This window comes from Hylemonella sp. P2_B10 (assembly GCF_056404875.1).
Window position 1 is genome coordinate 1 of record NZ_JBFUDE010000004.1, and the last position, 53,137, is coordinate 53,137.

Annotated in this window: 62 protein-coding genes and 2 pseudogenes (1 of these 64 cut by a window edge); 29 read left to right on the top strand and 35 right to left on the bottom strand. The window is 67.3% G+C overall.

Features of this window, described 5'->3' with window-relative positions:
• The 4 genes and pseudogenes from AC1DX2_RS17755 to AC1DX2_RS17770 form a co-directional block, all read right to left on the bottom strand.
• Nucleotides 1–306: pseudogene (locus AC1DX2_RS17755) on the bottom strand (hypothetical protein); the annotation flags it as partial.
• Nucleotides 287–1,312 (bottom strand): hypothetical protein, encoded by a 1,026-nt coding sequence (locus AC1DX2_RS17760; RefSeq protein ID WP_477197722.1) that lies wholly within the window; start codon nt 1,310–1,312, stop codon nt 287–289. The pseudogene AC1DX2_RS17755 and the gene AC1DX2_RS17760, both read right to left, overlap by 20 nt.
• A complete protein-coding gene (locus AC1DX2_RS17765) occupies nt 1,305–1,526 on the bottom strand; it encodes a hypothetical protein (protein ID WP_477197723.1) in 222 nt (73 codons plus the stop codon). The genes AC1DX2_RS17760 and AC1DX2_RS17765 overlap by 8 nt, the downstream gene beginning before the upstream one ends.
• A complete protein-coding gene (locus tag AC1DX2_RS17770) occupies nt 1,523–1,780 on the bottom strand; it encodes a hypothetical protein (RefSeq protein WP_477197724.1) in 258 nt (85 codons plus the stop codon). The genes AC1DX2_RS17765 and AC1DX2_RS17770 overlap by 4 nt, the downstream gene beginning before the upstream one ends.
• A gap of 71 nt (nt 1,781–1,851) precedes the next feature.
• On the opposite strand from AC1DX2_RS17770, the gene AC1DX2_RS17775 reads away from it, so the two are divergent.
• The 3 genes from AC1DX2_RS17775 to AC1DX2_RS17785 all read left to right on the top strand — a co-directional run bounded on the left by AC1DX2_RS17775 (nt 1,852) and on the right by AC1DX2_RS17785 (nt 4,449).
• Nucleotides 1,852–2,385, top strand: a complete 534-nt coding sequence (locus AC1DX2_RS17775) for a hypothetical protein (RefSeq protein WP_477197725.1) — start codon at nt 1,852–1,854, stop codon at nt 2,383–2,385.
• Nucleotides 2,386–2,426: 41 nt separating this feature from the next.
• Entirely contained in the window at nt 2,427–3,257 is an 831-nt protein-coding gene (locus tag AC1DX2_RS17780) for a HipA family kinase (protein ID WP_477197726.1), read from the top strand.
• A gap of 190 nt (nt 3,258–3,447) precedes the next feature.
• Nucleotides 3,448–4,449 (top strand): ATP-binding protein, encoded by a 1,002-nt coding sequence (locus tag AC1DX2_RS17785; RefSeq protein ID WP_477197727.1) that lies wholly within the window; start codon nt 3,448–3,450, stop codon nt 4,447–4,449.
• Nucleotides 4,450–4,463: 14 nt separating this feature from the next.
• Here the strand turns inward: AC1DX2_RS17785 and AC1DX2_RS17790 are convergent, their stop codons facing one another.
• Nucleotides 4,464–4,961 (bottom strand): hypothetical protein, encoded by a 498-nt coding sequence (locus AC1DX2_RS17790; protein WP_477197728.1) that lies wholly within the window; start codon nt 4,959–4,961, stop codon nt 4,464–4,466.
• Between the two features lie 245 nt (nt 4,962–5,206).
• Between AC1DX2_RS17790 and AC1DX2_RS17795 the strand changes: the two genes are divergently transcribed.
• From AC1DX2_RS17795 to AC1DX2_RS17820, 6 genes are all read left to right on the top strand, one after another.
• Entirely contained in the window at nt 5,207–5,644 is a 438-nt protein-coding gene (locus tag AC1DX2_RS17795) for a hypothetical protein (RefSeq protein WP_477197729.1), read from the top strand.
• A 216-nt stretch (nt 5,645–5,860) separates the two neighbouring features.
• Nucleotides 5,861–6,916, top strand: a complete 1,056-nt coding sequence (locus AC1DX2_RS17800) for a TIGR02285 family protein (protein ID WP_477197730.1) — start codon at nt 5,861–5,863, stop codon at nt 6,914–6,916.
• A gap of 174 nt (nt 6,917–7,090) precedes the next feature.
• Nucleotides 7,091–8,725: a methyl-accepting chemotaxis protein gene (locus AC1DX2_RS17805; protein WP_477197731.1), complete on the top strand. Its 1,635-nt coding sequence runs from the start codon at nt 7,091–7,093 to the stop codon at nt 8,723–8,725.
• A 19-nt stretch (nt 8,726–8,744) separates the two neighbouring features.
• Nucleotides 8,745–9,977 (top strand): HD-GYP domain-containing protein, encoded by a 1,233-nt coding sequence (locus AC1DX2_RS17810; protein ID WP_477197732.1) that lies wholly within the window; start codon nt 8,745–8,747, stop codon nt 9,975–9,977.
• A gap of 70 nt (nt 9,978–10,047) precedes the next feature.
• On the top strand, nt 10,048–10,497 hold the full coding sequence (locus AC1DX2_RS17815) for a hypothetical protein (protein ID WP_477197733.1): 450 nt from the start codon (nt 10,048–10,050) through the stop codon (nt 10,495–10,497).
• Between the two features lie 61 nt (nt 10,498–10,558).
• The gene (locus AC1DX2_RS17820) at nt 10,559–12,343 is read left to right on the top strand and encodes a peptide ABC transporter substrate-binding protein (RefSeq protein WP_477197734.1); all 1,785 of its coding nucleotides are present in this window, start codon (nt 10,559–10,561) and stop codon (nt 12,341–12,343) included.
• Nucleotides 12,344–12,404: 61 nt separating this feature from the next.
• Here AC1DX2_RS17820 and AC1DX2_RS17825 read toward each other — a convergent pair whose 3' ends face one another.
• From AC1DX2_RS17825 to AC1DX2_RS17840, 4 genes are all read right to left on the bottom strand, one after another.
• A complete protein-coding gene (locus tag AC1DX2_RS17825) occupies nt 12,405–12,722 on the bottom strand; it encodes a hypothetical protein (RefSeq protein ID WP_477197735.1) in 318 nt (105 codons plus the stop codon).
• Between the two features lie 12 nt (nt 12,723–12,734).
• Complete coding sequence (gene groL, locus AC1DX2_RS17830) at nt 12,735–14,354, bottom strand: chaperonin GroEL (RefSeq protein WP_477197736.1); 1,620 nt, start codon at nt 14,352–14,354, stop codon at nt 12,735–12,737.
• A 49-nt stretch (nt 14,355–14,403) separates the two neighbouring features.
• Nucleotides 14,404–14,724, bottom strand: coding sequence for a co-chaperone GroES (locus tag AC1DX2_RS17835; RefSeq protein ID WP_477197737.1), 321 nt, complete (start codon nt 14,722–14,724; stop codon nt 14,404–14,406).
• Between the two features lie 191 nt (nt 14,725–14,915).
• A complete protein-coding gene (locus AC1DX2_RS17840) occupies nt 14,916–15,548 on the bottom strand; it encodes a diguanylate cyclase (protein ID WP_477197738.1) in 633 nt (210 codons plus the stop codon).
• A 142-nt stretch (nt 15,549–15,690) separates the two neighbouring features.
• Between AC1DX2_RS17840 and AC1DX2_RS17845 the strand changes: the two genes are divergently transcribed.
• Together AC1DX2_RS17845 and AC1DX2_RS17850 are read left to right on the top strand one after the other, a co-directional pair.
• Nucleotides 15,691–16,137: an Hsp20/alpha crystallin family protein gene (locus tag AC1DX2_RS17845; protein WP_477197739.1), complete on the top strand. Its 447-nt coding sequence runs from the start codon at nt 15,691–15,693 to the stop codon at nt 16,135–16,137.
• 18 nt (nt 16,138–16,155) lie between these two features.
• A complete protein-coding gene (locus AC1DX2_RS17850) occupies nt 16,156–16,536 on the top strand; it encodes an Hsp20/alpha crystallin family protein (protein ID WP_477197740.1) in 381 nt (126 codons plus the stop codon).
• 36 nt (nt 16,537–16,572) lie between these two features.
• Here AC1DX2_RS17850 and AC1DX2_RS17855 read toward each other — a convergent pair whose 3' ends face one another.
• The 4 genes from AC1DX2_RS17855 to AC1DX2_RS17870 form a co-directional block, all read right to left on the bottom strand.
• Complete coding sequence (locus AC1DX2_RS17855) at nt 16,573–17,001, bottom strand: hypothetical protein (protein WP_477197741.1); 429 nt, start codon at nt 16,999–17,001, stop codon at nt 16,573–16,575.
• Nucleotides 17,002–17,095: 94 nt separating this feature from the next.
• Complete coding sequence (locus tag AC1DX2_RS17860) at nt 17,096–18,490, bottom strand: tetratricopeptide repeat protein (RefSeq protein WP_477197742.1); 1,395 nt, start codon at nt 18,488–18,490, stop codon at nt 17,096–17,098.
• A 36-nt stretch (nt 18,491–18,526) separates the two neighbouring features.
• A complete protein-coding gene (locus AC1DX2_RS17865) occupies nt 18,527–18,853 on the bottom strand; it encodes a helix-turn-helix domain-containing protein (protein ID WP_477197743.1) in 327 nt (108 codons plus the stop codon).
• Complete coding sequence (locus AC1DX2_RS17870) at nt 18,853–20,577, bottom strand: tannase/feruloyl esterase family alpha/beta hydrolase (protein ID WP_477197744.1); 1,725 nt, start codon at nt 20,575–20,577, stop codon at nt 18,853–18,855. Before AC1DX2_RS17870 ends, AC1DX2_RS17865 begins: the two co-directional genes overlap by 1 nt.
• Nucleotides 20,578–20,798: 221 nt before the next feature.
• On the opposite strand from AC1DX2_RS17870, the gene AC1DX2_RS17875 reads away from it, so the two are divergent.
• Nucleotides 20,799–21,278, top strand: a complete 480-nt coding sequence (locus tag AC1DX2_RS17875; RefSeq protein WP_477197745.1) for a MarR family winged helix-turn-helix transcriptional regulator — start codon at nt 20,799–20,801, stop codon at nt 21,276–21,278.
• 33 nt (nt 21,279–21,311) lie between these two features.
• On the opposite strand, the gene AC1DX2_RS17880 is transcribed toward AC1DX2_RS17875, so the two are convergent.
• From AC1DX2_RS17880 to AC1DX2_RS17890, 3 genes are read right to left on the bottom strand one after another with little or no spacing between them, the layout of a single operon-like run.
• The gene (locus tag AC1DX2_RS17880; protein ID WP_477197746.1) at nt 21,312–22,094 is read right to left on the bottom strand and encodes a substrate-binding periplasmic protein; all 783 of its coding nucleotides are present in this window, start codon (nt 22,092–22,094) and stop codon (nt 21,312–21,314) included.
• A 35-nt stretch (nt 22,095–22,129) separates the two neighbouring features.
• Nucleotides 22,130–22,978 carry a substrate-binding periplasmic protein gene (locus AC1DX2_RS17885; RefSeq protein ID WP_477197747.1) on the bottom strand — a complete coding sequence of 283 codons (849 nt, stop codon included), beginning with the start codon at nt 22,976–22,978 and terminating at the stop codon, nt 22,130–22,132.
• 59 nt (nt 22,979–23,037) lie between these two features.
• On the bottom strand, nt 23,038–23,427 hold the full coding sequence (locus AC1DX2_RS17890) for a nuclear transport factor 2 family protein (RefSeq protein ID WP_477197748.1): 390 nt from the start codon (nt 23,425–23,427) through the stop codon (nt 23,038–23,040).
• 85 nt (nt 23,428–23,512) lie between these two features.
• Here AC1DX2_RS17890 and AC1DX2_RS17895 point away from each other — a divergent pair, with 85 nt between their 5' ends.
• Nucleotides 23,513–24,202 (top strand): class I SAM-dependent methyltransferase, encoded by a 690-nt coding sequence (locus AC1DX2_RS17895; protein ID WP_477197749.1) that lies wholly within the window; start codon nt 23,513–23,515, stop codon nt 24,200–24,202.
• A gap of 6 nt (nt 24,203–24,208) precedes the next feature.
• On the opposite strand, the gene AC1DX2_RS17900 is transcribed toward AC1DX2_RS17895, so the two are convergent.
• Entirely contained in the window at nt 24,209–24,547 is a 339-nt protein-coding gene (locus AC1DX2_RS17900; RefSeq protein WP_477197750.1) for a hypothetical protein, read from the bottom strand.
• Entirely contained in the window at nt 24,544–24,873 is a 330-nt protein-coding gene (locus AC1DX2_RS17905; protein WP_477197751.1) for a hypothetical protein, read from the bottom strand. The genes AC1DX2_RS17900 and AC1DX2_RS17905 overlap by 4 nt, the downstream gene beginning before the upstream one ends.
• 51 nt (nt 24,874–24,924) lie before the next feature.
• Between AC1DX2_RS17905 and AC1DX2_RS17910 the strand changes: the two are divergent.
• Nucleotides 24,925–25,023, top strand: a pseudogene (locus AC1DX2_RS17910) (TOBE domain-containing protein); the annotation flags it as partial.
• A 20-nt stretch (nt 25,024–25,043) separates the two neighbouring features.
• On the opposite strand, the gene AC1DX2_RS17915 reads toward AC1DX2_RS17910, so the two are convergent.
• The 3 genes from AC1DX2_RS17915 to AC1DX2_RS17925 all read right to left on the bottom strand — a co-directional run bounded on the left by AC1DX2_RS17915 (nt 25,044) and on the right by AC1DX2_RS17925 (nt 27,701).
• A complete protein-coding gene (locus AC1DX2_RS17915; protein WP_477197752.1) occupies nt 25,044–25,349 on the bottom strand; it encodes a hypothetical protein in 306 nt (101 codons plus the stop codon).
• 24 nt (nt 25,350–25,373) lie between these two features.
• The gene (locus AC1DX2_RS17920) at nt 25,374–25,856 is read right to left on the bottom strand and encodes a hypothetical protein (protein WP_477197753.1); all 483 of its coding nucleotides are present in this window, start codon (nt 25,854–25,856) and stop codon (nt 25,374–25,376) included.
• A gap of 135 nt (nt 25,857–25,991) precedes the next feature.
• Nucleotides 25,992–27,701 (bottom strand): hypothetical protein, encoded by a 1,710-nt coding sequence (locus AC1DX2_RS17925; RefSeq protein ID WP_477197754.1) that lies wholly within the window; start codon nt 27,699–27,701, stop codon nt 25,992–25,994.
• 231 nt (nt 27,702–27,932) lie between these two features.
• On the opposite strand from AC1DX2_RS17925, the gene AC1DX2_RS17930 reads away from it, so the two are divergent.
• Nucleotides 27,933–28,916, top strand: coding sequence for an alpha/beta fold hydrolase (locus AC1DX2_RS17930; RefSeq protein ID WP_477197755.1), 984 nt, complete (start codon nt 27,933–27,935; stop codon nt 28,914–28,916).
• Nucleotides 28,917–28,940: 24 nt separating this feature from the next.
• On the opposite strand, the gene AC1DX2_RS17935 is transcribed toward AC1DX2_RS17930, so the two are convergent.
• On the bottom strand, nt 28,941–30,257 hold the full coding sequence (locus AC1DX2_RS17935) for a hypothetical protein (RefSeq protein ID WP_477197756.1): 1,317 nt from the start codon (nt 30,255–30,257) through the stop codon (nt 28,941–28,943).
• Between the two features lie 194 nt (nt 30,258–30,451).
• Between AC1DX2_RS17935 and AC1DX2_RS17940 the strand changes: the two genes are divergently transcribed.
• Nucleotides 30,452–32,236: an autotransporter outer membrane beta-barrel domain-containing protein gene (locus AC1DX2_RS17940; RefSeq protein ID WP_477197757.1), complete on the top strand. Its 1,785-nt coding sequence runs from the start codon at nt 30,452–30,454 to the stop codon at nt 32,234–32,236.
• Between the two features lie 16 nt (nt 32,237–32,252).
• On the opposite strand, the gene AC1DX2_RS17945 is transcribed toward AC1DX2_RS17940, so the two are convergent.
• The 4 genes from AC1DX2_RS17945 to AC1DX2_RS17960 form a co-directional block, all read right to left on the bottom strand.
• Nucleotides 32,253–32,723 (bottom strand): GNAT family N-acetyltransferase, encoded by a 471-nt coding sequence (locus tag AC1DX2_RS17945; protein ID WP_477197758.1) that lies wholly within the window; start codon nt 32,721–32,723, stop codon nt 32,253–32,255.
• A 58-nt stretch (nt 32,724–32,781) separates the two neighbouring features.
• The gene (locus tag AC1DX2_RS17950) at nt 32,782–33,723 is read right to left on the bottom strand and encodes a sugar kinase (RefSeq protein WP_477197759.1); all 942 of its coding nucleotides are present in this window, start codon (nt 33,721–33,723) and stop codon (nt 32,782–32,784) included.
• A gap of 61 nt (nt 33,724–33,784) precedes the next feature.
• A complete protein-coding gene (locus tag AC1DX2_RS17955; protein ID WP_477197760.1) occupies nt 33,785–34,399 on the bottom strand; it encodes a DUF1294 domain-containing protein in 615 nt (204 codons plus the stop codon).
• Nucleotides 34,400–34,411: 12 nt separating this feature from the next.
• On the bottom strand, nt 34,412–34,816 hold the full coding sequence (locus tag AC1DX2_RS17960; RefSeq protein WP_477197761.1) for a DUF1801 domain-containing protein: 405 nt from the start codon (nt 34,814–34,816) through the stop codon (nt 34,412–34,414).
• A gap of 135 nt (nt 34,817–34,951) precedes the next feature.
• Here AC1DX2_RS17960 and AC1DX2_RS17965 point away from each other — a divergent pair, with 135 nt between their 5' ends.
• The gene (locus AC1DX2_RS17965; protein ID WP_477197762.1) at nt 34,952–35,368 is read left to right on the top strand and encodes a nuclear transport factor 2 family protein; all 417 of its coding nucleotides are present in this window, start codon (nt 34,952–34,954) and stop codon (nt 35,366–35,368) included.
• A 42-nt stretch (nt 35,369–35,410) separates the two neighbouring features.
• On the opposite strand, the gene AC1DX2_RS17970 is transcribed toward AC1DX2_RS17965, so the two are convergent.
• Together AC1DX2_RS17970 and AC1DX2_RS17975 are read right to left on the bottom strand one after the other, a co-directional pair.
• Nucleotides 35,411–35,815 (bottom strand): nuclear transport factor 2 family protein, encoded by a 405-nt coding sequence (locus AC1DX2_RS17970; RefSeq protein ID WP_477197763.1) that lies wholly within the window; start codon nt 35,813–35,815, stop codon nt 35,411–35,413.
• Nucleotides 35,816–35,921: 106 nt separating this feature from the next.
• The gene (locus tag AC1DX2_RS17975) at nt 35,922–37,736 is read right to left on the bottom strand and encodes a hypothetical protein (protein ID WP_477197764.1); all 1,815 of its coding nucleotides are present in this window, start codon (nt 37,734–37,736) and stop codon (nt 35,922–35,924) included.
• A 149-nt stretch (nt 37,737–37,885) separates the two neighbouring features.
• Between AC1DX2_RS17975 and AC1DX2_RS17980 the strand changes: the two genes are divergently transcribed.
• The 3 genes from AC1DX2_RS17980 to AC1DX2_RS17990 all read left to right on the top strand — a co-directional run bounded on the left by AC1DX2_RS17980 (nt 37,886) and on the right by AC1DX2_RS17990 (nt 40,414).
• Nucleotides 37,886–39,013, top strand: a complete 1,128-nt coding sequence (locus AC1DX2_RS17980) for a saccharopine dehydrogenase NADP-binding domain-containing protein (protein WP_477197765.1) — start codon at nt 37,886–37,888, stop codon at nt 39,011–39,013.
• A complete protein-coding gene (locus AC1DX2_RS17985) occupies nt 39,010–39,477 on the top strand; it encodes a DUF2269 family protein (protein ID WP_477197766.1) in 468 nt (155 codons plus the stop codon). The genes AC1DX2_RS17980 and AC1DX2_RS17985 overlap by 4 nt, the downstream gene beginning before the upstream one ends.
• A gap of 163 nt (nt 39,478–39,640) precedes the next feature.
• Nucleotides 39,641–40,414, top strand: a complete 774-nt coding sequence (locus AC1DX2_RS17990) for a glucose 1-dehydrogenase (protein WP_477197767.1) — start codon at nt 39,641–39,643, stop codon at nt 40,412–40,414.
• Between the two features lie 52 nt (nt 40,415–40,466).
• Here the strand turns inward: AC1DX2_RS17990 and AC1DX2_RS17995 are convergent, their stop codons facing one another.
• On the bottom strand, nt 40,467–41,219 hold the full coding sequence (locus tag AC1DX2_RS17995) for a substrate-binding periplasmic protein (RefSeq protein WP_477197768.1): 753 nt from the start codon (nt 41,217–41,219) through the stop codon (nt 40,467–40,469).
• A 256-nt stretch (nt 41,220–41,475) separates the two neighbouring features.
• On the opposite strand from AC1DX2_RS17995, the gene AC1DX2_RS18000 reads away from it, so the two are divergent.
• The 6 genes from AC1DX2_RS18000 to AC1DX2_RS18025 all read left to right on the top strand — a co-directional run bounded on the left by AC1DX2_RS18000 (nt 41,476) and on the right by AC1DX2_RS18025 (nt 46,005).
• Nucleotides 41,476–41,850 carry a hypothetical protein gene (locus AC1DX2_RS18000; protein WP_477197769.1) on the top strand — a complete coding sequence of 125 codons (375 nt, stop codon included), beginning with the start codon at nt 41,476–41,478 and terminating at the stop codon, nt 41,848–41,850.
• Nucleotides 41,851–41,978: 128 nt separating this feature from the next.
• The gene (locus AC1DX2_RS18005; RefSeq protein ID WP_477197770.1) at nt 41,979–42,293 is read left to right on the top strand and encodes an EthD family reductase; all 315 of its coding nucleotides are present in this window, start codon (nt 41,979–41,981) and stop codon (nt 42,291–42,293) included.
• Nucleotides 42,294–42,314: 21 nt separating this feature from the next.
• The gene (locus tag AC1DX2_RS18010; RefSeq protein WP_477197771.1) at nt 42,315–43,739 is read left to right on the top strand and encodes a sensor histidine kinase; all 1,425 of its coding nucleotides are present in this window, start codon (nt 42,315–42,317) and stop codon (nt 43,737–43,739) included.
• Between the two features lie 68 nt (nt 43,740–43,807).
• Nucleotides 43,808–44,365: a hypothetical protein gene (locus AC1DX2_RS18015; RefSeq protein ID WP_477197772.1), complete on the top strand. Its 558-nt coding sequence runs from the start codon at nt 43,808–43,810 to the stop codon at nt 44,363–44,365.
• Between the two features lie 50 nt (nt 44,366–44,415).
• The gene (locus tag AC1DX2_RS18020; RefSeq protein ID WP_477197773.1) at nt 44,416–45,027 is read left to right on the top strand and encodes a DUF7482 domain-containing protein; all 612 of its coding nucleotides are present in this window, start codon (nt 44,416–44,418) and stop codon (nt 45,025–45,027) included.
• A gap of 129 nt (nt 45,028–45,156) precedes the next feature.
• Nucleotides 45,157–46,005: an isocitrate lyase/PEP mutase family protein gene (locus AC1DX2_RS18025; RefSeq protein WP_477197774.1), complete on the top strand. Its 849-nt coding sequence runs from the start codon at nt 45,157–45,159 to the stop codon at nt 46,003–46,005.
• 122 nt (nt 46,006–46,127) lie between these two features.
• Here AC1DX2_RS18025 and AC1DX2_RS18030 read toward each other — a convergent pair whose 3' ends face one another.
• Entirely contained in the window at nt 46,128–46,781 is a 654-nt protein-coding gene (locus tag AC1DX2_RS18030) for a hypothetical protein (RefSeq protein ID WP_477197775.1), read from the bottom strand.
• 54 nt (nt 46,782–46,835) lie between these two features.
• Between AC1DX2_RS18030 and AC1DX2_RS18035 the strand changes: the two genes are divergently transcribed.
• The 3 genes from AC1DX2_RS18035 (at nt 46,836) to AC1DX2_RS18045 (ending at nt 49,030) form a co-directional block, all read left to right on the top strand.
• Entirely contained in the window at nt 46,836–47,309 is a 474-nt protein-coding gene (locus AC1DX2_RS18035; protein ID WP_477197776.1) for an AAC(3)-I family aminoglycoside N-acetyltransferase, read from the top strand.
• A gap of 51 nt (nt 47,310–47,360) precedes the next feature.
• Entirely contained in the window at nt 47,361–48,278 is a 918-nt protein-coding gene (locus AC1DX2_RS18040) for a LysR family transcriptional regulator (RefSeq protein WP_477197777.1), read from the top strand.
• A 74-nt stretch (nt 48,279–48,352) separates the two neighbouring features.
• Complete coding sequence (locus tag AC1DX2_RS18045) at nt 48,353–49,030, top strand: PEP-CTERM sorting domain-containing protein (protein ID WP_477197778.1); 678 nt, start codon at nt 48,353–48,355, stop codon at nt 49,028–49,030.
• Between the two features lie 67 nt (nt 49,031–49,097).
• Here AC1DX2_RS18045 and AC1DX2_RS18050 read toward each other — a convergent pair whose 3' ends face one another.
• The 5 genes from AC1DX2_RS18050 to boxB form a co-directional block, all read right to left on the bottom strand.
• A complete protein-coding gene (locus AC1DX2_RS18050) occupies nt 49,098–49,535 on the bottom strand; it encodes a universal stress protein (protein ID WP_477197779.1) in 438 nt (145 codons plus the stop codon).
• A 155-nt stretch (nt 49,536–49,690) separates the two neighbouring features.
• On the bottom strand, nt 49,691–50,899 hold the full coding sequence (gene pcaF, locus AC1DX2_RS18055; protein ID WP_477197780.1) for a 3-oxoadipyl-CoA thiolase: 1,209 nt from the start codon (nt 50,897–50,899) through the stop codon (nt 49,691–49,693).
• Nucleotides 50,896–51,345: a MaoC family dehydratase gene (locus AC1DX2_RS18060; protein WP_477197781.1), complete on the bottom strand. Its 450-nt coding sequence runs from the start codon at nt 51,343–51,345 to the stop codon at nt 50,896–50,898. Before AC1DX2_RS18060 ends, pcaF begins: the two co-directional genes overlap by 4 nt.
• On the bottom strand, nt 51,346–52,641 hold the full coding sequence (gene boxA, locus AC1DX2_RS18065) for a benzoyl-CoA 2,3-epoxidase subunit BoxA (protein ID WP_477197782.1): 1,296 nt from the start codon (nt 52,639–52,641) through the stop codon (nt 51,346–51,348). It lies immediately after the preceding gene.
• A gap of 52 nt (nt 52,642–52,693) precedes the next feature.
• Nucleotides 52,694–53,137, bottom strand: partial view of a benzoyl-CoA 2,3-epoxidase subunit BoxB gene (gene boxB / locus AC1DX2_RS18070; RefSeq protein ID WP_477197783.1) — the 3' end only. The gene runs 990 nt beyond the window's last position; only the last 444 of its 1,434 coding nucleotides appear in the window; its start codon lies off the right edge, out of view; it ends in the stop codon at nt 52,694–52,696.

Sequence of the window (53,137 nt, forward strand, 5' to 3'; positions counted from 1 at the left end):
GGCCAACGCGGCGGCCACCACGCGGGGGTGGGCTGGCGGCGCCGGCAGCGGTGGCGCGCTGCCGTCGGGCCGGCGTGCGCACAGCGCGCGAAACTCCAGCACCGTGGGCGGCCGGCCTTCGGGCAGATGGGCCAGCCCCCAGGCAATGGCGTCGGCGTTACGCGTCAAGTTGGCAAGCTCATGCGCCCAGTCGTCCTTCACCGCGGCCAGGTCCAGCCCGTCCCAGCGCGACAGGAAGGCGTGGCCATAGGTCAGCACCAGCTTGCGGAAGATGGCTTCCACCCAGTCAAGCGGCAACGGTGCCATGGCGGGCCTCCTTGCCTGGCATCTCTTGCTGCGGCATGTCCAGCGTCAGCGCGGGCGGCGGCGAGGCTTGCAGCCAGTGCATTGGCGATAGCGATGCGGATGGCCCGTGCGCCAACGGTTGCGACGGCAGCGGTACGCTGCTGCCCCGCGCCAGCCCGGGCACCGCCTCGGCCATGCGCGCCGCGCGGGCCGCCTGCGCGGGCGAAGCCGCCGCAGCTGCCGTGCGGCGCTCGCCCGCCAGGCGCTGGCAGGTTGCCTTCAGGTATTCGCGCGGTTCGGCCGGCGTGGCCAGCACGGCGGCGCGCACCGCCTCCAGCACCAGCGGCTGGCCATAGCCCTGCACCAGCGCGCCCAGAAAGCTGCCGGCCTGCGCCGGCGGCACACCCCCGGCCACCAGCACCGATCGGCCGGCTTGCCACAGCTCTTCCTTCACCGCATGGCCAACCGGCATGGGCGGCGCAGCCGCTGCACCGGCAGGTGCAGAAGGCGGTTCCTGTTGTTGCTCTTGCTGTTGCTCTTGCTGTTGCTCCTGTTCCTGCTCCTGGCTTCGAAGGGGCCTGGCATGGGGCTTGGCTGGGCCTTCACCACGCCGCGCCAGCAGGTGGAAGGCCCTGGCGTAGCGGTCGAAGAAGGGACCCAGGAACGGGTTGTCCGGCAGCGCGTCATAGTCCTTCTGGATGCCGGCGCAGCGCTTGTCGGCGGGCTTCAGGTCAGGCGCCACCTGGTGGGCGGCCATCTCGTGCACCCACACGATCTCGCTGGCCTCGTCGAAGCTGCACAACCCCGCGGCCACGGCGCCAGCAAGGCCCTTGCTGGCCCCTTGCAGGCCCAGCCCGGTCTCATGCGCCAGATACAGCAGCGGCTGGTAATACAGCCCCAGCATGTTGGCATGCGGCGAGGTCAGCAGGTACAGCGCCACCAGCTGGGCCTCGGGCCCGTGCTGGCGCAGCGCCTTGCCGGTGGCGCCCAGCCAGAAGCGCGGCACCACCTTGGCGTAGTCACGCATGGCTGCTCTCCCTCAGGCTGCCCGGGCCGCAGGCCAGGCATGCCGCTTCGGCCCGGTCGCAGCCGGCGCAGGCGGCCGCGGCCGCATGGCAGTCTGCCCAGATGGCATGCGCCGGGTCTGCGGGTGGGTAAGGGTTGGCGTCGCGCGGCTGCCCGCGCCGCGCGGCGGCCTGGGCGTGGCGCGCGATGCTGGCGATGGAGACGATGTTGCTCATGCCCCGCCCTCCCCGGTGCGCAGCGTCTGCACGCCGCGGTGCTTGTCACGGGCCTGGCCCGGCGGGCGGGTTGCGCCCGGCACGTTGCCCAGCTCCGGAAAGCGCTTGCGCGCCACCACGCCCAGCACGCGGTCGGCAATGCGGCTGGGCAGCACGGGGGGCCATTTGTCCACTGCCTGGTAAGAGATGCCCATGGCGTGGGCGGCGGCAGTGGTGGTGCCGCCCAGCATGTTGATGGCTGTTGTTTTGAACATGCATTTATTAAACCATGGTTCACATCATTTTGCAACCATGGTTAAGTTAGATTGAACTAATATTTACAACCATGGTTGAATACAAAGACCGACTGGCCCGTGCCATGAAGCAAGCGCCCGCTCTGGCTGCGGTGCCCGAGCGCTCACGCATCCAGCGGCTTGCCGATGTGCTGGCGCTGTCTTATCAGGGCGTAAAGAAGGTGCTGGACGGCAAGAGCCGGGCCTTCAACGCGCTGAACAATGCGCGCATTGCGGCCTTCCTGGAGGTGGACGCGAGCTGGCTGGCCACGGGCCTGGGCCAGATGGCGCCGCGTGTGCATATGACCGGCCCGGAGGCGGCAAATTCAGGCGCAAAATGGTTGACCACGGGCAGCGGCCATGCGCCGCCACCCCACGTGGCCGAGCGGGGCGCGGCTGATGACTCTGCGCAGCGCCCTGTAGCTCAAGACAAATTAACCGATGTATTTGAAGATTGGCGCTTGCACGCCAGCCCGCTGTCGCTGGAGGTCATTGAGGGCCTCAGCCTGCTGGCACAAAAGAACGCGCTCAGGGAGGAAGATTGGCAAGTCATCAAGGCACTGATGCTGAGGTTCGGCAGACCTTAGACGACCCCAAACGACGCACCGGGGCCACGAACGACGCGGCCATGCGCCCCACGCTGCGCATGCCGCCGCTCTTGGAGCTGGAACAGGGCGCCACCCGCGTGCCGCGCGCCCTGGAGCACCTGAAGACCGACGAGCTGTGGCAGGGCAATGCCTACGAGGTGCGGGAGGACGGCACAGGCGCCGACCACGCGGTGTATTTCCGTCTTGCCGGCAGCACCACGCTGGCCGCCGAACTGCTGGGCGCGCTGCTGGCCCAGGCGCTGGGCTTGCCCACGCCACAGCCCTATGTGCTGCGCCTGCGCCCGGGCGTGCTGAGCGGCTCGCGCTTCATGCAAGGCGCCGCCGCCGGCACACCGCTGCTGTGCGTGGCCACGCACGACCTGGGCGGCCGCGCCTTCGCGCAACTGCTGACCGAGCAGAGCGACTTTGCCAAAAAGCTGCTGCGCCAGTGGCACGCGCTGCTGCCCGCCGCCGCATTTGACGAGTGGATCGCCAACCTGGACCGCAATTTCGGCAACATCCTGTACGTGGCGCGCGAGCTGTGGCTGATCGACCATGCCGACGCCTTTGGCGGCCCGCAGCGCCGCCTGCTGGATCTGCACGAGATGGTGGACAAGCGCTTCACCAACAAGCTGGCCATCCTGTTTGGCGACCGCACCCCCACGCAGCGCCGCGACCACCTGGAAGCCGCCCACCGCTGGCTCACCGGCACCGCCGGCCAACTGAACCTGCGCGAGCTGACCCGCCACACCCGCCACTGGCAAAGCGAAGCCGAGGAAGGCGCGCTGCTGAATTTTCTGGCGCAGCGGCTGCGCATCACGCACCGCCTGCTGTGCGAAAGGCTGGGGTACCCGCAGCTGGCGCTGCAGTGAGCTGCCAGAGCCTCGCAGATGAGTACCAATGTGTACGTAAAATACATATCAGTAAAACCCGTACACATTTGCACTCATGGCGTCCACACCGAACCTTTGGCACTTTGCCCGGCCAGCCCTGGCGGCGGACTATCTGCACTCCCTTGAGTTGGGGCTTTCAAGTGCGCGTGGCCTGTTCGCCAAGCGGCGCATGGGAAAGACAGAATTTCTGGTGCAGGACTTCATGCCCGCCGCAACAGCCGCTGGCTATGTCTGCGCCTATGTGAACCTGTGGGAACTCAAGACCGATCCGGCAACCGCGGTCGTGGCCGCGCTGTACAAAGCCATTGCGCCCAAAAGCGCCGCGCAGCACCTGGCGTCGCTGTTCCAGATCGATGTGAAGAAGGTGAAGGGCTCCGTCAAAGTCAGTGGCATGGCCGAAGGGGGAATTGAAGCAGAGCTTGCTGAAAGAAAGGGCCTGGTCGGCACGCTGCTCATGCAGGCCATGGAAGCCTTCGACAAGAGCAGGAAAAAAATGGTCCTGATCATCGACGAAGCCCAGGTGCTCGCTCAAGAGGGCAACTCGGACTTCACGCACGCGCTGCGGGCCGCGCTGGACAACCGCAAGGACAAACTCAAGGTGCTGTTTGCGGGCAGTTCAGAGCCCACGCTGCGCCGCATGTTCAGTCGGCCCTCGGAGCCGTTCTACAACTGGACCTCGCTGGAGCCCTTCCCCCTGCTCGGCACCGACTTTGTCAGCGCCATGGTGGTCAAGGTGTCAGCCATCACCAAGAAGAAGCTGACCCTCACGGACGCCAACAAGGCGTTTGAAGCACTGAACCGCACGCCGCTGTTTTTCCGCGAGTTCCTGGACCGCTTCCTGACGGGCCAGGAACCAGGCATAGCCATCCCGCTGAACACCGTGCTGGCCACCATCCGCAATGACGCGGGGTCCGCCAAGCTGTGGGAAGAGCTGCTCCCAATGGACCGGCTTTTGCTGCAATGGATCGCCAAGGGCGCGAAGGAACTGGTCTCCGAGACCACGCGCCAGACGCTGGCACAAAGCCTGGGCCTGGACAAGCCAGTGACCCAGGCCACCGTTCAAAACGCGTTACGCCGCTTGATGGACCGCAGCATCATCACGCGCATGGATCGTGGCATCTACCAATTTGAAGACGACGCCTTCGTCGAATGGGTGCGCTACAAGGAATAGCCCCACTATCCCCACTACCCCCGCGCCAGCACGTCCAACACCCCTTGCACCCAGCCGCGCGCCACGCGGGCGTCGTCAAACACCTCAAACGGCTGGTTGATGGCCTGGTAGATGCGCCGAAACACCGGCGTCATGATGATCCGCCCCTCCACCTTGGGCCCCATCACATAGGCCACGGCGCGCGCCTCCATGCGCTTGGGCTTGCGCGAGCGCAGGTGCTCTTCCAGGCAAGCCAGGCCATCCTGCGTGGCCAGCGCACTGCCGGTGATGGTGACCACGCTGCCCCAGGGCACGATGGGCGGGTCCACCAGGAACAACTCGCGCTGCGCGCGTGCAAAGTCGTCGAACAGTTCACGGTTGAACGGCCCGGCGGCGCGAAAGTGCAGCATGTGCTCTTCGCGCCAGCAGTCGATCTGGCCGTGCGGGGCAAAGGCCTTGTCTTCCAGGGCCGTAAATTTGCTGGCCGATAACGGCTCGTCGTCGTCGTCCGGAGGGGTGCCGGGCGTATCCATGCGCAGGCTCCTTCGCAGACACGCCACAGCCAAGGCGGCGTGTTCAAACCAGTTTAGTCAGCAGCGACGGCTTTGTCCTGCGTGGTAACAACTTATCCCTAGGGACAAGCCCGGATGCTCGCAGCCCCTTTTTATCCCGGTGAATTTCATCTTAACTGAAGTTGCTTTTACTTTAACTTTAGTTTAATATGAAACCATGGCACCCGACGTCAAGGTGCAACAACCCGCTCAGGAGCTTTGTCACCATGCCTCACACCAGCCTGCACAGCCCAGCCGCCACCGCAGCCACCCCGCGCGTGGGCAGCTTCTATTCCAGCAACCCGGTGCGTGATGCCGAACGCCACCATGCCGGCCTGGCCGCCGAGCAGGCCGAGCAAGCCGCATCGGCCCGGCACGAAGCCATGCTGGCCACCGAGCTGCTGCGCGCGGTGGCCGCCCAGCCGTTGGGCACGGCCGCGCACTTTGCCAGCCGCATCACCGACTACAGCCAGGGCGCGGCCCGCGCCTTCAAGCGCCACCCTACGCTGGCCGAGGTGCTGGGCGACGCGCTGGACTATCCCAGCGGCCCGTCCTATGACGACGTGCTGGCCTTCCTCACCCAGGCCGCCCGTGCGGGCTACGCGCCGGCGCAGGCGCTGCTGCGGCGCATGGCCTTCACCTGGGCGGCGCACCAGGCGGGTTGAGCATTGCAAGCTCGCAACACTTGGTACAAGCAACACCCCGCATTGCGCACCAAACCTTGGCGAACACTCGTCAAAGCAACCCAAAACCCCTAGGATGCGAGGTTAGCCAGCGCCCCATAGCAGAGCTGTCACCAAGAATAGGCGTTGTCTGGTTGCGGCACCACCCCCTTGCTGCATTGTGTTGGTCACCCCGGCAATACCAAGAAACTACATGCCATGACAGACGATGTTGGGAAGGCTGCGGCCCTGCTGCTGCGGCAGTTGCGCGCCAACGTGTTGGCGTTGCTCACGCTGGCTGCGCTCGCCCTGGGGCCAGCCCAGGCGCAGTTGGCCTATTCCGCGCCGCCGGCACCGGCGGCCCCGCCAAACGCTTCGCCCTCTTCACCATCCACCCAGCGCCTGCCGGTGATCACCTGGACGGTGCTGGACTACCCGCCGGCCAGCATCCTGCACAACGGCGCCGCCCCCACCAGCCCGGCCGAGCTGGGCACCGGCATCGTGGACCGCATGATGCAAGAGGTGATCGCCCGGCTGCCGCAATACCGGCACGAGTTCCGCCTGGCCAACCGCCAGCGCATCTGGGCCAGCATGCGCCAGGGTGACCACATCTGCGACGCCAATGCCATGAAAACCGCCGCGCGCGAGCAGTGGGCCTACTTTGCCCCTGCCGTGCTGGTGCCGCCCATGGCGCTGGTGGTGCGCGCCAGTGACCGCTCGCAGTTCACCCAGGGCGCGCCCAGCGTGTCTCTGCGCGAGCTGCTGAAGAAAGACTTCAAGGGTGGCCTGGAGCCCAGCCGCAGCTACGGGCCCGCAGTGGACCAGGTGCTGGCCCTGGCCGACACCACCTCGTCCAACGGTGCCGCCACCAGCCCGTCCGCAGGTACCAGCACCAGTGGCGGCACCCTGCTGAACCTGGTGGCCCTGGGCCGCTACGACTACACGCTGGAATACCCGATGGTGGTGCAATACACCCAGCAAAACCGCGCGCTGGCCACCCCACTGGCCGTGCTGCCGCTGCGCGAGGCACAGGACTGGAGCGTGGGCTACATCGCCTGCAGCCGCACCGCCTGGGGCAAGGCCGTGCTGCGTGATGTAGACGACGCGCTGCGCGCCGCCTTTCGCAGCCCCGCCTACCGCGACATCCTGGCCGCCTGGTTGCCCCCGGCCTACCTGCGCGCCAACCAGCAGCGCATCAACGCCTTTTATGACAGTCGTCCGCCCAGCCCCGCCCTGGCCCGGGCAACCAATGCGCGCACCGGCGACACCCCCTGAGGCGACATTGCAGTTTGCGCACGCCTCGCGCCATTTGGGTCACAAATCCATCACAGTTATATGCAAAATCTATCATTTATCATTATCATTTTTATCATCTGGCTGTTAAAGTTCGCCTCCTAGCCCCTGAAAGCGGCATTTCGCCGTCCGCAACGGCCAACAGGAGACAACACCATGAAATTCACCGACCTCAAAGTCAGCACCTGGCTCGGCCTGTCGTTTGGCACCGTGGTGGTGCTGGGCGCCATCTCTGCCGGCATGGGCGTCTACAAGCTGGCGCAAACCCATGCGCGGCTGGAAGAGGTGGTGCAGGTCAACAATGCCAAGACGCGGCTCAACAGCGACATGTCAGAGACGGTGCACATCGTCGCGCGCGTCGTCCGCTCCATCGTGCTGTTGCACGAGCACGCTGACAAAGAGCGCGAGGCCCCCAAGATTGCCCAGGCCCGGGCAAGCTACGAAAAGAGCTGGGACGCCCTGCAGAAATTCCCTGCCAGCGACGCCGGCAAGGCCGCGCGAGAGAAGATCCTGCAGGCCGCCAACACCGCCCGACCGCTGAACAACCAGGTGCTGGCGCTGGGCATGGCCGACAAGGATGCCGAAGCCACCGCGCTGCTGATGGCGCAGGCCGGCCCGGCCACGCAGAAGTGGCAGGACGCCATTGACGACAACCTGGCGCTGCAAGAGCGCGCCAACGAAGCCGCTTTTGCAGCCGCGCAGGCCGACTACCTGGCCGCGCGCAACCTGCTGGTGGGCATCAGCCTCATCAGCGCCGCGCTGGCCGCCGTGCTGGGCCTGCTGATCACACGCGGCCTCACGCGCACGCTGGGTGGCGAGCCGGGCGAGGCCGCCGAGGTGGCGCGTGCCGTGGCCGGTGGCGACCTCACCATGCACATCCACCTGCGCCAGGGCGATGCCCACAGCATGATGGCGCAGCTGCAGACCATGCAGGGCAGCCTGGCCCGCCTGGTGGCGCGCGTGCGCCATGGCTCGGAGGCCCTGTCGAGCGCCAGCGCCGAGATTGCCCAAGGCAACCATGACCTGAGCGCCCGCACCGAAAGCCAGGCCAGCGCGCTGGAGGAAACCGCCGCCAGCATGGAGCAACTCAGCGCCACCGTGAAGCAGAACGCCGACAACGCCCGCCAGGCCAACCAGTTGGCCGCGCAGGCCAATGGCGTGGCCGTGAAGGGCGGTGAGGTGGTGGGCCAGGTGGTGCAGACCATGCACGGCATCAACGAGGCCAGCCGCAAGATATCGGACATCATCAGCGTCATCGACGGCATCGCCTTCCAGACCAACATCCTGGCGCTGAACGCCGCCGTGGAAGCCGCCCGTGCCGGCGAGCAAGGCCGTGGTTTCGCCGTGGTGGCCGCCGAGGTGCGCAGCCTGGCCGGCCGCAGCGCCGAGGCCGCCAAGGAGATCAAGTCCCTGATCGGCGCCAGCGTGGAACGCGTGGCGCAAGGCAGCACGCTGGTCGACCAGGCCGGCGCCACCATGGGCGAGGTGGTCGCCTCCATCAAACGCGTGACCGACATCGTGGCCGAGATCAGCGCCGCCACCACCGAGCAGTCGCAAGGCATGAGCCAGATCGGCGAGGCGGTGCAGCAGATGGACCAGGTGACGCAGCAAAACGCCGCACTGGTCGAAGAAATGGCCGCCGCCGCCAGCAGCCTCAAAAGCCAGGCCGGCGAGCTGGTGGAGGTGGTGGGCGTGTTCCGCCTGCGCCCCGAGGGGCAGGCCAACGCCATCGGCCACCCCGGCGCCCCGCGCGCCATTGCCGCGCCCGCACTGCGCCTGGTCGGCTCCTGAACACCACCACGCCACCACCATGCTCAAGCGCATCAAGGTCGAGCAGCTCACACTGGGCATGCACCTGAAGCAGTTCTGCGGCTCGTGGCTGGACCATCCCTTCTGGCGCACCGGCTTCGTCATCACCGACCCGAAAGACCTGGCCACCGTGCTGGCCAGCCCCATCAAAGAGGTGTGGATAGACAGCAGCAAGGGCCTTGACGTGGCCAGCGGCGAGGCGCCGGTGACCACCGCGCAGACCGAGGCCCAGCTGGCGCAGGAGCAACACGCCCACACCCAGGCCGCACGCGACACCACGCCGGTGTCAGCGCAAGAGGAATACAAGCGCGCCGCCAAGATCGTCAGCCGCTCCAAGGAGGCCATCGTCACCATGTTCCAGGACGTGCGCATGGGCAAGGCGGTGGACAGCGAAGCCGCGCTGCAGATCGTCGAGGAGATCGGCGACTCGGTGCGCCGCAACCCTAACGCGCTGATCAACATCGCCCGTCTGAAGACCGCCGACGACTACACGTACATGCACAGCATGGCTGTGTGCGCCATGATGGTCGCCTTGTCCCGCCAGATGAACCTGGACGAGGCGCAAACGCGCAGCGCTGGCCTGGCAGGCCTGCTGCACGACGTGGGCAAGATCGCCATGCCCACCAAGGTACTGAACAAGCCGGGCAAGCTCACCGACGCCGAATTCACCGTCATGCGCAGCCACCCGGTTGCCGGCCACAAGATGCTGCTTGAAAGCGGCAACGCCGACCCCGCCACGCTGGACGTCTGCCTGCACCACCACGAGCGGGTGGACGGCAAGGGCTACCCCAATGGCCTGCGCGGCGACCAGCTCAGCCTGTTTGCCAAGATGGGCGCGGTGTGCGATGTGTACGACGCCATCACCTCCAACCGGCCCTACAAGACCGGCTGGGACCCGTCCGAATCGCTGCGCCAGATGGCCGAGTGGGCCAGCGGCGGGCATTTTGACAACACCGTGTTCCAGGCCTTTGTGAAGAGCCTGGGCATCTACCCCATTGGCTCGCTGGTGCGCCTGGCCAGCGGCCGGGTGGGCGTGGTGGTGGAGCAGACTGCCGGCTCGCTGACCAAGCCCCTGGTGAAAGCGTTCTTCTCCACCAAGTCCAACATGCGCATGGTGCCCGTGATGGTGGACCTGGCGGCCAAGGGCTCCAGCGAGCGCATCGTGGCGCGTGAGGAAATGCAGAACTGGCCGGCCGCCGACATCAACGAGTTGTGGATGGGGGCACTGGCTTAGCAATTCCCTGTTAGGCTAGGGGCAGCACAACAGCGCGCACCCGAATGTGCGCACAAGGTCTGCCTCGCTCATGGCCCCACTCATCTCTGACGTCTTCAAGCCCCACGGCAAGGTGCGCGTGGTGCTGGAGCCGCAAATCACGCTGAGCTATATCGAAGGCCCGTGGAACCGCGAGCTGGTCAAGGAATGGATGGGCGAGTTCGCCAAACTGCACGACGCCATGCTCAAGCTGGGGCCGCACGCGGGCATCACCGTCATCGCCAGCTCGGCGCTGGCCACCGCCGACGCACTGCAGCTGATGCGCAAGGCCATGGCGTACGGCAAGGCGCACTACCAGAACTACCTCAGCTGCATGGTGGTCGGCCCCGACGTGACGGGCCGGGCGCTGACGCTGCGCATGTTCGCGCCAGTGTTCGAGGGCATCGTGCCGTTTGCCACCTTTGGCACCGAAGCCGAGGCACGCGCCTGGTGCGCTGAGCAACTGGCGCGCTGGCCGGAGCGACCGCGGCCACGGGCTTAGCCCCGGCCGGGAAATCCGTTTCCTGGCGACTTCGCCTCACACGCATTTGAAGGAGCTCCCGATGCTGGAAAGTGAATTGCGCGCATGGATAGAAAGCGTCCGTGTCGGCGACCTGCCGCGCCGCGCCTTCGTCCAACGCCTGGCCGCCCTGGGCCTGGGCGCGCCCGTAGCGGGCTGGCTGCTGCTGGAGGCCGGCATCGCCCAGGCCCAACCAGCCCTCTACAAGCCCACCAAAAGCGGCGGCGGTGGCACGCTGCGGCTGCTGGAATGGCAGGCCCCCACCCTGCTGAACCCGCACTTCGCCACCGGCACCAAGGACAACACCGGCTCGCGCATCTTCTACGAGCCGCTGGCGCACTTCGACAACGACGGCAACCTGCAGCCCGTGCTGGCCGCAGAGCTGCCCAGCCGCGACAACGGCGGCCTGGCGGCGGACGGCCGCAGCGTCATCTGGAAGCTGAAGAAAGGCGTGACCTGGCACGACGGCCAGCCCTTCACCGCCGATGACGTGATCTTCAACTGGCAGTACGCCATCGACCCGGCCACCGCCGCCGTCACCGCCGGCAACTACGGCAACCTGAGCATGGAGAAGCTCGACACGCACACGGTGCGCGTGGTGTTCAAGAAGCCCACGCCGTTCTGGCCGGGGCAGTATGCGCAGGTGTTCCTGGTGCCCAGGCATGTGTTCGCGCCCTACACAGGTGCCAAGTCGCGCGAGGCGCCGGCCAACAACCGGCCGGTGGGCACCGGCGCCTACAGGTTCATCGAGTTCAAGCCCGGCGACCTGCTGCGCGCCGAGTTGAACCCGAATTACCACCAGCCGCTGAAACCCCACTTCGACCGGCTGGAGATGAAGGGCGGCGGCGACGCCACGTCGGCGGCGCGCGCCGTGCTGCAGACGGGTGAGTACGACTTCGCCAGCTCGCTGGTGGTGGACGACGACGTGCTGCTGCGCATGGAGGCCGGCGGCAAGGGGCGGGTGCAGTTCCTGACCGGCAGCTCCACCACAGCCATCTACCTGAACTTCTGCGACCCCGCGCAAGAGGTGGACGGCGAACGCGCGCACGCCAAGACACGCCACCCGGTCTTCAGCGACCCGGCGGTGCGCAAGGCCTTCGCCCTGCTGGTGGACCGCGCCGGCCTGCAAAGTCACGTCTACGGCCGCCAGGGCAGCGCCACCGCCAACTGGCTGAACAACCCGGCGCGCTACCGCAGCCAGGCCGGCAACGCGCAAGCCTTCAGCGCGGACAAGGCGGCCGAGCTGCTGGAAGCCGCCGGCTGGAAGCTGGGGAGCGACGGCGTGCGCGCCAAGGGCGGGCGCAAGCTGTCGCTGTTGTTCCAGGGCGCCATCAACACCGTGGGGCAGAAGATGCAGGTGGTGGTGAAGCAGGCGGCGCAGAAGGCGGGCATCCAGCTGGAACTCAAGGCCGTGGTGCCCAGCGTGTTCTTCTCGTCCGACACCGGCAACCCCGACACCTACGGCAAGTTCTACGCCGACATGCAGACCTACAACTGGACCAACAACAACCCCGACCCGGAGGGCATGATGCAGTCCTTCGTGTCGTGGGAAGTGGCCTCCAAGGCCAACAAGTGGCTGGGGGTGAACATGGTGCGCTGGCAAAGCCCCGAGTACGACGCGCTGTACCGCGCCACCGAGACCGAGATCGACCCGGTCAAGCGCGCCGCCCTGTTCATCCGCATGAACGACCTGGTGGTGGCCGACGGCTACGTGATCCCTGTGCTGGCCAGAAGCACCGCGCGCGCCCTGGCCAAGGGCCTGGTGGCACCGCTGTCGGGCTGGCGCAATGACATGGCGTCGCTGCCGGACTGGTACCGCGAAGCCTGACGGGCCGGATGCGTCATGACGACGCGCCGGGTGGTCAAAGCGCGCACCGCAGGCAAAACCCTCAGTTCAGCAGCTTGTAGCCCATAGCCCCCCAGCTCTGCGGCCCGGCAGCCAGCGCCTTGATGGCGGCGATGAAGTGCGGCTTCTCGCGCACCAGCTCGCCGCTGGCCACGGCGGCCTCCAGCAGTTCATGAGCCTCGCGCCGGCTCAGCGCGATGTGGCCGTCAAACCAGTCTTGCAGCCGGCGCATGCGCGCGCTGGGTGACCCGCCGCCGGCCGAGCCGGACGGCGGACCACCCGCGCTGCCGCCACCGGTCTGCACCGGCGGCGGCGGCCGCACAGGCGCGGGATGCTGCTGCAGGAAGTCGCGCGCGCCCATGGGTCTTCCTCCTCAGTAGTCGGCCGGTGCCGGCACGGCGGCGGCCTTGTCGTCCTTCGGCGCTTCAGCCACGCTGGCGTCGGTGGTCAGGATCAGCCCGGCCACCGAGGCGGCGTTCTGCAGCGCGGTGCGGGTGACCTTGGTCGGGTCCAGCACGCCCATGTCCAACAGGTCGCCATACTGGCCGGTGGCGGCGTTGTAGCCCCAGGCACCGGTGCCGCCGGCCACCTTGTCGATCACCACCGAGGGCTCGTCGCCCGCGTTGGCCACGATGGCGCGCAGCGGCTCCTCGATGGCGCGCAGCACGATGCGGATACCGGCATCCTGGTCGTCGTTGGCGCCCTTGAGCGCACCCAACGCACCGCGCGCGCGCAGCAAGGCCACGCCGCCGCCGGGCACCACGCCCTCTTCCACGGCGGCGCGGGTGGCGTGCAGCGCGTCGTCCACGCGGTCCTTTTTCTCCTTCATCTCCACCTCGGTGGCGGCGCCGACCTTGATCACCGCCACGCCGCCGGCCAGCTTGGCCACGCGCTCCTGCAGCTTCTCGCGGTCGTAGTCGGAGGTGGTCGCCTCCATCTGCGCCTGGATGGCCTTCACCCGCGCCTGGATGGTGGCCTGCTCGCCCGCGCCGCCGATGACGGTCGTGGCCTCCTTCAGGATCTCCACCCGCTTGGCGCGGCCCAGGTCGGCCAGCGTGGCCTTCTCCAGCTGCTTGCCGGTCTCTTCTGCAATCACCGTGCCGCCGGTGAGGATGGCGATGTCCTCCAGCATGGCTTTGCGGCGGTCGCCAAAGCCGGGCGCCTTCACCGCCGCCACCTTGAGCACGCCGCGCATGCTGTTGACCACCAGCGTGGCCAGCGCCTCGCCCTCCAGGTCCTCGGCCACGATCAAGAGCGGCTTGCCGGCCTTGGCCACCTCCTCCAGCACCGGCAGCAGCTCGCGGATGTTGCTGATCTTCTTGTCATGCAGCAGCACCAGCGGGTCGTCCAGCACGCAGCTTTGCTTGTCGGGGTTGTTGATGAAGTAGGGGCTGAGGTAGCCGCGGTCGAATTGCATGCCCTCCACCACGTCGAGCTCGTTGGTGAGGGACTTGCCGTCCTCCACCGTGATCACGCCCTCCTTGCCCACCTTGTCCATGGCCTGGGCGATGATGTCGCCGATGGCGCCGTCCGAGTTGGCCGACAGCGCCGCCACCTGGGCGATCTCCTTGCTGGCGGCGCAGGGGCGCGACAGGGCTTTCAGCTCGGCCACCAGCGCGTCCACCGCCTTGTCGATGCCGCGCTTGAGGTCCATCGGGTTCATGCCGGCGGTGACGTACTTCATGCCCTCCTTGACGATGGACTGCGCCAGCACGGTGGCGGTGGTGGTGCCGTCGCCGGCCACGTCGGCCGTCTTGGAGGCCACCTGCTTGACCATCTGCGCGCCCATGTTCTCGAACTTGTCCTTCAGCTCGATCTCCTTGGCCACGGTGACGCCGTCCTTGGTGATGACGGGGGCACCGAAGCTCTTCTCGATCACCACGTTGCGGCCCTTGGGGCCCAATGTGACCTTGACGGCGTCAGCCAGCGTGTTGACGCCCTTGAGGATGCGCGTGCGCGCATCGGCATGGAATTGCACTTCTTTGGCAGCCATGTGTGTTGCTCCTTGAATCAGATGTGTTGGTTTGTGACTTGGCGCGCGCTCAGGCAACCTTCTTCAGCGGCGTGGCGGCTTGGGTGGCGATGACGCCCAGTACGTCCTCCTCGCGCAGCACCAGCAGTTCCTCGCCGTCGAGCTTCACGGTCTGGCCGGTGTACTTGCCAAACAGCACGCGGTCGCCGGTCTGCACCTGCAGCGGGCGGATGCTGCCGTCCTGCAGTAGGCGGCCGTTGCCCACCGCGATCACATCGCCCTGCTCGGGCTTCTCGGCCGCGCTGTCGGGGATGACGATGCCCGAGGCGGTCTGCTTCTGTTGATCGATCCGCTTGACGATGATCCGGTCGTAAAGGGGACGAATTTCCATGATCAAAATCTCCTGTTCAAAAATCAGATGAAGGTTGAACGCCGCGTCCGGGCCGCCCCGCTCGAGAGGGCCGGCCACAGGCTGCGGTGCCGGCCCCGGGAGGCCGGCGATGGTTGATTTAGGGGCGGGGAAAAAAAGTTTTCAAGGGCCTTTTTTGCATGCCGGCAGCACCGGCCCCCGACCCGCGCGCGTCAGCCCAGAAAGATGTTCTGCTGGCGCCCCAGGTGGTAGCGTGTCTGCCCCCGGCGCGGACCGATGACGGGCAGCGCCCCCACCGGGCAGGGCGGCACGCGGCCGCCGTCAGGCTGCAAGGTATCGTCCTCGCCCGCACCCTGCCACACGCCGCTTTTCACCGGGCGGAACTGCCAGCGCACGTAGCCCACCCGCGCGCCCAGCGCCATCAGTTCGGCGCGGTCGGGCGCTTCGGTGACGTACAGGGCGTCGTTGCCGGCCGAGAACGGGTCATCGGCGAAGGCCTGGCGGCACTCCAACGCCTCACGCTCGCCAGCGCCAGCATGGTTGCAGCCCCGGCGCTCGTCGCGCAGCAGGTCCCAGGCACCCAGGCGCCAGGCAGCGTCCAGCATGGCGGCGTCCAGGTGGGCCATGGCGTGCCAGGGGTCGCTGACCTGCAAGGCCGAGCCCGGCACCGAACGCCGCTCCAGCGGTGGCAGCTGCTGCGGTGGCGCCTGCTCGCTGGCAAAGCCGTGCCAATGCAACATCAGCAGCACCGGCGTGTTGGCCCGGGGCAGCGCCGTCAGGCTGACCGCGAAGATGGGCAGCCCGACCGCGTCGATCTGGGCCTGGATTTTCTCCACCACATTCATGCGTGTTGACCTCCAACCGCCCCGAATTTTTGCAAAAAAAAAGCCGCGTTGGCAAGCCCTTGAAATCAAAAAAAGGCGCCCTTATTTCCCCCAACGCCGCCGGAAACGGCCGGCGGCGCGTGAACACTGGAGGAGATACATCATGTACAGAAATCCTTTCACAAGCGACCTGCTGGCCGAGCTGGAACGCCTGCAGCGCCAGGCCCAGCGCTTCACCGGCCCCGCCACCAGCATACGCGGCTACGACCGGCTGGGCTTTCCCGCGCTCAACGTAGGCGGCACGCCGGACTCAGTGGAGGTGTATGCCTTCGCGCCCGGGCTGGACCCCAAGACCATCGACGTCACCGTGGAGCGCGGCGTGCTCAGCATCAGCGGCGAGCGCGCGGCCACGCTGCCGCAGGCCGGTGCGCCCGGCGGCGGCGCCACGGTGCACATCAACGAGCGCTTTCAGGGTCGCTTCCAGCGCGCCATCAGCCTGTCCGATGACGCCGACCCGGCCCGGGTGAGCGCCAGCTACACCAACGGCGTGCTGCACATCAGCGTGAAGCGACGCGAATCGTCGCAGCCGCGGCGCATCGAAGTCCATTGAGCCCCAAGGAGTGTCATCATGAACATCACCAAGACCAACCCCGGCGCCGACACCGCCCGCGCCGACACCCCGGCCATGCTGCCGCCAGTGGATGTGGTGGAGGACACCACCCGCATCGTGCTGTACGCCGACCTGCCCGGCGTGCCCAAGGACAAGCTGAACCTGCGCGTGGAGGCCGACACCCTGACGATCGAGGCCGAGGTCAGCCTGCCGATGAACACGCAGATGGAAGCCAGCCACGCCGAGGTGCAGGTGCCGCGCTTCCAGCGCAGCTTCACGCTGGGCCAGGAGCTGGACCGCGCCCACATCAGCGCCGAGCTGAAGAACGGCGTGCTGACACTGACCATCCCCAAGGCGGAGCACGCCAAGCCCCGGCGCATCGAGGTGGTGGCGGCATGAACCGCGCCACGACCAGGCGCAAGAACGCGCCACCCTTCATGAGCGAGCAACAGATCCAGGCTTACCTGCTTGCCCGCGATGCGCTGCGCCGCGCGCGGCAGGCGGCCGCCACGGCGGGCGATGCAGCCGGCGCACGCCACCACCCGTGGCAGATCCAGACGCGCCACTGATGCAAACTGGCCGCAGGCGGCTCCCGCAGCCTGCGGCCCGCACCGTCAGGCCCGGCCGGTAGGCATTCATGTGCAGCTGCGCGATGGTGTCCTGCATGGCCTGCATGGACACCAGCGCCACATCGACCATGCCGCGCCGCGGCAGCGTGCCAGCATCCAGCGGCCGCGCGGGGCCGCCCAGGTTGACGGCCACCGTCAGATCGGTCGCGTCGTCCAGCGTGGGGGCGATGGGCACGGGATTGACCAGCGCGCCGTCCAGCAGCAGGCGCTCACCATGCTGGAAAGGCGTGAGCACCAGCGGTGTGGCGATGGTGGCCCCGTGCGGAAATGGTGCACGGCGGCAGGTTTTTCAGGGGCGGGCGGGCACCGCACCGCCACCCGGGACACACTCAGGCCCCCGGCAGGCCCGCCAGCCTAGCCGCCGGCACGATCTTGTTGGCCCAGATGTCCTTGTAGGCCTGCGGGCTGGAGGGAAAGGGCGCGTCCAGGTTGCGCAGGCCGTAGTTGGGCGCCAGGCGCTTCAACTCGGCCACCGCGGCCTGGGCTTGCGCGGGGTCGCCCAGCATCGCATGGGCCAGGGCGAGTTCGGCGTACACGTCGGGCGAATCCGGCACCAGTTGTTTGGCCTTGGAAAACCACTGCAGGGCCTGCGCCGGGCGGCCCAGCATCAGCTCGACCTGGCCCAGCGTGATCAGGGTCGGGTGGCGGGGGTGTTTGGGGTCGATCTCCAGGCTTTTCATCAGCAGGGGCACGGCCTTATCCAGTTCGCCCGCCAGCATGTGGGCAGCGCCCAGGCTGTGCAGCGACCATTGGCTGGTGGGGCTCAGCGCATACGCGTGCTGGCTATTCTGCATAAAGGCCTCGAAGTCCCGCTGGTTGTAGGCGTGCAAGGTCATGGCGGTGACCGCCTTGAGGTTGTCCGGGTCCATGGCCTTGAGCTTGCGCACCAGCGCGGCCATCTGCTGCTGGTCGGCCTGGCGCTGCGCCGAAGTGCACTGCAGCGGGAAGAAGTCGCAGGCCAGGCCGAGCAAGATGGCCAGCCCGGCGGTGGCGTCCACGTTGTCGGCGTCCTTGGCCAGCGCCTGCTGGAACAGCGCCCGCATTTTGGTGAAGCTGTCGAGCGATGGCGGTAGCAGGTCCAGCGCGCTGGCCTGCAGCACCAAGTCCACCGCGCTGGCATTGCCGGCGCGTTTCTGGCTGTCCTTGGCCGCCGCCAGCACCATCTCGCGGCCTATGCTGTTGCGGGTGCGCGTGGTCACCTGGTCCTGCAAGGCGAACAACTGGGTAATCTGGCCCTCGAACGTCTCGTTCCACAGCTGCCGGCCGGCCTTGGCATCCGTCAACTGGATGCTCACCCGCAACACGTCGCCGCTGGCCAGCACATGGCCCTGCATGACAAAGCGCACGCCGGCGTCCGCCCCTACCTGCTGCACGGTGAGCGACTTGCCCTTGTAGGTGAAGGCGGTGGAGGCCGGCACCACATAGGCCTCTCGCATGCGCGTCAGGTCCGCGCTGATGGCAGACGTGAGCCCGTCGGCGATGTAGCCCTTGGCGTCGTCGCCGGTCTGGTTGGCAAACGGCAGCACCAGCACCGACAGCGGGCCGGCGTCGGCCGCAGAGGCGGGCGCGGCGACCGTGGCCGGCGCCGGGGTGCTGGGCCCCGCCACCACGCGGTAGGTGGTGTACCAGCCCACCAGGCCGCTGAGCACCGCGCCCACGCCGGCAATGGCGGCGATGGGGCCTTTGAGGCGCTTGATGCGCTCCAGGGTGGCAGCGAGCTTCATGCGCGCATCGTACCGCGCAAACGCGCGGTCCCGTGCTCACAGCAGGCGGTTGTGCGCGCGCGGCGGCACCTCCTCGGCGCAGTACAGGTTCAGCTCTATCGTCCCCAGGCCGATGCGCGTCAACGGGCCGACGGTGATGGTGATGTTGCGCCCCAGCCGCGCCATCAGCCGCAGCAACAGGTCTTCCGGCAACTGCTCAGCCTGCCCGCGCAGCAACCGCACCACCTCCGGGCCGTCAATCCCCAGCAGGCCGGCGGCCGCCGCGCGCGTGAGCTTGCGCGCGCGCAGGGTCTTGCGGATCTCCTGCGCCAGCGCGGCCTTGCGCGCGCTGGCGCCGAAGTCCACCGACCCAGGCTGCACCATCACTGGCAGGCGAAGCTGTCAGCGGACTCGATGCTGCCGCTGCCTTTGTAGCGCGCCACCTGGGGGTAGGGGCACAGCGGCCGTGTGCGGGTGGCCGACCAGCCGGCGGGCAGGCTGGCGTTGGTGCCGGCGGCGTTGCCGGCCCCGCGGGCAGACGCCACCACACTGGCGGGCACCACACCCTTTTCAACCCAGTCCACCAGCGGCGTGAGCATGTCGAACTGGTCGGTGGCCGGACCGTCCGAGCAGTGCGTCATGCCAGGCACGGGGTAGTAGCGGGCGAAATTGGCGGCGTCGCCGCTGTTGGCCGTGCGCAGCGAGTCGTACCAGGCCTGGGTGTCGTCACTGGAGAAGATGGGGTCGCTGGTGCCGTGGTAGACCATCATCTTGGCGCCGCGGTTCTTCAGCTTGGACAGGTCGCTGGGGTTGGGCGGCGTCATGAAGGACAGCGCGTTTTCGGTGTACACCGTGTTGGTGGCCTGGATCTTGGCCAGCATGCTGTCGATGTTGCCGGTCAGCGCAAACGCCGCGCCGTTGAACGTGGCGCGGGCCTCCGGCGGCGTCTGCCAGATGAAGGCGGTGGCGCCGGAGTCCAGCGCCAGCGGCGCGGTGAAGTTCCAGAACACGGTGTTGCCGCTGCCAATGCCAGCGTCATACGGCCAGCTTGAATAGAACTTGTTGCCCGTGATGCCGGTCACGCCGGCAAAGCGCTTGGCGATCACCGTCTTTTGCGCCGCCGTCAGGCAGGCGCCGTTGCGCGCGCCGGTGCAGGTGGGCACGTCGCGGTCCAGGTTGAAGGCGGCCTGGCAGGCCTTGGTGTCTTGCACCAGGCCGTCAGCCACGCCGTCCAGCGCGTCGCATTTGGCCAGCACGGCGTTGGCCACCAGCGCCTGCTCGGCCGGGGTGTAGCCGGTGGCCGGGTCGGCCGGGTTGGTGGCCACCGACGCATAGCCCTGGATGGCCGCCATGTTGGCGATGGCCGCCAGCGGCAGGCGGAAACCCGGGTCGCCGGCCAGGAAGCCGTCATACAGGTCCGAATACCGTGCTGCGGCCACCATGGTGTGGCGCCCGCCGTTGGAGCAGCCACCGAAGTACGAGCGGTCCGGCTCCTTGCCGTAGGCGGCCTTGATGGTGGCCTTGGCCATCGGCGTCAGCTTGGCAACGGCCTGGTAGCCGTAGTCCAGCCGCGCCTGCGGGTCCAGGCCGAAAAACGGCCCCTGCGAGCCGACGTGGCCGGCGTCCGAGCTGATGACGGCAAAGCCCATGCTCAAGGCGCTGGTCAGGCCCGCGCCGCCGTTGACCGACCCCGTGGCGGTGACCACCGAGCCGTCGATGCCGCCGTTGGCCTGGTAGTAGAAGCGGCCGTTCCAGTTCAGTGGCAGGCGCATCTCGAAGCCGATGGCGTAGTTGCTGCCGTCCACGGTGCTGACGCGGGAATACATGTTCCCCACCACCTGGCAGTGGGCGGGCACCGCGTTGCCCGCCACTTTCAGCACGCCGGCGTCGATGGCGTTGACGGTGGTGATGGTGGTGTTGGCAAACGCAATCTTGGCCGCCAGGCCGGTGCATGAGGCCAGGGTGGCGCCTGTGGCCGGGCTCAGTTGCGGCAAGGCGGGCACAACGGTTTTGTCACCGCCGCCGCCGACGCAGGCGGCCAGGCCCCAAGCCATGGCCGCCAGGGAAACACCGGCGACAAAGGTCCTGTGGTGAGGTCTATGGTTCATGTGAAGCTCCTGATAGGGGTGTTGTCTGCCGTCATCAGGAAGCCGCGGATCACGGTCAGATAGTTAAGTATCACAACTATATTTTTGGAGCCCCATCATGGTTTTCCCTCAATAATCGGCAAGTCATCCATCCGGGATTGAACTATTTGTTATGTCATTTACCTATATCGGACGACGATAATCAGTTCAAACATCTACCCACTTGACTGTCTGACCGCACCTTGAAGAGCGCACCCCCACCGAATTCGGCAACGCCTTCAGGCAACCTTGGCGAACAGCGGCTGCACGACATCGTGGGCTACCAGATGGCCCAGGCCTCCATCGTCACCTACAGGGTCTTCGAGGAGCGGGTGGGCACGCCGCTGCAGCTGCGCCCGGTGGAATACACCATCCTGATGCTGGTGAAGGAAAACGCCGGCGTCTCGCCGGCCAAGCTGTCCAAGGCGCTGGAAGTCACGCGGCCCAACATCTCGGTCTGGGTGGACAAGCTGGAGGCGCGCGCGCTGGTGAAGCGGGAGAAGAACGTCAACGACGGTCGCGGGCAGATCCTGTATGCCACCGACAAGGGTTCGGCGCTGGCTGGCAAGGCCACGCGCGCCCTGCTCGAGGGTGAGCGCGCTGCCTTCACCACGCTGACGGCCGTCGAGCAGATGATGCTGACGGAACTGCTGCACAAGCTGGCCTGCGCCAGGAGCACCTGAGCCGCCCCGCCATTGGCCTGGGCCTGGCTTGGCTTAGGGCTGCTGATACTTGTCCAGCAGCGCCGTGAACGGCGTCTTCTTCATCACCTTGCGCTGTGCCGCGCGCAGCTCGTCCAGCGTGATGCCCGAGCCCTTGATCAGCGCGCAGTGCACCGGCGTGTGGTTCACCACCAGTGGCGACAGCACCAGCACGCCAGACTGCGGGTCTTGCGCCTTGCGGTAGGCAAAATCGGCGCTGCGCATGATGGCGTAATCCGTGCGGCCGCTGAGCAGCTTGCGGTAGGCGATCTCTTCGCTGGGCGCGTCCACGCGCTGCAACTGCGCCTTGGCAAACAGCGGGTCCAGCATCGGGTAGTGGTAGCCCAGCACGGTGCCCATTTTCTTGGACTGCAGATCGGCCACCGTGCGCACCAGCGGCTTGCTGGCGCTGCCCACCACCTGCTCGTCCACGGTGTAGAAGGGCTCGGGCCATTCGTAGGCGTCGCGCTGCACCCATTCCGGCGAGGTCATGCACTGCACGTCGGCGCCCTTGTTGGCCACCACCATGGGGTGGCGCAGGTAGGGCGCGGCGACGAACCGGGCCTTGCGCCCCAGCGCCTGGGCCAGTGCCAGCTGCCAGTCCAGCATGGCGCCGCGCTTGAGCACCGGTTGGCTGCCAGCCGGTTTGTCGAATTCTCCGAACGGCATGGCCCAGATCTCCGACACCAGGAAGCGCACCTCGTTGGGCGACGGGTCGGCGTGGACGGGCGCTGCGCCGGCCAACGCCAGCAGCGCCGCAAGCAGCCACCCGCGTGGCTTGAGTATGAAGTTGTCCATGTGCGTGCCTATGTTCGCGCTTGTGTTCGTGTTGGTCATGACGTGTAGCCCACCGCCTCCTTCAGCACCTGTTTGTAGCGCCGCATCTGCGCCCCCAGTTCACCGGCCTTGGCGGCGGCAACAACGGCTGCGTCCATGCGCGCCACCACCGCCTCGCAGTCCGCAAAGCTGCTGCGCAGGCCAAAGCGGTATTCGGACAACGGCAGGAAGGGCAGCGGCGTGAAGCGCAGCTTGTCTTGCAGGCCCAGCTTCACCAGGTGCGGCACACCGGTGAATTCGACCGACACAAACACATCCAGCGCGCCCATGGCGATCAGCCGCAGGACCGAGTCCTCGTCGTTCTCCACCCGCAGGCGCTGCCATTCCAGGTTTTCTTTCGCATAGCCATTGCCCAGGTAGGTGCCGTGGCGCAGCGCGCGCAGGTCTTCCACGGCGCGCACATCGCGCGGTCGCAGGTCGTCGGCGCGGTGGAACACCCCCACCCTGAAGCTGGCCACCGTGGCGGTGCAAAACCGCGCATAGGCCATGCGCTCTTGCGTGCGCACGGTGCAAAAGCCGTCCAGCTCGCCGTGCGCCACCATCAGTTGTGCGCGTGCCCAGGGGTAGGCCCGGTTGCGCAGCGCCAGCCCGGCGCGCGTGGCCACCACGCCCATCAGGTCCACCAGCAGGCCGGCGGCGCCGCCATCGTCTTCACCACGGCTCAAGGGCCACAGGCTGTTGGTGTAGCCCATGCGCACGGTGGTGGCACCCACCGGCGCAGCAGGCGGGGGCTGCTGCGCCCAGGCCATGCCCGGCGCCTGGGCCGCCATGGCGGCGGCACCCAGCAGCACGCGGCGGCGCGTGGGGCTGGGCGGCATCAGGGCGCGGTGAGCGGGTACATTCACGTCCCGGGCACTCTAACAACAAAGGCCGCGGGGGACAAGGCGCGCGCGGTGTAGACCCTTCAAGTGGGCCGGCCGTGGTACACCTTGTTGGCAATGCGCCACTGGCCGGCCACCTTCAGCAGCACGAAGTAATCGGTGAAGGTGGTGGCGCCATGCACCAAAGTGGCCTTGGCGGCGGCCGAGTCGCCAGCCACGTCCACCCAGTCGATGGTGCGCACGCGGGTGGCTTCGTCTGGCGCGGGGGCGCCCTTGAACAGCGCGCAGTAAGTGTCCAGGTCCCAGGAGGTGAAGGCGCCTTCGCGGTTGCCCTCCACATGGGCGCTGGGCAGGAAGGCGGCACGCATGCAATCGGGGGAGCCTTGGGCGTGGCCGCGCAGGTATTCCTCAACGGCCTGGATGACTGCAACGTGCTCAGGGCCGCTGGTGGTGTGCGGGGTAATGGTGCTCATGGCCCGCGAGTGTGGCAGAAACCCCGGCCCGGCGAAACCCGCGCGGTCTGCCTAGAATGCGCAACCCCAGCGCAGCAACGCCGCCATGACCCCCAGCACCGTGTCCACCTTCAACGACCCCCAGGCGGTGGCCAGCTATGCCGAGCGCACGCTGCGCCTGGTACCCGGCTTCCTGGACCTGCAACGTATGGCCGCACTGCTGCTGGCCGAGCGCGCCCCTGCCCATGCCCGCGTGCTGGTGCTGGGCGCCGGCGGCGGACTGGAGCTGAAACGCCTTGCTGAGATGCAGCCCAGCTGGACCTTCGACGGCGTCGACCCGTCGGCCGAGATGCTGGCGCTGGCCACGCACACGCTGGGGCCGCTGGCCGCGCGCGCCAAGTTGCACCCCGGCTATATCCACACCGCGCCCGGCGGTCCGTTTGACGGAGCCGCCTGCCTGCTCACCTTGCATTTCCTACCCAAGGCAGAACGATTGGGCACGCTGAAAGAGGTGCATCAGCGCCTGAAGCCCGGCGCGCCCTTCGTTGTCGCGCACCACAGCTATCCGCAGGATGACGCGGGCAAGGCGCTGTGGCTGGCGCGCTATGCGGCGTTTGCCATCTCGTCCGGCGTGCCGGCCGCCCAAGCTGAGAGCGCCGGCAAGGCCATGGCCACCCAGCTGCCTGCGCTGTCGCCCGAGGAGGACGAGGCGCTGCTGCGCGAGGCAGGGTTTGCGGACGTGAGCCTGTTCTATGCGGCGTTCACGTTTCGGGGGTGGGTGGGGTACAAGGCTTAAGCCTGTTCATCCGCCCCGCCCCAGCCAACGCGCCAGCGCATACGCCATGCCCAGCACATACAGCGTGCCGAAGATGTGCTTGTTGTACCGCGCCAGCCACTGCGGCAGGTAGATGTCGAAGTTGGGGTGGCGCGCGTCGGTGTAGCGCGCGGCCCAGTCGGTCATCGGACAGGTCCAACGGTTGGCGACCAGCACCAGCACTTCAAGAGCCACAAAGCCACTGAGCCAGGCCGCCAGCTGGTGCTGGCCCCACCACGACGCGATGGGGATGGCCATGATGCAGCCGGCAAACACCGCCCACACCAGCGTGTGCAGCAGTTTGATGAGGACCAGGGGTGACCTCATGGCACCCACCACCAGGCCGCGACAACGATCACAACCATCAACAGCAGCGCCAGCAAACCCGGCTCCCGGCCAAGTGGCCGGTCCGACTCTGATTCCAGCAGCGCCGCCAGTGCCAGGCCTATCGCATCGCCCACGCCAACCCGGAACACGAAACCCACTGCGGCAAAACCAAATCCCAGCCAGGTGACCCAGTGCTTGAGCAACGGGTCCAGGCCGGCACCTGTGTAGTGCACTGACATCCCCATGCCATACAACCACCAGCATACGACGCCCAGCAGTGCGCCGGCCACCAGTCCGAACAGAGAACAGAAGATGCGGTCATCCATGCGCATGTGCCCCGTCAAGGCCCTGTGTAGGAGATGCCACCGCGCGTCCAAGTCATCACCACCCGCTCGGTGGACGACCTGCAACTGGTCGTCGGCTCCGAGGTGGTGGCGCTGGTGAAGTCGACCGAGGTGTCGATCGCCAAACTCTAAGGACCGGCGGGGCAATCAACTCAATGGGGCACGGCGGGTGGCGCCAACCCCAGCCGCGCCCTGGCCCGCCGCAAGATGGCCGGGTGCCGCAGCACCCACTGCGGGAACCTGTCGAACAGGCAGGGAAAGAACACCGTGGGCATCAACCACACGATGCCCACCAGCATGAAGATGCCGATGTACGCCGTGTCTATGGTCTCCGGCATTTGCGCAGTATCCCAGACCGGCGAGTACAGGTACGCCACCGCTGCGAGGCAAGACAGCAGCAGCATGATCCCGCCCGCCACACGCCTGTGCGTGGGGATGTTTAGCTTGTCAGCGTCCATCACGTCCTCCCGTCTGGTGGGCTCTCACCCCACCGGTTGCACCCTCACCTGCGAGGCATCGCGCACCTCCACATGCGTCTGGTAATAGTACTTGCCGCTGGGCGCGCCGTCCACGGTGAAGTCGATGCGCACGCGCTTGGCCACGCCGTTGACCAGCAGGCGCTTGCCCCACAGGCTTTTCTCCAGCGGCGCGCCGTAGGTGGCTTCCAGCCCGGCCAACGCGTCGCGGCGCACCACGATGGACAGGTTGCGCTGGTCGCGGTAGTCGTCTTCAGAGTTCAGGTACACACCAGCGTCCAGCCGCGAGACGTTTTGCACCTGCAGCACAAAGGTGCCAGGCAGGCCACGCGACGGGTCGGCAGCAGCGGCCTGGATGGCGGCGAAGGGCTGCACCATGCTGCTGGCGCCAGGGGCGCTGCTGGCGCAGGCGCTCAACAGGCCGGCGGCCAGCGTGATGCCGGCGATGACGTTGAAGCGCTGAACGCGCCTGTGGTCATGGTTGCGCATGACGGTCTCCCTACTGTCTTTGTACGACGTGAATGCCTACCCGCGCCTCTTCGGGCGCATGGCTGCTTTATAGCGCAATACGCGCCGGGCTAACAGACCCCAAAGGGGCTATGCATAGGCTCTGTGTGCGCGATCTCAGGCCAGTGCCAGCAGCACGATGCACACCACCGCCACCACGCCCTCCAGCAGTTCCCGCCCGCTCAGGCTGCGCAAGCGGCGCCAGATGAGCGTCAACAGCGGCAGCGCGATCAGCAGGCCCACCCAGCGGTCCAGCGGCCGCAGCGCGTAGCGCGCCAGCAACCACAGCCAGGCACAGTGCGCCACAAAGCCCCAGAACTCGGCCCGGCTGGTGGGGCTGCCCAGGTCCAGCGCGTTGCGCCAGCCGGTGGCCACGGTGTCCCACCAGCTCAGGTCTTCGCGCTCCAGCAGCGTGTGCAGCCCGTGCAGCGCCAGCACCACCAGCAGGACCGGGCCTACCGCGGTGATCCAAAGCGCGGTGCCCATCACCGCCGGGTTGCTCAGGTAGCCGCCCGCACTGGGCGCCAGGTAGGCGGCGCCGCCCACCACCAGCCCCGCGCCGGCCAGCAGCGTGAGCCCGCCCACCACCCCGCCAGGCACGCCCAGTCGCATCAACCCGCGGCCGCCAGCAAACAGGCCCAGCGCCAGCACCGTGGCGGCAAGAAAATCGCGCAGCCGCTGCCAGGTGGCGCCAGCGCTTTCGTGTGGGCTGCTGGCCCAGCGCGGGCTCACCGGTGCGTCCAGGGGCTTGTCGCCCGCCACCCATTGGCGGCCTTGTTCCTGGCGCGCCAGCCGCAGGCGCTGGTACCAGTTGTCGCGCTGCGCCTGCGGCGCCAGCGTGCCCAGCGCCAGCTCAAGGTGGTAGAGGCGCTGCGCGCTGTCCAGGTCATGCGACAACAGGCGCAGCGTCGACGGCTGGGCGAGCAGGCCAGGCAGCAGCGCGCCCCGGCGCGCATCGACCAGCGGGGCCTGGCACACCAGCGGGTCGGACTCGGCACCGCTGGCCACCAGCGTCACCTCATTGGCCTGCATCTCGCTTAGTGGACGCCGCAGCGGTGGGCGGTCCCACTCGCAGGCAAAGGCCAGGCCGTCCAGTACGATGTCGGGCTTGTAGATGGGCAGTGGCAGCGCGGCGCGGTTGACCAACCGCAGCGCCAGCATTAGCCGCAGCTGGCCATTGGCGCTGGGTGCGGCCCACAGGCCGGGGGCCAGGGGCCGCATGTCGCGCCACTCGCTGGTGAAATACAGCGGCTGCTTGCCGTCGTCAGCCAGCCAGCGCGGCACAAGGCCCTGGTTCAGCGCCGCCTGCCAGTCAGCGGCAAAGCTTGCGTCGCGTTCTGGGGGCAGCGCATGGCCCTGGGCAATGGCAGCGCCCAGCGTGCCTTTGCGCACCGGCTCCGGCCCGGTGCCCGGAAAGTAGCGCTTGAGCATTTGCCAGGTACCGGGCGTGACCGGCGGCGCGGGTGGTGGCTCGGCCGGCACACCGGGGCGGCCCAGCTGCGCCAAGTAGGCATGCATCAGCGCGCGGCGCAAAGCGTCGACCTCAGCCGGCGGCGCCCCGGCCTGGCGCATCAGTCCCACCAGAAAGAAAGCCTGCGCCGGGTTGCCGCCCAGCGGGCTGTCGCGCAGCGCGGCGGCAAAGTTGGCGGGCTCGCGCGAAGGGTTGCCAGCCGGGTTGCCGGGCGCGCGGGCGGCGCTGGCTGCAACGGGCAGCAACACTGCCAGCACCGCCATCAGCCACCCCAACACCGCTTGCAGGTTAGGCTGCCACGGCCGGCTGTATGGGGCGGCGCGCGAGCGCGGGCTGATGGGTAGCGCGGGCGGCATGGACGGCATAGGCAGCGCTGGGGCGGCAGGCCAGGCCTGCCACGCAGTAGTTGCAATGGCGCGATGCTACACGCTGCGGCGGACTGCATCGTCATCAGACAGCGCCACAAGCTGCGCGCTCAGCGGCACGCTGGTGCCCGCAAAGTAAACTGCCCGCAACACATCACCCCTGCATCACAAGGCCAGCCCATGCTCCCTTCGCTCAACTCCCGCCACGCTACCCACCTTGACTTGTTGCAAACCACCCGCCGCACCTGGCTGCAAGGCGCCGCCGCTGGCGCGCTGGCCCTGGCCGCGCCGCTGTTGCAAGCGCAGCCTGCGCCGTTTCAACCGGCACCGCCACCTGTGCCGCCCATGCCCAACCTGCCGGCGCCCAAGGCCATCCGCCTGTTTGGCGCCAAGATCAATTACTACGAGCTGGGCAAGCCAGCCACCGACAAACCCACGCTGGTGCTGCTGCACGGCCTGGGCACCAGTGCGCGCCACGAGTGGGGCCGCGTGATGCCCGCGCTGGGCATTAGCCACCACGTGCTGGCGCTGGACCACCTGGGCTTTGGCCAGTCTGACAAGCCCAACATCCCCTATGGCATACAGACCTGGGTGGACCTGCTGGGCGAGTTTTTACGGCAGAAGAAGGTGAGCAGCTTTGTGCTGGTGGGCGAGTCGCTGGGCGGGTGGATCGCGCTGCAGTATGCGGTGCAGGCGCTGCAAGGCGAGTCCCCCACTCCCGGTTCAGCGGCATTCACATTGCCCAAACCCGAGCGCCTGGTGCTGTGCGATTCGGCCGGCTACCGCGCCGGCCTGGCCGGCAACTTCGAGCACAAGCCGACCACCGGCACCGGCATCAGCCTGGCCGGCCAGCAGGCACTGCTGAAGCTGATCTACCGCAAGCCCGCCTTCGCCACCCCCGAGGCGGTAGCCGCGCAGATGCAGGCCACGCTGACCAAGGGCGACGGCGGGGCCATCGCCTCGGTGCTGGGCAACCCGGCGATCCTGAACGAAGCGATTGACGGCAAGCTGGGCACGGTCAACATCCCCGCGCTGGTGGTGTGGGGCGAGCATGACGCCATCGTGCCGCTGGCGCTGGGCCAGCGCATGGCCGCCGAGCTGCCACAGGCCAGGCTGGTGGTGATACCCGGCGCTGGCCACGCGCCGATGATTGAGACGCCGCAGGCGTTTGTGGCGGCACTTCGAGGCTTCCTGCGAGGCCCCTGACGGCCTTTGCGCCCCACGCCGGCCTTATGGCAACGAGCTGCCATTGAGCACCAGCTGGGTGGTGGTCTGGGCGGCGCCGGCCTGGTCCACAAACTTCAGCTGCAGCCCCTTCAAGCGGCCGTCAGCCACCGTCCAGATGGTGTCTACAGATGAGCTGCTGCCAATGCGCGTCACCTTGCGCTTGCAGGCCGCAAATGTGCCGGCCGGTGTGGTGAGCTGCTCCACGCCCTGGAAGGCGAAGAAGTTGAAGTTCTTTTCCACCGGAATCACGTTGAGCGCCGGCACCGACACCGTGGTGGCCGCGCTGATGGTCTCTGAATAACTGCCGGTGGTGCTCAGCGTGGCCGGTATGCGTGACACCGGCGTGTACACATTGGTGATCTGGATCTCGCCGTAGCTGCCGTAGTTGACCAGCGCCATGAAGCCCGCATCCACGAAGCCTGCGTCCGTCGCGTCATGGTAGTAGTGGTTCTTGATGACGCTGCTCTGGCCCGCCGTGGTCACGCCGCTGGTGGTCTGGAACACGTCGGCCACGTCCGTGCCGTGGAAATTCAGGCGCGCGCCCACAGCGGTGTCGACCGTCAGGCTGCGCAGGCCGGGCGCGGCAATGCTGATCTGGTAGGTGGTGCCCGGCACATACAACGCCGGGTTCAGGCAGTCGCCATACACCGGCAGGTTGCTGGCCACTGTGCCGCCGGGCGTCACCACGTGCGAGACCAGGTGTGTGGCGTCCGCGCTATAAGCGTGGTTGGCGCTGGCCTGAGCGTTCAGCGCCTTGGCGGCGGCTCCCCAGGTGGCGTCGGCCTCCAGCGTGCCGAGCAGACTGGCCGCGTTGAGGATAACGGTGGCACGCGAGGCCTTGCCGTAGGCGGCAAACAGCTGCGGCAGCACCGCCTGCATGGCGTCCAACGCGCCGGGGGCGGTGACGTTCTTGGCCGTCACACCCAGGTTGGCCAGCACGCGGCCCGCCAGCACGCTGTCGCTGAGTGTGGAGAGGTCGTTGTTGACGCCGGTCACCACCGCGTTCAGGTTGCTGGCTGCCAATGTGCTGCTGCCCGTGTAGGTGGCGTTGCTGGGCGCGCGGCCATAGGCGCCCTGGTGCAGCAGCGCCACGTTGCGTTGCGCGGTGGTCATGCCGGCGCTGGCTTGCGCCTGCGCCTGCATGGGCGCCGGTTGCGCCATGGCCTGCGGATGCACCGCGTTGGCCGAAGGCACTCCGCTGCTGTTGTTGCTGTTGTTGCTGCTGCTGTCGCTGCCGCCGCCACAGGCGCTCAGCAAAACGGACAGGCCGATCGTGGCACAGGTGCCTGCCCAGGCATTCGCCTGGTGTGCTGTAGTCATTCGTTCCTCCCTGAAGCAAGGCGCCTGCTTGCTGTTGTGGTGTGGCGCCCGCCGGCCCATTCTAGGCAGCTAGCCACCGCAGGGCAACTTCGCGCATGACCTGTGCGTGCCGTCACATGCACACGCGCTCAGCGCGCCTAGACTGCAGCCCATAGCGTGCGCCATGACCACAGACACGCAACGGAGGAAACGCCATGCCCCTGACCGTCACCGGCAACAGCGCCACGGTGCTGTTCATCAACGAGGCTCTGACCGGCCTCAACGTCCCCGCCAATGGTTACTACACACAGCGCGGCAACCTGGACGCCGGCTACAGCGTTGCCAGCTACGTCAACGACCTGACGGCGTTTGGTTTCCGCACCGCGTCCGACGCCACGCTGGCCACCGTGGTGCTGGACCACCTGCTGGGCCACGACCCGGCCAACACCCCCACCCTGGCCGCCAGCGTGACCGCGCTGCTGACCGCCAACCCCGGCAACCGCGGCGTGGTGGTACTGCAGCTGGCGGTGCTGCTGTCGGGCAAGGAGGGCGACCCGGTGTATGGTGCCGCCGCTGCCGCGTGGAACGCGCGCATCAATGCCGACCTGCGGGTCCAGCTCAGTGACCCCGGCCCGCGCAACTACAACCTCACGCCGGGCCTGGACGACATCACCGGCACGCCCGGTGGCGACAGCTTCGTGGCTGCTGGCACATCGCTCAACAACAGCCCCTCGCTCAATACCGGCGACAAGCTGGATGGCGGCGCCGGCGGCGACACGCTGTCCCTCTACACCCGAGGCGCGCAAGTAGCGCAGTTCACCGGCTTCACCGCCACCAGCGTGGAGACGCTGCGCATCACCTCCGACGCCAGCGGTGGCAGCGTCGTCAGCCTGGCCGGCATGCCCGACGCCACCTCGCTGATCAACTATGGCAGCAGCACCGACGTCAGCTTCACCAACCTGGGCCACCGGGTGGACCTGACGCTGGCCAACGTGTCCAGCGGCAAGACCACCTTGGCTTTCGCCCCCGAGGTGGTCAAAGGCAACGCCGACACGCTGGATGTGGCGCTGATCAACAACCAGGCCAACCCATTCGGCCCGGTGAACGGCCTGTACGTCAACGGCATCGAGGTGATGAACATCAACACCAGCGGCGGCAGCAGTCGCACAACGGGCAGCGCCGCCGTCAGCGTGGAGGGTCCGGTGTTCCTCGACATCGGCAGCAGCCTGGCCGAGATCGCCTCGCCCGGCAGCCTGGCGGTGCTGAACATCAGCGGCGACGAGGACCTGACCGTGGGCAAGGTGGATTTCTACGGCGCCGGCAACACCGGCCTGGTGAACGCCGCGGCGCTCACCGGCCGGCTCACGCTGGGCCTGGGCACGCAGGGCGGGGCGGACGCCAGCATGCGGGTGCTGGGGGGTGCCAATGTGGACACGCTGCGCCTGGCAGGCAACCCTGCCGACTACAGCCTGCAGTTCAGCACGGGCACAGGGGCCACCAACCACCTGCACAACCTGCATGCCAGCTCGGCACAGGTGGGCAACCTGGACTTTGCCGGCGTGGAGCGCCTGCGGTTCGACAATGTGTCGCTGGCGCTGGACGTGCGGCCCGACCAGGCCGGTGGCAAAGCGGCCGAAATGCTGGGCGCCGTGCTGGGGCTGGCCGGCCTGAACGACAAGGCCAACGCCGGCTGGCTGCTGACCCAGTTCGACAAGGGCGTCACACTGCTGGGCGTGGCGCAACTGCTGCTGAACAACGGCTACCTGGCCGGCAAGGCCGGCGCGGCCAGTGCCGCCGATGCACCGGCCATCGTCCGCTACGTGTACACCAATGTGCATGGCCAGGCCCCGCTGCCCACCACACTGGACGCACTGCTGGCCCCGATCACCAGCCACACCACCACCCTGGCCCAGTGGGTAGCCGACATGGCCGCATCAAGCGACAACCAGGTGCATGTGCAGTTGACCGGGTACCTGCAAAACGGGTTGGCCTACGCTTGAGCCGTAGGCGAGCTGGTCATCCCAACGCCAACAGCAACTGCGGCCGCACACGCGTTGGCTGCCCTTCCACCGGCGCGGCCACCGCGTCCACGCGCACGGCACCCAGCGCCAGGTAGAAAGCCTCGGCATGCGGATCGGCATCAATGCTCAGGGCCACGGCGCCACCGGCGCGCGCCAGTGCCACCGCATGCGCCAGCAGCGCCCTGCCAACGCCCCGGCCCATGGCGAGCGGCACCACCCAGAAATGCTCCAGCACCCAGTGCCGGGGCGCCGGCAGCAGCACCAGAAAGCCAACCGGGCCGTGCTGGCCATCCAGCTCAGCCACCCACACCGTTCCGCTGGCCAGCGCCTGCTCGGTGATCGTCAGCTCATCGCGCCACGCCGCCAGCTGCGCCGGCGTGTAGGGCCAATGCGATTTGGAGGCGAAGGCGATGTCGGAGAGCTGCGCGGCCTCTCTCGCCTTGGCTGGGCGTATGCGTGTCTGCATGGGTTGGCATTGTGCGCCCATGGCTGCCGGCTTGGGGCGCCGGCGTGAGGTATTTGCGCTACTGCGGCTTGGCCATCAAGGCCCGCACCTGCTCCGGCCGGGGCACCGGCGCCACCGCGCCAAAGCCGGTGGTGGACAGCGCCGCTGCCGCATTGGCATAGCGCGCGGCGTCCCAAATCGAATCGCCGGCCGCCAGCCGGGCCAGCGTGGCACCGCAAAAGCAGTCGCCCGCGCCGGTGGCGTCCACCGCCTGCACCTTGTAGCCGGCAATGGTTTCGCGCCGCGTGCCGTCGCTGACGCGCACGCCTTCGGGGCCGAGTTTGAGCAGCACCTGGCGGGCGCCCAGGCCGTGGGCCCAGTCGAGGATGGCGTCCAGATCGTCCAGGCCGCTCAGTGCTTGCGCGTCTTCCACGCTGGGGAAGAAATAGTCGGCCAGCGCGGCGGCCGCGCCAATCACCGCACGCGCACGCGCCAGCGGCCACAGCTTCAGGCGCAGGTTGCTGTCCAGCGCCACCTTCACTCCCGCTTGGCGCGCGGTGTCGAACGCCGCCAGCACGCAATCCGCCGCGTTGGGGCTGATGGCCAAGCTGATGCCTGAAGCCTGTACGTAGCGGGCCGAGCGCAGCAGCGGTAATGGCAGCTGATCCACCTGCATGCGGCTGGCTGCCGAGCCTGCACGCAGGTAGCTGAACACATGGCCCGTGGCACCATGCGTGACGAAATACACGCCGGTGGCCGATGCGGCATCCACCCCCACCGCGCTGGTGTCCACGCCTTCGGCGCGCCACAAGTCCAGCAGCATCTTGCCAAACGTGTCGTCACCCACCCGCGTGACATAGGCGCTGCGCGCGCCCTGGCGGGCGGCGGCAATCGCCATGTTGGAGGTGTCGCCGCCAAAGCCCTGCAAGAAGTTCGGCTCGCCAGCGCGCGTCTGGTTGAACTCGATCATCGCCTCGCCCAGCGCGACGATGTCGGGGCCTGTGTGTTGCTGCTGCGTCATGCCCCTAGCGTACTTCAGATCCGGGACGTACTTGCTGTTCGTGCGGTAAGGCCGGCGCCCATCACCTGCGCAAGGTGGCCTGCACGATGGGTGAGTTGACCGCTACGAACACCACCACATTCATCACCACACTGCTCCAGAATGCGGAGCGAAACGACGCTTTGTTGGACTTGTGCCTGAGCAGCTGTTGCGCCACGATGGCACCCGGCCAGCCGCCCACCAGACCCAGCATCAGCAAGGTGCTCTCGCTTGTGCGCCACCTGCCTGCCGTGGCAGCCGACTTGTCGATGGCATAGGCAAAGAAGCAGACCACGCTGGCCACGCCATACAACGCCGCCACCCAACCCGGCACCCGCCAGACCACCGCCACCACAACGTAAACAGCCAGGAACGCCGGGATCGCGAACAGACTGGCTGTTCCCCATTGGGCCGGCGAGTCCGGCCGGTTTGACCTGGTCGCGCGTGGTGGCTTGACGAGTTCAACATTCCTGGCGCGCTTCTTCCCCTCGGGGCTCAGTTCGACTTCGAACGTCACCCGTTGGCGCAGCTGCGGCCGCCCGGTGCGCCCTGTGAATGCCTTGATATGGACGAACACCTCTTGCCCGCCCTGATCGGCTTCGATGAAGCCGAAGCCACGCTCGTCGTTCCAGGATTTGACAATGCCACTGAAGCGCATGCAGGTTGAAGCCTACTGCTTCCCCCACCCCGGCAACTTAGCCGCCTGCTTGATCCACTTGGCCAGCTGCTTCTCGTCCAAGTCGTCCTCGTGCACATCCACCCAGCGCGCTTCCTCTGACGTGCCGCCGCCCGGCGCGGGTTTCAGCGATGTGCCCTTGAAGAACGTCACCTTCACATAGTTGGCAAAAGTGTGGAAGCTGACAAACCAGCCCTGTCCGCCCTCCACGCCGTAGAACGGCGAATTCCACTTCACCGCCTTGCGCACGTTGGGCACGGTCTTGACGATCAGCGCATCCAGCCGTTCGCCCACGCCGCGCTTCCAGTCCGGCATGGCGGCAATGTAGGCCTGCACCGGCGCGTCGCCGTCAGCCTTGGCGATCTGCGGGTTGCCGCCGGAAAGTAACTTGGGTTTCATCGCACGCTGCCATCCCTGTTTCAAACCATTTCCGCGGTAGGAGCATGCCTACCCCCAGGCGCCCCGCTCTCCGACTGCCAGCAGCAGCGCACAGGGACATACTGAATTATTCCCCCAGCCCCGAAGGAGAGTCAAATGCAAACCGCAAACACCGCCACCAACAGCAACGAACTGATGGCCCTGGAAAACAAGTTCTGGCAGTCCCTGGTGGACGAAGACACCGACACCGCGCTGACCCTGCTGGACGAGCCGTCGATGATGGTCGGTTCACACGGCGCCATGCAGTTCGACCATGCCGACTACAAGCAGATGGCCGAGCAGGGCAAGATGATCGTCACGTCGTTCGAGTTGAGCGACATGAACGTGCTCTTCCCCAGCGACGACACTGCCGTTGTCACCTACAAGGCCAAGCAGACCATGACAGCACGTCACGGCAAGGCAGACCTGATCAAGCAGGAGATGGCCGATTCGTCCGTTTGGACGCGCAAGGGCGGCAAGTGGCTGTGCGCCATGCACACCGAAACGCCGACCGAGAGCAGCGCCGCTCACTAGCGGGCAGGCGGCCAACCAGCGCCCGGACAGGCCGGCCGCTGGCTAGGACCAGTGCGCATCCACCAGCCGCTGGTCCTCGTCATACACCCAGCATTCGGCCAGCTTGCCGTCGCGCACGGTGTAGCGCAGCAACCGCTCGATCTGCACCACCACACCGCTGCGCTCAAACTGCTCCACGGCGATGACGGCGCCAAAGCGCGCGCCGGCCAGCACGTCCTGGATGCTGATGAGCTTGCGGTTGGTCTTCTCGCGCACCTGTTTCAGCACCTGCAGGCATGCCGCCTTGCCCCGGTGCGTGCCAGCTAGGGGGCTGCGCCCGAAGTAGTGGAAGACCACATCGTCGTGGTAGCTGTCGACAATGCCGCGCAGGTCGCCGGCCGCCCAAGCGTCGGCATAGCGCTTGACCACGGGGTAGATCTCGTTGTTTGGGGGCTGGGTGTTCAGCATAGTATCTGAACTATAGACCTGACGGCGGTGAAACCGGGCCCGTGCCGAGGCATGGCCGGGGGGCGACTGGTAGGCCCAGCACACCACAACCGGCCTCACCCGGCGACTACAGCGTGAACGGGAAGGACGCGTCCACATACACCAGCCCGCCCTGCGCATGCCCCATCAGCAACGCCTGCAGCGGCGCCTGCGCCGCCTGCACCACGGCGGCCAGCCACTGCGCTGGGTAGACGCTCTTGTCGTCCAGCGGCGCTTGCAACGCGGCGCGCGTGGCGGCGTCCGGCGCATGGCCGTAGACGTTGGTGTACACCCAGTTGACCAGCGCGTCGTGGTTGTCCCACAGGCTAGCGCCAGCGGCGGCGCGCAGCGCATCTGAGCCTAGCAGCTGGTCGGCAAACTGGGTCAGGGCCTGCGTGTTGTTGATGCCGCCGGTGTAGCCGCAGTACTGTTCGGTCATCGCCAACACCTTGCCCACCAGCACCGGGTTATCCAATCCGGCGGCGCCGAAGGTGGCGGCCACCAGCAGCGCGGCGCGGCCGTCTTGTTGGGTGGCGGCCAGGTCCAGCGCCAGCGCGCGGTCGGCAAACACCAGGCGCTCCACGCTGGTGGCGCTGTAATCCCTGCCGCTGTCGGCGCGGTTGTCGTGCAGCGTAAGGGTGTCGCCCAGCTTCAGCGTGTAGTCACCCAGTTTGCCGGTGAAGCGCAGCGTGTCCAGGTTGCTGCCGCCCAGCACCACGGTGGCGCCGCTGCCGGCGCCGGTGGTGGCCAGCCGCACGTCCAGCCGGCCCGCCAGCGCGTGGGCGTCTAGCAGGTTGGGCGTGGCCGCGCCGTTGCCCTGGAAGCTCAGCGTGCGCACGATCAGGTCCCCGGTGCCGCTGGCCACCAACTGCTGCAGCGCGTTGGACTTGATCTCGGTCAGGTCCGCGCCGCTCACCGTCACATTGAAGCGGCTGATGCCGTCCACCTGGATGCTGCCTGCGGGCGATGAGACCAAGGCCGGGCCGAGCGCGCTGCTGACGGACAGCAGCGTCAGCGCCATGACGCCGCCGGACGCGGCGAGCGCGGCCGGCGTGTAGTGCAGCGTGGTGTTGCCCGACACCACCTGCACCAGCTTCAGGTCCACCACGCTACCCAGGTTGAGCAGCTCCAGGCTGCCCCAGCTGCCGCTGTTCACCACATGGGCCAGCCCGGCCATGCCGGCGGCGTCCACCACCACGACCGGGGCCTGGCCCGTGTTGCGCACGTTCGCCACCAGGGTGGCAATGCCGCTGGTGGTGAAGCCCGTCATCGGCCCGGGGCTGGGCAGCGGGTAGTCGCGCAGCAGCAGCCAGTCGTCGCCACCGCTGCCGGTCAGCACATCGCCCGGCCCTAGCGTGCCCGGCCGGGCCAGGAAGGTTTCGTCATAGGGCGTGCCCGGCAGCACGTCGGCGCCGGTGGTCAGCGCATGGGTGTACACGCCTTGGGGTGCCGTCAGGTAGGGGCCGTATTTGACGATGAACTGCTCCGTGTCCAGCGCCTGGTTGTAGGCCTCGCCCAGCCGCAGGTTCCAGGTCGCGGCGGCGGCGCCATAGAGCTTGTCGCCTTCCAGGCGAGACAATACGCTGCCCAACGCGCAGACGATGGCGCCACGGTCGGCCGGCTGGCTGTCAAACAGCTGCGTCAGCTGCGCGCGCAGCGCGGGGGTGTTGGCGGGGTCGGTGCCCAGCATCTGGCCCAGCACCTTCTGCGCCCACTCGGCATTGGTGGCGTAGTTGCGCGAAAACATGTCGAACAGGTTGTCCGCCCACGTCACCAGGTTCTGCCCGGTGGCGCCAACGGTGGCCAGGTCGCGCTGAAAGCTGGCCGGCCAGGGGCTGCCAATGCCCGCGCCCAGGTACAACTCCACCACGGCGGCGGCCGGGCCGGTCACAAAGATGGGCATGCTGGTTCCTCCTGAATGTCGTTGTGTTGCAAGCCGGTGCCATCTTGGCCGTCTCACCGCTCGCCGGCAATCCCCCAACCCGGGGGAACGGCACCCCGGCGTGACTGGCGTCACAATGCAGTGCACACCTTTACACAGGAAGCCCACGTTTGAAAGTCCTGGTGCTCGGCGGTTATGGCAACTTCGGCGCGCGCATCTGCCGTGCGCTGGCCGGCCATGCGCAGATCGACCTGCTGGTGGGCGGGCGCAGCGCGCAACAGGCGCAGGCCTTTGCGCAGACCTTGGGCCACGGTGCCCAGGGCGTGGCGCTGGACCTGCAGGCGCCCGATTTCGCCGCACGGCTCAAGACGCTGGGTGTTGAGCTGCTCATCCACACCGCCGGCCCCTTCCAGGCCCAGGCCTATGCGGTGGCGCAGGCCGCCGCGCAAGCCGGCGCGCATTACATTGACCTGGCCGATGGCCGGCGCTTCGTCTGCGACTTTGCCGCCGCGCTGGATGCCACGTTTCAGCAAGCCGGCCGCTGCGCCATCACCGGCGCCAGCACCGTGCCTGCGCTCAGCGCGGCGGTGGTGCAGCACCTGTGCGCCGGCTGGCAGCGCATGGACGTGGTGGACACCTGCATCGCCCCCGCGCAAACCGCGCCGCGCGGCGAGGCCACGCTGGCCGCCGTGCTGAGCTACTGCGGTGAACCCCTGCGCGTGTGGGCCGGCGGCCAATGGACGCAGCAGCGCGGCTGGGCGGCGCCCCAGCGCATTGCGTTTGCGCGCATGCGCCCGCGCCTGGGTGCGCTGTGCGACATCCCTGACCTGGAGCTGTTCCCCACACACTTTGCCGTCACCCAGCGCGTGATGTTCCGCGCCGCGCTGGAGGTGGGCCTGGCGCAACGCGCCTTTGCCTTGTTGGCGGCCCTGCGCACCCTGGGCCTGCTGCGCCACCCCGAGAAACTGGCGCGCCTGCTGCAACGCACCGGCACGCTGCTGGATGCCTTTGGCTCGTCGCTAGGCGGCATGGTGGTGCGCGTGCAAGGGCTGGATGCGCAGGGCCAGCCTGCGGCACGCGCCTGGCACATCACCGCGCCAGACGACCACGGGCCCGAGATCCCCTGCATGGCCGCCATCCTGCTGGCGCGCAAGCTCGCCGTTGGCCACGCCTTGCCCACCGGTGCCCGGCCCTGCATGGGCCTGCTGACGCTGGAAGACTTCGCGCCCGAGTTCGCGCGCTGGGGCACGCTGACGGATGTGGTGGAAGAGGCGCCAACAGCGCAAGGCATCCCATGAGCCTGTACCTCGCCCTCAAATGGCTGCACATCCTGTCCAGCGTGCTGCTGGTGGGCACTGGCTTTGGCTCGGCCTTCTACATGTTCTTTGCCAACCGCAGTGGCGACGTGCGCGCGCAGGCGGTGGTGGCACGGCTGGTGGTGCGGGCAGACTGGTGGTTCACCACGCCGGCGGTAGTGCTGCAGCCCCTGACCGGCGTGGCGCTGGCGTACCTGGCGGGCTGGCCGCTCTCCACCCCCTGGCTGGCCTGGGCGCTGGTGCTGTATGCGCTGGCCGGCGCCTGCTGGCTACCGGTGCTGTGGCTGCAGCTGCGCATGGCCGCCATGGCCCAGCAGGCAGCAGACGCTGGCACACCGCTGCCTGCGCTGTACTGGCAATACGCCCGATGGTGGGAACGGCTGGGCTACCCTGCCTTTGCAGCCATGCTGGTTGTGTTTTGGCTGATGGTGGCCAAGCCGGGGTGAGCTCACCCTCGCGCGTGATGCTCGCGCACCGCATTTCAACCCCCCGCATTGTTTCCAATTCAGAAACAGATAACTGGTCCGCGCATGGCTAGATCAAACCGGTGTCAAGGCCCAAAGTACGGTCCGTTCAGGCACCCATTTAATGATCGAAAGGATTCCCGCCATGACAACCCAAGCCAACACCCCGACACAAAACCCCGTCGTCCTCATCACCGGCGCGCTCACCGGCATCGGCCGCGCCACCGCGCTGGCCTATGCCCGCGAGGGCGCCCGCGTGGTCGTCAGCGGCCGGCGCGTGCCCGAGGGCCAGAACCTGGCCAGCGAGCTGCGCGACCTGGGCGCCCAGGCCGAGTTCGTGCAGGCCGATGTGCGCCACGAGGCCGATGTGCAAGCGCTGGTGGACGCCACCGTGCAGCGCTTTGGCCGGCTCGATGTGGCCGTCAACAACGCCGGCACCGAAGGCCAGCCCACACCCGTGGTGGACGCCACGCCGGCCGACTTTGAGGCCACCTTCAGCACCAACGTGCTGGGCGTGCTGCTGTCCATGAAGCACCAGCTGCGGGTGATGGCCAAGCAGGGCGCCGGCGCCATCGTCAACGTGTCGTCGGTGGCCGGGCAGATCGGCTTTGCCGGCGCCTCGGTCTACGTGGCCAGCAAGCACGCGGTGGAGGGGCTGACCAAGACCGCCGCGCTGGAAGTGGCCGCCAGCGGCATCCGCATCAACGCCGTGGCGCCCGGCCCGATCCAGACCGCCATGCTGGACCGCTTCACCGGCGGCACCGAGGAAGGCAAGAGCGGCCTGGCCGGCATGGTGCCGGCCAAGCGCCTGGGCCATGTGGACGAGATCGCGCAGGCCATCCTGTTCCTGGGCAGCGACAAGGCACGCTACCTCACCGGGCAGAGCCTGGCGGTGGACGGCGGCTACATGGCGCAGTAAAAAGGGTTGGAAGGTGTGGTGCGGCGCCGCGCCACACCAGGCGTAGTGCACTTTAGCGCGCGTGCGCCAGCGCTTGCATGTGGCCGGGGAAGACCGGCCGCAGCGCATACTTGTCCAGGATGTGCTGCACCTGGCGCGTGCGCTCCAGCGCCTCGATGGCCTTGTTCAGCTCCTGCACCGTCACCTGGCCCTTGCGCGAGACCGCGCACTGTGCCTTGTAGCGGTGCACCAGCAGCGGCGGTGGGAAGACCACCTCCGCCGTGCCGCGGCTCACCTGGTAGCGGTAGAACATCTCGCCCAGCACCGCGTGCTGCACGCGCCCGGCGGCCAGCTTCATCAGGTTGCTTTGCGAGTTGGGCGCGTTGTCGCGCACAAAGCGTGCGCCCAGGGCGGTCTCCAGATCGGGGTAGGAAAAGCCCAGCACCGTGCCGACCGGCACACCCGCCAGGTCTTGCAAGGTGGACGGCCGCGCCACGCCGGGTGCGCTGACCAGCACCTGGGCGTTGGGAATGAAGGGCTTGCTCCAGTCAAACTCGCCGGGCAACCAGTCGGGCAGGTAGTGGCAGCTGATGTCGGCCGCGCCACTGGTCAGCGCTTCCATCACCCGCTTGCGCGGCAGCAGCTCAAAGCGCGCCTCGCGCTTCAACTCACGCGCCAGCGCCAGGCCCAGGTCGCGGTGGATGCCGTCCACCAGCTTGCCGTCGCGCACCTGCATCATGGGCATGTCGGTGCTGGTCTCCACCAGCAGGCGCAACTCGGCAGCCTGTGCCGCCGGCAGCGCGAGCAGCAACAGCCATGGCAGCACAAGCCCGCAGGTTTGCAGTAGCCACTTCGACAGACATCGCACCCGTTCACGCAGCACAGCGACCTCCACACATGCTGAATCCCCCTACATTTTTTGGAATGCCCGAAGTGTGGCGGTATGCGGAGAAAGAGTGTGGAGCGAGTGTGTCGTACAGATACGCTGCGTGCGCCGGGCTGGCCCGCCACCGTCACAGTGTGGCCACAATGGCGGCGCCCTGGCCGCGCACAATGCCGCACCACCCCACCGGAGGCACGCCATGTCCAAGGTCATCATCATTGCCGAACGCAGCCGCGCCGCCCGCGCGCTGCGCATCACGCTCGAGCTGGCCAGCCATGAGGTGGTGGAAACCCACCATGGCAGCGTGGCCGCGCTGCTGGTTCCGGCACTCAAGCCCGAGCTGGTGCTGGTAGACGCCGCGCTCACCGGCCTGCCCAACGCAACCCACCTGTGCCATGTGCTCAAGACCCGCTCGCCCGCGCTGCGCGTGCTGCTGGTGGGCGGCACGGTGGCCCAGGCCGCCCACACCAGCGGCGCCGACGGCTGGCTGCCCCTGCCCTTTGAGCCCTGGCAACTGCTGGAGACGGTGCAGCAGCAGCTGGACGACGAGGCAGCCTGCGCCGGCGCGGTTTAAGCGTACCTAGCACGCCTAACCCCATCTCGCCGCTTGCGCGGCACGGTCAGTTGGTGCAATATCATTGGCTTTCGTTGGGCCTGCACCTGGGGCCGCAAAACACAAATCACAACACGCAGCAACACGCCATGATCAAGATCAGCATCATGTACCCGCACACGCCGGGTGCCCGCTTCGACCACGACTACTACCGCGACACGCACATGCCGCTGGTCGCCGCCCGTTTGGGCGCGGCCTGCCTGCGTTACACGGTGGACAAGGGCCTGGCCGGCGGCGCCCCAGGCGAGCCGCCCACCTACGTGGCGGCTTGCGCCTTCTACGTCGACACGCTGGAAGCCTTCAACGCCGCCTTTGGCCCGCACGCCAAAGAGATCCGTGGCGACATCGCCAACTACACCGACATCGTGCCCGTGAAGCAGGTCAGCGAAGTGGTGGTCGGCTAAGCACTTGTTGTAAGGCCACCTGTGGCAACCACGCAGCGCGGCGACGCGCTGGATCTGTTTCTGGCCAGCTATGGCCTGCGCACCCTGCGCGGCATCTGCCTGCTGTGGGCGTTCGCCATCGCGATGGTGGGCGTGCAGAACTACCGCACGCTGGGCCAGCCCATCACCCCGCAACTGCTGGCCGGCCTGGCCCTGCTGGTGCTGGTGCTGGCACTGATGCACACCCAGCGGCTGCGCCTGGCCATGGTCAGCCTGCTGTGGGGGGCGCTGGGCGTGACCTTTCTCACCGCCCCCTTCGTGGCTGGCATCCGCACCCCGGGGCTGATGACGCTGCCTGTGCTGTGCCTGCTGACCAGCTGGCTGCTGGGCGTGCGACAGGTGGTGCCCATGGTAGTCATCACGCTGGCCTACCTGATAGGGCTGGAATGGGCGCAACGCCACGGCCTGCTGCCCCCGCCGCTGGAGCGCGACCCCCTCACCTGGACCATCGCCTACGCTGCCGCCGTCGTCACCGGCGCCGTGTTTGGCGGCGTGATGACGCGCAGCGTGCGCGAGCAGCTGGACAAGAGCCACGCCCTGAGCGACCAACTACGTGCCGCCAACGCCAGCCTCGAAGACAAGGTGGCCGAGCGCACGGCCGAGCTCAGCACCACCCTGAAGCGCCTGCAGCAGACGCAGCAAGACCTGATCCAGTCTGAAAAACTCGCCTCGCTGGCCAGCATGGTGGCCGGCATTGCGCATGAGCTGAACACCCCGCTGAGCAACGCCCAACTCACCGCCACCACGCTGCAGCAGCGCGCCACCGCCTTGAGCGTGGCGTTGCGCACCGACCAGCTGCGCCGCTCTGACCTGGCCGCTGCGCTGGGGGACATGCTGGAGATGTGCGCGCTGATCGACCGCGCCGCCAACCGCGCCAACGCGCTGATCACCAGCTTCAAGGAAGTGGCGGTGGACCAGGTGAGCGAGCGCCGCCGCACGTTTGACCTGCGCCAGGTGGTGGACGAAAACCTGGCCTCGCTGCGCCCCGGCATCGCCAACAAGGCGCTGCAACTGGACAACCAGGTGCCCGAGGGCCTGCAGTGCGACGGCTACCCCGGCCCGCTGGGCCAGGTGCTGACCAACCTGGTGCAAAACGCCGTGCTGCACGGGCTGGAGGGTCGCAGCCAGGGCCGTGTGAACGTCAGCGCCCGGCTCGACGGACCCGACCATGAAACGCTGGAATGGGCCGTGGCCGACGACGGCCACGGCATGGACCTTGAGACCGCCAGCCACATCTTCGAGCCCTTCTACACCACCAAGGCGGGCCAGGGCGGCTCCGGCCTGGGCCTGGCCATCTGCCACCGCATCGTCACCACGCTGCTGGCGGGTGACATACGCGTCAGCAGCACGCCGGGGGTGGGCACGCAATTCATCATCCGCATGCCGGTGAGGACGCCGGGGGTCTGAGGCTGGCCGACCGGGCGACGCCAGCGCCCCGCCATGCGAGAATGCCCGCAATGCCAAGCGGGAGCCCCATGCACACCACCCCCCTGAGACGCTGGGCCACCAGCCTGCTGGCCAGCGCCGCCTTGCTGGCCTTTGCTACCCCCGCCTGGGCGGTGCGTGACGTCAAGCTCACCGCCAAGCCGGGCGATTTTCAGATGTGCGAGTTGCTGCCCGCCAGCGACGCCGGCACCCTGGAAGGCACCCTGCAGCTGCTGAAGCAAAACCCGCACGATTCGTGGGCCACGCTGGCCTCGGTCATCCTGGCGCGCAGCAAAACAGACATCGTCTACCGGCTGGACCTGGTCGTCACCCGCGACCGCAAGCGTGCCGAGGTGCTGTCCAAGCTGCAATTCGGCGCCGACTACGTGCAAGACCTGCTGCGCGAAGACCTGGCCTGGAACGAGCGCTTTGCCTTCGAGCTGGAATGGACGCGCGACAACGACATCTACCTCGGCTGGGACGACGGCGAGCGCCTGCTGAAGGTCAGCCGCCGGCCCCGCCGCGCCTTCTTCGTGGTCTCGGGTGGCGAGGCGGTGTTCAGCGCCAGCACCGACATCAAGGCCAACTGCGGCAGCATCAGCGAATAGCGCGCGGCTGTAAGGTTCGCCATCGCGGCGCGACCAAGCGAAACGGGCGCTTGGCCCGGCAACCCAGCGCCACCATGCACCTGCCGCCCGCACCCTGCTTCACCACCCACGGCTCCCTGGCCCTGCTGCTGACCGCCGCCCTGCTGGCCGGCTGCGCCAGCCACGACCCTGCCGGCACCACCGGCACCCGCGCCAACGACGCACCCGAGATCGCCCTGCCCCTGGTGCCCGGATGGCATGCGGGCCAGCGCGTGTGGTACATCACCACCGACATCTCCGACCCCACCATGGCCGCCCAGGGCGGCGCCAACCTGGTGCCGCGCCTGGCCCAGGCGCTGCCGCCACAGCCGCGCGACCCCAGCCGCCCCGGCAGCGTGGAGCGCATCTACAAGTTTGCCGACAGCAGCCAGCCCAGCGTGCTGCCCAGCGCGCCGCAGCCACTGGGCGGCGGCAACCGCAACACCGCCTACAGCCCGCTGTGGCAGTTGGTGATTGTGCGCTGGCAGCCCGGCCAGCCGCGCACCGAGTTGCGCTCCGAAGAAGCGCTACTGGCCGCCGAAGAGGCAGGCCGCATCACGCTGCAGCCCACCGCCATCGTCGTCAACTGCCCGGTGGTGCAGGTGGGCGACCAGGTGCTGGCAGGCGCGCGCCGGTTGCGCTGAACCAAGGCGGTCCGCCAGGCCCACCCGGCCGCTTCCGCGCGGACCAACATGTCCGCTTGCAGCCAGCAAGGTCTCACCGTGCGCGCTACGATGTGTCCACACACATTGACCACCCCACGGAGACCCGCCATGCCACAGACCGTTCAACAAAAACGCGCCGCCTTCAAAGCCCTGCACGCGCAAGGCTGCTTCGCCCTGCCCAACCCCTGGGACGTGGGCAGCGCCCGCATGCTGGAAAACATGGGCTTCAAGGCCCTGGCCTCCACCAGCGCCGGCTACGCCTGGACGCAAGGCCGCTGGGACAACGCCCTCACCCGCGCCCAGGTGCTGGAACACCTGACCACGCTGGTGGCCGGCACTGACCTGCCCATCAACGCCGACTTTGAAGGCGGCTTTGCCGACACTGCTGACGGCGTGCATGAGAGCGTGCGCATGGCCGTGGCCACCGGCGTGGCCGGCCTGTCGATTGAGGACTCCACCGGCAATGCCGACGCGCCCGTGCGAGAGCTGGCCGATGCCGTGGCCCGCATCCGCGCCGCCCGCGCCGCGATTGATGCCAACGGCGGCGACACGCTGCTGGTGGGCCGGGCCGAGAACTTCCTGGTCGGCAAGCCTGACCTGGAAGACACCATCGCCCGCCTCAAAGCCTATTCAGAAGCCGGTGCCGACTGCCTGTATGCGCCCTTTATCAAAGACCCGGCGCACATCCGCGCCATCGTGGCCGCCGTGGCGCCCAAGCCGGTGAACCTGCTGATAGGCTGGGGCACTGAGATGACGCTGGCCGACGCAGGCGCCATGGGCGTGCGCCGCGTCAGCCTAGGCGGCGCCCTGGCCCGCGCGGCCATGGCCGGCTTCTACAACGCGGTGATGCCGCTGGCCAAGGACGGCAGCTTTGCCGGCCTGGCCGTCAGCGCGCCTGGGATGGATTTGAATGGGGGGTTCAAGCAGTGGGCGAAGGACCATCCGGGGCGGGAGTGAACGGGCCGTTTTTTTACAGGTACACGGCTATTCTGCGATCTACTCAGCAGGGTCGTGACTGTGCCGGTCGGAAGCCGGGCTGTGATACCAATGGAGTCGCAGTACTTTCAATAGACTGCCGGTCACTTGTGGGTTTGTCTGGTCGTACCCACGTCGGCTGTCTGCGGAACTGCGTATTCAGGAGTGGGCAGGCCGAGGAGTTGATCGCGGGGAAGCTTTTCTAGGTTCTCGTGCAACCTTTGGTTGTGTTCATCCATTTTGCTTTTGCTCCACTTGAAGGCATGATCCACAATAGCCGAAAGTGATGCAACGCCTTCCGGACTGTTCGTGTGGGACTCATGCACTGCTGAGACCACTCCAAGCACGTTCCTTGTACCGCCAGCCTTCGCTATTACCGCCATCGGTAGTGCTTGGGTGAACGAGTTGTCATGGTGAATGAGCTGCTTGTTTCGGAGATTGACGTAGAAGTTGTGGGAAGTCATCGCTGCAGGTGGTGTGCCGGCAAAAACTTCATCAGCTTTGAGGCGTGTTCTGGTATCTTTTCCAAAGCATTTGGAATAGTTGCTGATAGCGGTCAACCACAGTGCACGTTGCGTGATTGAGACTATGGGGCCGGTTGGGAGTAGGCTTAGTTCACGGAGACAGTCGGCGGCGACTTGCAAGTCGTGGCAGTGGAGGGAGTAGTCGGCCATCATGCTGGCGTCTGATCCACTTGCCAAGACAACTTTTTCCTTGTCTGGGTAGCCAGTTAGTTCCATCTCTACGATCGTTGCCATAGGTGCCAATCTGGTGGAGTGATCGTTCTATTTTGCGCCAGTGTAAAAGTGACCATGTATGAGCCTGTGAATGTCAAGCGCCTAACAGGCGCCGCAGGCGTGCCGCTGATGCGCGCCATGAACGCCCTGTTCGGCCGCGCGTTCGAAGAACCACACACCTTCGGCGGCGCGTCACCTGACGATGCCTACTTGGCCGACAAGCTGTCCCGCGAACACATCATCGCGCTGGCCGCCATTTCCGCACAAGGCGAAGTGCTCGGCGGTCTGGTGGCCTACGAATTGGACAAGCTGGAGCAGGCCCGCCGCGAGGTCTACATCTATGACCTGGCGGTGGACGCCGCGCACCGCCGCCAGGGCGTGGCCACTGCGCTGATCCAGCATCTGACGGCGCTGGCCAAGCAGCGCGGCGCCTGGGCCGTGTTCGTGCAGGCGGATTATGTGGACCCGCCGGCCATTGCGCTGTACACCAAGCTGGGTGTGCGCGAAGACGTGCTGCACTTCGACCTGCATCTTCCGCCATTGCCCTGATTCAACGATGGCGGTAGAGTGCCGCTGTTGTTGCTTGCCGGTACACAATTGATGGCCACCCACACCACCGCCTCGGCCGAAATGGCCTTCTTCAGCCTGCTGGTCCGGCTGGGCAGTTTCTCGGCCGTGGGCCGCGAGTTGGATTTGACGACCTCCGCCGTCAGCAAACGCCTGAGCCAGATGGAAGAGCGCCTGGGCGTGCAGTTGCTCACCCGCACCACGCGCCGCATGGGCCTCACCGCCGAGGGCGAGGTCTACCTGGCGCATGCGCGCCGCATCCTGGCCGACATTGACGATGTGGAGCGCGCATTGGGCCAGTCCATCGCCGCGCCCAAGGGCCTGCTGCGCGTCAACGCCACGCTGGGCTTCGGGCGCATGCACATTGCGCCGTTGGTGGACCGCTTTGTGCGCCGCTACCCCGAGGTGCAGGTGCAACTGCAGCTCACCGTCAACCCGCCGCCGCTGACCGACGACGCCTTTGATGTGTGCATACGCTTTGGCGAGCCGCCGGATGCGCGCGTGATCGCCCGGCGCATCGCCAACAACCGCCGCTTGATCTGCGCCGCCCCCGCCTACCTGGCCAAGCACGGCACGCCGCGCACGCCGGCCGAGCTGGCGCGCCACAACTGCATAGGCATACGCCAGGGCGACGAGGCCTATGGCGTGTGGCACTTCACATCAGGCCAGCGCAAGGAGACGGTGAAGGTGCGCGGATCCCTCAGCACCAACGACGGCGAAATCGCCGTCAGCTGGGCCCTGGCCGGCCACGGCTTGCTGATGCGCGCCGAGTGGGACATCGCCAAGTACCTGACCAGCGGCCGCCTGAAGCCCGTGCTGGACAACTGGCACACGCCGCCGGCGGATATTTACGCCGTGTACCCGCAAAGGCTGCAGACGGCGGCGCGGGTGAAGGCGTTTGTGGAATTTGTGGTGGCGGGGTTTGACAAGGGTGCAGCGACACGCGCGTGAGCTTTTTTGCTACAGTGCTGCTACAGCCAGCCAACAAAGGCTGGCGCAACACAGAAGTCAACAGGGAGTTCGTCATGACCAAAAAACAATGGGCGCTGGGCGCCGCATTGGCTGTCTGCGCTTTCGCGGCCTCAGCCACCCCCATCACCTGGACCTTCACCGGCGTCGTGCAAGCCGGCTACCAGGATGCCGGCTTAACCATCAGCGGCTCGCTGACGGTGGACCCGGCCGCGCTGAGCTACTTCGGCGGCAACGCCACCGAAAGTTCCACCCGCAAGCAATGCCCTGCCCCGGCGGGCTGCCCCGGCGTCGTCAGCGGCACGGCCGCCACCAGCGCGCACAGCGTCATCGTGGGTGGTGGCTTGGACGTTGTTGAAACGACGGTGCGCAAAAACGGCTTCGGCTCCCAGCACCAGGATTATTTCAAGGTGACCGGGCAAAGCAGCGACCCCACCCTCGGCACCAACGTCCTCATCGGCCTCTTCGTGTTCGCCTACACCGACGGCATCACCCCCAGCGGCATTTTTTCCAACACCGACTACGACAACCTCGACCTGGGCTTTCCGCAGCAGGTGAACTGGTTCGCCCCCGGCGCCACACTGGTGGGCGACATGCGGATCAACAACGTGATAGAGCGCTTTGACATCACCTCGCTGACGGACAGCTGCCAGGTGCCCGAGCCGGCCTCGCTGGCCCTGGTCGGCCTGGGGCTGGCCGGGCTGGTGGCGCTGCGCCGGCGCACCCGGGCCTGACCGCGCGGTCCTGAACGTCCGGGCCCGGCGCACGGGCTTGGCGCCCCGTTGTTGCCGCCAGCTCAACTCAGCGCAGCACCAGCACCGGGATCTTGCAGTGCGTCAGCACCTTGTGCGTCTCGCCGCCCAGCAGCAAGCCTTTCACACCGCGCCGGCCGTGCGAGGCCATCACGATGGCGTCACAGCGCATGTCTTCCGCCGCCTTGATGATGGCCTCATACGGGTGGTCGCTGCTCACCGCGACCGGCTCAAACGGCACGCCCGCCGAAGCCGCCAGCCTGGAGAGGATCGACAGGTACTCATCGGCGCGCGACCGGCGGGTGGCGCGGAACTCCGCCTCAGTATCCACCACCACCTGAGCGTCAAAGGCCATGATGTGGTAGTGGGGCATCACGTGCACACCCGTCACGCTGGCCTGCAGCGATTTGGCAAACTGCATGCACTTTTCAGCCGCCGCCAGGGCAAGCTCGGAACCATCGGTGGGAATAAGCAGATGTTTGAACATGGCATCCTCCAATGGTGAATGGTTTCAACACGGCAACCCTGCTCCTCGGTCCTTTGGTTTAAATATAGTGCTTGGATTGAAAAAGGCCAACCCGCATTTGCTGGCCTGAACCGGCCGATCTGGCTGCACCGCGCCGCTGCCACGCCTGAAGCCGCCTACACCCGCTCCAACACCACCGCAATCCCCTGCCCCACCCCAATGCACATGGTGCACAGCGCATAGCGGCCACCGGTGGCATGCAGCTGGTTGATGGCAGTCGTCGCCAGCCGCGCCCCACTGGCCCCCAGCGGGTGGCCCAGCGCAATGGCGCCACCATTCGGGTTGACGCGCGGGTCGTCGTCTTGCAGCCCCAGCAGCCGCAGCACGGCCAGGCCTTGCGCGGCAAAGGCCTCGTTCAACTCAATGACGTCGATCTGCGCCAGCTTGATGCCGGTCTGCGCCAGCACCTTTTGCGTCGCCGGTGCCGGGCCTATGCCCATCACGCGCGGCGGCACGCCGGCGGTGGCCATGCCGACGATGCGGGCGCGGGGCGTCAGGCCGTGCTTCTTGGCTGATTCTTCGCTGGCCAGCAGCAAGGCGCAGGCGCCGTCGTTGACACCGCTGGCGTTGCCGGCCGTCACCGTGCCATCGGGCTTGACCACGGGCTTCAGCTTGGCCAGCGCTTCCAGGCTGGTTTCGCGTGGGTGCTCGTCCTTGCTGACGATGGTGGCTTCTCCCTTTTTGGACGGGATGGTGACGGGCACGATTTCGGTGTCGAAGAAGCCGCGCTGCTGGGCCGCCACCGCCTTCTGCTGGCTGGCCAGCGCCATGCGGTCTTGCGCGTCGCGCTGTATACCGTGCTCTGCCGCCACGTTCTCGGCTGTCTCGGGCATGCTGTCCACGCCGTACAGCTTTTTCATCAGCGGATTGACGAAGCGCCAGCCTATGGTGGTGTCATACACCGCGTTGTTGCGGCTGAAGGCGCTCTCAGCCTTGGGCATCACAAAGGGCGAGCGGCTCATGCTTTCCACACCGCCGGCCAGCAGCAGCGCGGCCTCGCCGGCTTTGATGGCGCGGGCCGCCGTGCCCAGCGCGTCCAGGCCCGAGCCGCACAAACGGTTGATCGTGGCGCCAGGCACCTGGTGCGGCAGGCCGGCCAGCAGGCTGGCCATGTGGGCGACGTTGCGGTTGTCTTCACCGGCCTGGTTGACGCAGCCGAAGAGCACGTCGTCCAGCGCCTGCCAGTCCACCTGCGGGTTGCGGGCCATCAGCGCGGCCATGGGGATGGCGCCCAGATCGTCGGTGCGCACGCTGCTCAGGGCGCCGCCGTAGCGGCCAAAGGGGGTGCGCACAGCGTCGCAGATGAAGGCTTGAAGGGTGGTCATGATGTTGTTTCCAAGGGTAGATCGAACAGGCTGGTGGCTTCCAGCTCCAGCACCTGCTGGCCGTCGCCGTTGAACAGCTCCCAGCGCCAGCGAAGTATGCCCAGCGTGGGCTTGCTGCTGGCGCGGCGGGTTTCAATCACCGTGGCGCGCAGGGTCAGCACATCACCGGGGCGCACCGGGTGCGGCCATTTCACATAGGCCAGGCCGGGGGAGGCAAAGGATTCGGAGCCGTTCAAGGCCGCCTGCACCACCAGCCGCATGGCAATGCCGCAGGTGTGCCAACCGCTGGCGATCAGGCCGCCGAAGGGACCGGCGTCTGCGGCTTGCGCATCGGTGTGGAACCACTGGGGGTCGTACTGCTGCGCAAAACCCAGCAGTTCCTCACGCGTCAGCGTGTAAGGCCCGGCCTCAATGACTTGGCCGGCGTGGAACTCCGCAAATTTCACTTAGTAAGTTTCCAAATGCAGCCGCCCCTGCTTCTTCAGCCCCGCTGCCACCGTCTCCCAGTCCAGCCCGGCTTGCGTGGCCACATCGCGCAGCGTGGCCACCACGCCCTCTTCCATGGCCTTCAGACCGCAGACGTAGAAGTAGGCATTGGGGTCGGTCAGCAGCGGTGCAATGTCGGCGGCGCGCTCGCGCATCACGTCTTGCACATAGCGCTTGGGCTGGCCAGCGGTGCGGCTGAAGGCAAAGTTGCTGTCGATGAAGTCCTTGGGCAGGTTTTGCAGCGGGCCAAAGTAAGGCAGCTCTTCCTGCGTGCGGGCGCCGAAGAACAGCAGCAGCTTGCCGCCTTCAAACTTGCCGCTGGCGCGGAGGCGCCGGCGCCACTCGGTCATGGCGCGCATGGGGGCGCTGCCAGTGCCGGTGCAGATCATCACGATGTGCGAGCGCGGGTGGTTGGGCATCAAAAAGCTGGTGCCAAACGGTCCTATCACCTGCACCGTGTCGCCCACCTTCAGGTCGCACATGTAGTTGCTGGCCACGCCGCGCACCGGCTGGCCGCTGTGGTCTTCCAGCACGCGCTTGATGGTCAGCGACAGGTTGTTGTAGCCCGGCCGCTCGCCATTGCGCGGGCTGGCCACGCTGTATTGGCGCGGGTGGTGGGCGCGGCCATTGGCATCCACGCCGGGCGGCACCACGGCAATGCTCTGGCCTTCCAGCACCGGAAAGGGCATGGCGCCAAAGTCCAGCACGATGTGGTGGGTGTCATAGTCCTTGCCCACCTCGGTTACCCGCACACTGCCGGCCACGGTGGCGGTGAGGGTCTTCTCGGCGGACTTGGGGCCATACAGGTTGCTGTAGGCGTGCGCGGCGGACCACGGGGGAATGGTGGCGCCATACGCGCTGCTGTTGAAGGGCACGGCCATGTCGGCGGCGGGTGCCTGGGCAGCATCCAGCACCTGCAGCACCGGCTCGGGGGGGGCGTCACCCTCCAGGCCAGCCACGCCGGCCTCGGCCAGTTCAGCCGGCGTCAGCTCGGCCGGCAGTTCGTCCCAGGTGAACTGCTCGTCCACGCTGTAGACCTTCACGCGCGGCATGCTGCGCCAGTTGTCTATGCTGCCCGTGGGGCAGGGCGGCACGCAGGCCATGCACAGGTTGCAGATGTCGGCGTTCACCACGTAGTTGCGCGAATCGTGGGTGATCGCGCCCACCGGGCAGGTGGCCTCGCAGGTGTTGCAGCGTATGCAAATCTCGGGGTCGATCAAGTGCTGCTTGATGACCTGGGCTTCCGCCATGTCCATGTCGTCTGTCTCCTCAGGCCCTCGGTGCCCTAACCCCTAGCGTACCGCTGTTTCAGCCAAAGCGCACGTAGTCAAAATCCACCGGCTGGCGGTTGATGCCCATCACCGGCGGCGCGATCCAGTTGGCAAACTTGCCCGGCTCCACCACGCGGCCCATCAGGCTGGACACAAAGGCGCGGTCCTCAGGCGAGGGCAGCCACTCATTCACCTTGGCGGCCCACTCGGCCTCGCTCACCACGCGGCCCTCGGGCGACACCTTCACGCCGGCCAGCGAGCCGATGTTGCGGTGGAAGGCCTTGTGCGGCGTCTTCAGCCGGAAGGGGATGCCGGCCTTTTCGATCAGCTTGTTCCAGCGCTCCACGCCGGCAATGCTGTCCTTGATGTAGTCGTCGCGCAGCACCTCGTTCAAGGCGTTCAGCATCGGCACCTGGCGCTCCACCAGTTGGCCGTTCACCACGCCCAGCACGGTGTAGGTCTGGCCGCGCAGCTGGTGGTC

Coding starts and splice junctions, on each gene's coding strand:
- AC1DX2_RS17985 (WP_477197766.1), top strand. CDS start 39,010: ATGAGCCTGTACCTCGCCCTCAAATGGCTGCACATCCTGTCCAGCGTG.
- boxA (WP_477197782.1), bottom strand. CDS start 52,641: ATGGACATGGCGGAAGCCCAGGTCATCAAGCAGCACTTGATCGACCCC.
- AC1DX2_RS17800 (WP_477197730.1), top strand. CDS start 5,861: ATGACAGACGATGTTGGGAAGGCTGCGGCCCTGCTGCTGCGGCAGTTG.
- AC1DX2_RS17860 (WP_477197742.1), bottom strand. CDS start 18,490: ATGAAGCTCGCTGCCACCCTGGAGCGCATCAAGCGCCTCAAAGGCCCC.
- AC1DX2_RS17955 (WP_477197760.1), bottom strand. CDS start 34,399: ATGCGCTTCAGTGGCATTGTCAAATCCTGGAACGACGAGCGTGGCTTC.
- AC1DX2_RS17970 (WP_477197763.1), bottom strand. CDS start 35,815: ATGCTGAACACCCAGCCCCCAAACAACGAGATCTACCCCGTGGTCAAG.
- AC1DX2_RS17775 (WP_477197725.1), top strand. CDS start 1,852: ATGGTTGAATACAAAGACCGACTGGCCCGTGCCATGAAGCAAGCGCCC.
- AC1DX2_RS17895 (WP_477197749.1), top strand. CDS start 23,513: ATGACCCCCAGCACCGTGTCCACCTTCAACGACCCCCAGGCGGTGGCC.
- AC1DX2_RS18005 (WP_477197770.1), top strand. CDS start 41,979: ATGATCAAGATCAGCATCATGTACCCGCACACGCCGGGTGCCCGCTTC.
- AC1DX2_RS17960 (WP_477197761.1), bottom strand. CDS start 34,816: ATGAAACCCAAGTTACTTTCCGGCGGCAACCCGCAGATCGCCAAGGCT.
- AC1DX2_RS17905 (WP_477197751.1), bottom strand. CDS start 24,873: ATGGATGACCGCATCTTCTGTTCTCTGTTCGGACTGGTGGCCGGCGCA.
- AC1DX2_RS17820 (WP_477197734.1), top strand. CDS start 10,559: ATGCTGGAAAGTGAATTGCGCGCATGGATAGAAAGCGTCCGTGTCGGC.
- groL (WP_477197736.1), bottom strand. CDS start 14,354: ATGGCTGCCAAAGAAGTGCAATTCCATGCCGATGCGCGCACGCGCATC.
- AC1DX2_RS18045 (WP_477197778.1), top strand. CDS start 48,353: ATGACCAAAAAACAATGGGCGCTGGGCGCCGCATTGGCTGTCTGCGCT.
- AC1DX2_RS18035 (WP_477197776.1), top strand. CDS start 46,836: ATGTATGAGCCTGTGAATGTCAAGCGCCTAACAGGCGCCGCAGGCGTG.
- AC1DX2_RS17900 (WP_477197750.1), bottom strand. CDS start 24,547: ATGAGGTCACCCCTGGTCCTCATCAAACTGCTGCACACGCTGGTGTGG.
- AC1DX2_RS17965 (WP_477197762.1), top strand. CDS start 34,952: ATGCAAACCGCAAACACCGCCACCAACAGCAACGAACTGATGGCCCTG.
- AC1DX2_RS18000 (WP_477197769.1), top strand. CDS start 41,476: ATGTCCAAGGTCATCATCATTGCCGAACGCAGCCGCGCCGCCCGCGCG.
- AC1DX2_RS17850 (WP_477197740.1), top strand. CDS start 16,156: ATGAACATCACCAAGACCAACCCCGGCGCCGACACCGCCCGCGCCGAC.
- AC1DX2_RS17880 (WP_477197746.1), bottom strand. CDS start 22,094: ATGGACAACTTCATACTCAAGCCACGCGGGTGGCTGCTTGCGGCGCTG.
- AC1DX2_RS17810 (WP_477197732.1), top strand. CDS start 8,745: ATGCTCAAGCGCATCAAGGTCGAGCAGCTCACACTGGGCATGCACCTG.
- AC1DX2_RS17950 (WP_477197759.1), bottom strand. CDS start 33,723: ATGACGCAGCAGCAACACACAGGCCCCGACATCGTCGCGCTGGGCGAG.
- AC1DX2_RS17780 (WP_477197726.1), top strand. CDS start 2,427: ATGCGCCCCACGCTGCGCATGCCGCCGCTCTTGGAGCTGGAACAGGGC.
- AC1DX2_RS18030 (WP_477197775.1), bottom strand. CDS start 46,781: ATGGCAACGATCGTAGAGATGGAACTAACTGGCTACCCAGACAAGGAA.
- AC1DX2_RS17990 (WP_477197767.1), top strand. CDS start 39,641: ATGACAACCCAAGCCAACACCCCGACACAAAACCCCGTCGTCCTCATC.
- AC1DX2_RS17915 (WP_477197752.1), bottom strand. CDS start 25,349: ATGGACGCTGACAAGCTAAACATCCCCACGCACAGGCGTGTGGCGGGC.
- AC1DX2_RS18040 (WP_477197777.1), top strand. CDS start 47,361: ATGGCCACCCACACCACCGCCTCGGCCGAAATGGCCTTCTTCAGCCTG.
- AC1DX2_RS17770 (WP_477197724.1), bottom strand. CDS start 1,780: ATGTTCAAAACAACAGCCATCAACATGCTGGGCGGCACCACCACTGCC.
- pcaF (WP_477197780.1), bottom strand. CDS start 50,899: ATGACCACCCTTCAAGCCTTCATCTGCGACGCTGTGCGCACCCCCTTT.
- AC1DX2_RS17975 (WP_477197764.1), bottom strand. CDS start 37,736: ATGCCCATCTTTGTGACCGGCCCGGCCGCCGCCGTGGTGGAGTTGTAC.
- AC1DX2_RS17845 (WP_477197739.1), top strand. CDS start 15,691: ATGTACAGAAATCCTTTCACAAGCGACCTGCTGGCCGAGCTGGAACGC.
- AC1DX2_RS17865 (WP_477197743.1), bottom strand. CDS start 18,853: ATGGTGCAGCCTGGGTCGGTGGACTTCGGCGCCAGCGCGCGCAAGGCC.
- AC1DX2_RS17835 (WP_477197737.1), bottom strand. CDS start 14,724: ATGGAAATTCGTCCCCTTTACGACCGGATCATCGTCAAGCGGATCGAT.
- AC1DX2_RS17840 (WP_477197738.1), bottom strand. CDS start 15,548: ATGAATGTGGTGGAGAAAATCCAGGCCCAGATCGACGCGGTCGGGCTG.
- AC1DX2_RS17760 (WP_477197722.1), bottom strand. CDS start 1,312: ATGCGTGACTACGCCAAGGTGGTGCCGCGCTTCTGGCTGGGCGCCACC.
- AC1DX2_RS17870 (WP_477197744.1), bottom strand. CDS start 20,577: ATGAACCATAGACCTCACCACAGGACCTTTGTCGCCGGTGTTTCCCTG.
- AC1DX2_RS17940 (WP_477197757.1), top strand. CDS start 30,452: ATGCCCCTGACCGTCACCGGCAACAGCGCCACGGTGCTGTTCATCAAC.
- AC1DX2_RS17790 (WP_477197728.1), bottom strand. CDS start 4,961: ATGGATACGCCCGGCACCCCTCCGGACGACGACGACGAGCCGTTATCG.
- AC1DX2_RS18050 (WP_477197779.1), bottom strand. CDS start 49,535: ATGTTCAAACATCTGCTTATTCCCACCGATGGTTCCGAGCTTGCCCTG.
- AC1DX2_RS17805 (WP_477197731.1), top strand. CDS start 7,091: ATGAAATTCACCGACCTCAAAGTCAGCACCTGGCTCGGCCTGTCGTTT.
- AC1DX2_RS17945 (WP_477197758.1), bottom strand. CDS start 32,723: ATGCAGACACGCATACGCCCAGCCAAGGCGAGAGAGGCCGCGCAGCTC.
- AC1DX2_RS17920 (WP_477197753.1), bottom strand. CDS start 25,856: ATGCGCAACCATGACCACAGGCGCGTTCAGCGCTTCAACGTCATCGCC.
- AC1DX2_RS17925 (WP_477197754.1), bottom strand. CDS start 27,701: ATGCCGCCCGCGCTACCCATCAGCCCGCGCTCGCGCGCCGCCCCATAC.
- AC1DX2_RS17825 (WP_477197735.1), bottom strand. CDS start 12,722: ATGGGCGCGCGCGACTTCCTGCAGCAGCATCCCGCGCCTGTGCGGCCG.
- AC1DX2_RS17890 (WP_477197748.1), bottom strand. CDS start 23,427: ATGAGCACCATTACCCCGCACACCACCAGCGGCCCTGAGCACGTTGCA.
- AC1DX2_RS17765 (WP_477197723.1), bottom strand. CDS start 1,526: ATGAGCAACATCGTCTCCATCGCCAGCATCGCGCGCCACGCCCAGGCC.
- AC1DX2_RS18025 (WP_477197774.1), top strand. CDS start 45,157: ATGCCACAGACCGTTCAACAAAAACGCGCCGCCTTCAAAGCCCTGCAC.
- AC1DX2_RS17795 (WP_477197729.1), top strand. CDS start 5,207: ATGCCTCACACCAGCCTGCACAGCCCAGCCGCCACCGCAGCCACCCCG.
- AC1DX2_RS18015 (WP_477197772.1), top strand. CDS start 43,808: ATGCACACCACCCCCCTGAGACGCTGGGCCACCAGCCTGCTGGCCAGC.
- AC1DX2_RS17815 (WP_477197733.1), top strand. CDS start 10,048: ATGGCCCCACTCATCTCTGACGTCTTCAAGCCCCACGGCAAGGTGCGC.
- AC1DX2_RS17935 (WP_477197756.1), bottom strand. CDS start 30,257: ATGACTACAGCACACCAGGCGAATGCCTGGGCAGGCACCTGTGCCACG.
- AC1DX2_RS17785 (WP_477197727.1), top strand. CDS start 3,448: ATGGGAAAGACAGAATTTCTGGTGCAGGACTTCATGCCCGCCGCAACA.